Raw genomic sequence first — 41,767 nt, 5'->3', positions numbered from 1 at the left:
GCCCTGGGCGCCGGCGGTGCCGCCCTTCCCGTCGTCGAGCAGCGGCAGGAGGAGCACCACCACGGCGGCCGCCACCAGCGCGGTGGTGCCGGCGTAGCCGGCGATCCGGAACAGGACCGACCGGGTCCGGCGCACCGGTCTCCTGGACTTCATCTCCGCCTTCTCCCCGGTCGCGTGTGAGCGACGAGGCTACCAATTCAGGGGTGCGCCCACTCACCCGTCGGCGCGGCCGGGGGCGGGGGCGGCGAGCAGCCGGGTCAGGGACCCGAGGTCGCGGGCGGCCGCCGCCGGCTCGCCCAGCGGCGCCACGACATGGCTGACCGTCAGCCGCACCAGCGACTCCACCAGCAGGTCCTTCACTCCGGCGGGCACGGCGGGCCAGGTCGAGTCCGCGTAGCCGCGCAGGGCCGCGATCACCTCGGTGAGGACCGGTTCCTGACCCCGGGTGGCCAGCGCGATCAGCTCGTCGTCCGGGTACCGCGAGGCACCGAGGATGCTTCGCAGCAGCGTCCGGCGCCGCCCCTCGTCGATGACGAAACCCACCGCGGCCTCCACCGCCGCGGGGAGGTCGTCGAGGTGCCGGTCCATGCGCTCCTGCACTCCGCCCACCAGAAGGCCGATCTCGCGTTCGACGAGGGCGCGGCCGAGCCCGACCTTGGAGCCGAACTCGTTGTAGGCGGTCTGGCGGCTGGCCCCGGCGAGCCGGGCGACCTGCGCGAGGCGCAGCGACTCCCAGTCGCCGTCCTCCACGAGGGCGTAGGCGGCGTCGAGGAGCCGCTCACGCGGGGCACCCGGTTGACGGTTCCCGCGGTTTCGCCCATCACGCGACACGGCATCGCCCCGGAAGTTGTGCCCGGCGGGACAAGAGAACCCCGGGACACCTGCCGGATAGTGCCCCAGGTGAAGATCATACGTATTTCACCAAGCCTGCGCGGCGCGTCCGCCGCGGTGGCGGTGCCGGCCGCGGTCGCCCTGGCGGTCACCGCGGGACCCGCGCCCGCCGCGTCCGCCGACACCGCATGGACGGTGCAGCCGGCTCCCTTCACCATCGGCACAAGCCGGCTGCTGGGAGTCTCGGCGACCGGCCCCGACTCGGTGTGGGCCGGCGGCTACCAGTGGCACAGCAGCATCACGCTCGTCTGCGCGGGGAGCGGGCCGTGCATCGTCAGGCAGCACCAGAACCCGACCCTGCAGCGCTGGACCGGCGGCGGCTGGTCCTGGACGAGCACGCCAGGCCTGGCCGGGGACGGGCAGATCCGGTTCGTGGACGCGACGTCGGCGACCGGAGCCTGGGCGGCGGGCTCGCGGGACGTGCCCGCCGGCACCGTCGAGGGAATGCCGTACCTGGCCCGCGCCACCGCAGGGACTTGGAGCGAGGTCGCGGCTCCGTCCACCCTCCGGGCCGTCGAGGCTCTCGATGCCGACGAGGCGGGCGCGTGGGTCTCGGGCCTGCCGGCCGCGGCGGGCGACCCGTCGGTCTACCGGCACGAGTCCGGTGCGTGGATCCCCCACACGCTGGGGGCGACCATCCAGGGCATCGAGCAGCGGACTCCGGACGACGTCTGGGCCGTGGGCAGGACGAATGACGGCGGGCACGCCTACGCCGCGCGCTACGACGGCACCACCTGGCACACCATGACCCCACCGCAGGTGGAGGGCAAGAGGGGCCGTCTCGTCTCCGTCCTGCCCCTGGCCGCCGACGATGTGTGGATCACCGGCTACGCCGATGGGGACGGCGGCCGCAAGCACGCCTCCTACCACTGGAACGGGTCCACCTGGCGAGAGGACGTTCTCCCGCAGTGCGCCGCCTTCGGGGACGGCATGCACTACGGGCAGGGCCCCAACTCCGCCAACGCCTCCTACTCCGCCAGCGGCCTCGTCGACGACGGCGCGGGCGGACTCTGGGCCGTGCCCTCGATGCCCGGCCTGCAAGGCACCCCCCGCGTCCTCCGCTACACGAGCGGCTCCTGGCGGGTGGAGGAGCCCGTGCCGGACGTGAAGGGCGCGATCCAGGGGCTCACCCGCATCCCCGGTACGAGCACCGTGCGGGCTGTGGGCTTCCGGGACTACTCGAAGCCGCTCGTCCTGTCCACGGACTGAACGGGACCGGGCCGGGCCCTGCCCCGAGGGGGCGGGCACGGCCCGGCTCGGGTCCCGGTCAGATCTGGATGCGGGCCTCGACCGCCTTGGCGATCTCCTCGACCGCTTCGGCGATCGGGACCCCGTTGCGCTGCTCGCCGCTGCGGTACCGGAACGACACGGCGTCCTTGTCCACGTCGTCGTCGCCCGCCAGCAGCATGTACGGGATCTTCTGCTTCTGCGCGTTGCGGATCTTCTTCTGCATCCGGTCGGCGGAGGTGTCGATCTCCACCCGGACGCCGCGCTCGCGCAGCTTCTCCGCGACCTTGTCCAGGTGCGGGACGTGGGCGTCGGCGATGGGGATGCCGACGGCCTGCACCGGCGCCAGCCACGGCGGCATCGCGCCCGCGTAGTGCTCCAGCAGCACGCCGAAGAACCGCTCGATCGACCCGAACAGCGCCCGGTGGATCATGACGGGCTGCTGCCGGGTGCCGTCCGCCGCCTGGTACTCCAGGCCGAACCGCTTCGGCTGGTTGAAGTCGACCTGGATGGTGGACAGCTGCCAGGTCCGGCCGATGGCGTCCTTGGCCTGCACGGAGATCTTCGGCCCGTAGAACGCCGCGCCGCCCGGGTCGGCGACGAGGTCGAGCCCGGAGTCGTCGGCGGCCTTGCGCAGCGCCTCGGTCGCCTCCTCCCAGTCGGCGGCGTCCCCGATGAACTTGGGCGAGTCGTCGCGGGTGGACAGCTCCAGGTAGAACTCGTCGAGGCCGTAGTCGCGCAGCAGGTCGAGGACGAAGGTGAGCAGGTCCTTCAGCTCGCCGCCCATCTGCTCCTTGGTGCAGTAGATGTGCGCGTCGTCCTGGGTCATGCCGCGGACGCGGGTGAGCCCGTGCACGACGCCCGACTTCTCGAACCGGTACACCGAGCCGAACTCGAACAGCCGCAGCGGCAGCTCGCGGTAGGAACGCCCGCGCGCCTTGAAGATCAGGTTGTGCATGGGGCAGTTCATCGGCTTGAGGTAGTACTCGCCGCCGTCGACCTCCATCGGCGGGAACATGTCGTCCTTGTACCAGCCGAGGTGCCCGGAGACGTCGAACAGGTCGCCCTTGGTGATGTGCGGGGTGTTGACGAACTCGTAGCCGCCCTCCTCGTGCCGCCTGCGCGAGTAGTCCTCCATCACGCGGCGGACGACGCCGCCCTTCGGGTGGAAGACGGCGAGGCCGCTGCCGATCTCGGCGGGGAAGGAGAACAGGTCGAGTTCCGCGCCGAGCCTGCGGTGGTCGCGCTTCTCGGCCTCCTCCAGGAACCTCAGGTACTCGTCCTGCCGGTCCCTGGACTCCCACGCGGTGCCGTAGATCCGCTGGAGCTGCGGGTTCTTCTCGCTGCCCCGCCAGTAGGCGCCGCCGGACCGCATCAGCTTGAACGCGGGGATGACGCGGGTGGACGGCAGGTGCGGGCCGCGGCACAGGTCCTTCCAGCGCAGGTCGCCGGACTTGGCGTCGAGGTTGTCGTAGATGGTCAGCTCGCCGGCGCCCACCTCGACGTCCGCGCCGTCGGCGGCGTCCCCGACGGCCCCCTCGGACGGGCCCGCGCCCTTGAGGCCGATCAGCTCCAGCTTGTAGGGCTCGGCGGCCAGCTCGTCGCGTGCCTCGTCGTCGGAGACGGCGCGCCGGGAGAACCGCTGCCCCTGCTTGACGATCTCGCGCATCCGCTTCTCGATGCGCTTGAGGTCGTCGGGGGTGAACGGCTCGGCGACGTCGAAGTCGTAGTAGAAGCCGTTCTCCACCGGCGGGCCGATGCCCAGCTTCGCTTCCGGGAACAGCTCCTGGACGGCCTGCGCCATCACGTGCGCGGCGGAGTGCCGCATGATCGCCCGGCCGTCGCCGGAGCCGATCTCGACGGGTTCGACGGCGTCCCCGTCGCGCAGCTCGCCGGCGAGGTCGCGCAGCTCGCCGTTCACCCTGGCGGCGATCACGGTGCGGCCGTCGGCGTCCAGTGCCTGGCCCGCGGTGGTGCCGGCCGGCACCGCCCGCTCGCTCCCGTCGAGGGTGATGCGCAGCTCAGACACGGTGGACACGGGTACTCCTCGCGGTATCGGGTCAGGACGTGGTGGCTCGGGGCCAGCGGGTTCCGATGCTATCGACTCGGGGTGTGCCCCGGACGCATCCGGTTCCATCGGCCGCTCCTCTCGTCGTGGAGGGCGCGGGACGACCCCGGAGGCGCGGCCCGGAAACGCGGCAGGGCCCCGGGATCGCTCCCGGGGCCCTGCCGCGTGCAATGTCAGGACATGCCGCAGTCGCGCCGGGATCGACCCGGCGTCGTCGTCTCGGACACATGCGGCATGCCCCCATGGTATCCGGCGGGCACGAGCGCCGCACGGATTATCCGCGGGCCTGTTCGCCGGAGTGTTCGCGGACCTGTTCGCGGGCCTGTTCGGGGTCCTGTTCGCGGGCCTACGCGCGGGCTCTCGGCGACGCGAGCTCGTCCATGTCCTCCAGCTCGCGTCCCTTGGTCTCGGGGACGGCGCGGACGACGAACACGAGCGCCAGGACGGCGAACAGCGCGTAGAGGCCGTAGGCGGCGCCGAGGGAGACGCCCGAGATGGCGGGGAACGTGGTGGTGATCACGAAGTTGGCGATCCACTGCGTGGCGGCGCCGACGGCGAGGGCGGCGGCGCGGATGAAGTTGTTGAACATCTCGCCGAGCAGCACCCAGACGACCGGTCCCCACGTCGCGGCGAACGAGGCGACGAACGTGTTGGCGGCCACAAGCGCGAGCGGCCCGGCCACGTCGCCGAGGGCGGGCTCACCGTCCACCACGGGGGCCGTGCCGAAGCAGACGGCGAGCACGGTGAGGGACACCGCCATGCCCACGGCGCCGCCGAGCAGCAGCCGGCGCCGCCCGATCCGGTCGATGAGCGCGATCGCGACCAGCGTGAACACGACGTTGACCAGCGAGTTGATCACCGAGGTGAGCATCGCGTCGCCCTCGGAGAACCCGACCGACTGCCACAGCGAGGTCGAGTAGTAGAAGATCACGTTGATGCCGACGAACTGCTGGAACACCGACAGCAGGATGCCGACCCACACGATCGGCAGCAGGCCGAGCCTGGGACCGCGCAGGTCGCTGAGCCTGACCGGCCGGTCCTCCGCGAGCGAGCGCGCGATGTCGTCGATCTTCGCGTCCACCTCGGCGGGGTCCATGACGCGCTTGAGCACCCGCCGAGCCTCGGACGTCCGGCGCTTCTTCATCAGGTAGCGGGGCGACTCGGGAATCATCAGGGCGATCACCCCGTACAGGACGGCGGGCACGAGCTCGCTGGCGAACATCCACCGCCAGGCGGTGCCGCCCAGCGGGAACTCCCCGGACGCGCCGCCGTCGGACACGCGGGCGATGAAGTAGTCCGCGACGAGTGCGGTGAAGATGCCGAGGACGATCGCCATCTGCTGGAGCGAGCCGAGCCGGCCCCGCATCCTGGCGGGCGCTATCTCGGCGATGTAGGCGGGCGCGATCACCGAGGCCGCGCCGATGGCCAGGCCACCGGTCAGCCGCCAGACGATCAGGTCGACCGGGCCGAAGGCCAGCGCCGAGCCGAGCCCGCTGAGCACGAACAGCACCGACACGATCAGCATCACCCGCACCCGGCCGATGCGGTCCCCCAGCGGGCCCGCGAACCAGGCGCCGGCGGCGCAGCCGAGCAGCGCCGACGACACGACGAACCCGACGACGAAGGAGCCGAGGTCCCACTCCGACTCGATCGCGTCGACCGCCCCGTTGATCACCGAGGAGTCGAAGCCGAACAGGAATCCGCCGACCGCGGCGGCGGTCGCGAGGAGGAAGGCGATGACCGCCGGGTTGGCGGGCCCGTCCTCCCGCTTGCCGCCTGGGGACCGCGCGTCGCCGCCGGGTGAGCTCATGGAGCCCGATCTTCCCGTGGGGAGGAACCTTATGCGGGCGCGCCGCGTCGCCTTTGCCTCCGGTCAGTCACGTATCGCGATTCCGATGACGTGCGGTGAGGCCGGGTTGCCGCCCGATGCGGGGAACTCGAAACGCCGCTCGTCCCGCACGGTGAAACCCGAGCGGGCGATCCACTCGTCGGTGGGGCGGGACACGTGGCATCCTGCGGCGAAGAACGGCCACACGACGTCGGCGTAGCGCTGGAACCGCACCTTTCCCGGTGTGCGCCCGCGGACGTGCTCGTAGTAGCGGAGCTCGCCGCCGGGTCTGAGGACCCGCCTCAGCTCGGCCAGGACGCGGACGGGGTCGCGCACCGAGCACAGCACGAGGGACGCCACGGCCACGTCGAACGAGGCGTCGTCGAGATCGAGGTCCTCGGCGACGCCGGGCCGTACCGTGACGGGGACGGGCGCGCGGCCGGCCAGCCGGCCGGCCTTGGCCCGCAGCCGCGGCTCGGGTTCGACGGCGACGACCTCGGTGACCTCCGGCGGGTAGTGCGCGAAGTTGGCCCCGTATCCGGCGCCCACCTCCAGGACGCGGCCGGACGCCCCGGTGAGCAACTCGGCGCGGTGCGCGTCGCCGCCGGCCTTGGCGGAGGCGGCGTCCAGCCGCGGGTAGAACCGGGCGAAGATCGGATGGTTCAGGTCGGTCATCCCCGCAGTGTCCGCCGCCCCGGGCGATCACCGCAAGATCGCGATCACCGCGCCGGTGGTACGGGCCGGTGGTGCGGGCCGGTGGTGCGGGCCGGTGATACGGGCCGGTGATACGGGCCGGTGGTGTGTGAGGGCCTTGCGCAGGGGTGATACCAAGGGTGCGGATCACTTCTCCCCCGCCGGGGGCACGCCTGCCGAGCCTGCGGCGTCCTAGGCTTCCGGTGAAATGAACGAAACAGACCGCATCGGGGCCGGCGTCCGGCCCCGGCTCCTCGCCGGCGTCCGCTCCGCCCTCATGCCCGGCGGCGACGACCGGGCCGTCACCCTGCTGCCCGAGCGCAAGTCGCTGCGCCTGCCGATCCTCGCGGTCCTGCTCGCGCTGACGATCGGCTTCACGGGCGGGGCGATCGCGACCCCGATCGTGGTGGACGGCGTCCGTCCCGGGCTCGCCTGGCCGCTCGGCGTGCTGCAGGCGACACCGCTGATCTTCGCGGCGCGCTGGCCGCTGGCCGCGTGGCGGCTCGCCGCGACCGGCATGCTCCTGATGGTCTTCGTCCGGCAGGGCGACGGCTTCATGCCCTGGCCGGTCACCGGCATCCTCGCCCTGGTCGTCATCCTGTTCTTCACCGGGGTCGGCGCCGACCGGCAGACCACCCTCGGCGTCGGCGCGGTCACCATCGCCGGGGTGCTGACGCCCGCCGTGGTGCTCGGCATGCCCGGCTGGTTCGGCATGATCCTCGCCGGGATCGCGGCGCTGGTGCTGACCTTCGGCGACGCGGTCGGCGGGCGGCACTCGGCCGTGGAGGAGCTGCGCTGGCGCGAGGAGCAGCACCGGCAGGACCTCGCCCGGCAGGCGGTGCTGGAGGAGCGCGCCCGCATCGCCCGCGAGCTGCACGACGTGGTGGCGCACCACATGTCGGTGATCGCGATGCAGGCGGAGGCCGCCCCCTTCAAGATCCCGGACCTGCCGGACGCGGCGCGGCAGACGTTCGGGGTGGTGCGGGACTCGGCGCGCGAGGCCCTCACCGAGACGCGGCGCGTGGTGGGGCTGCTGCGCTCCGACGACGACGACGCCGAACGCGCCCCGCAGCCGGGCCTGGACCGGCTGGACGAGCTCGTCGGCGCGGCCCGCGGCGCCGGGCTGTCGGTCGCGGTCGTCGTCGCCGGGATGCCGCGCCCGCTGAACGCGGGGGTCGACCTGTCGGCGTACCGGATCGTCCAGGAGTCGCTCAGCAACGCGTCGCGGTACGCGCCGGGCTCGCAGGTCAACATCGAGGTCAAGTACGGCTCCGAGACTCTGGGGGTGTCGGTCTCCGACGACGGCGCCCGCAGCACGCCGGAGGAGTCGCACGGCGGCGGGCACGGGCTCGTCGGGATGCGGGAGCGCGTGACGATGCTCGGCGGCCGCCTGAACACCGGCCCGCGGGAGGACGCCGGCTGGTCGGTCGCCGCCGAGCTGCCCTACGGCGACCCGGACTGATCCTCCGGCCCCGTAAGGTTGGCCTGTGACGATTCGGGTGCTGATCGCCGACGACCAGGTCATGATCCGCGACGGGCTCGCGGCGCTGCTGTCCTCCGATCCGGGGATCGAGGTGATCGGGCAGGCGGGCAACGGCCGCGAGGCGGTGGAGATGGCCGGCCGGCTCGACCCCGACGTGATCGTGATGGACATCCGGATGCCGGAGATGGACGGCCTCGCCGCCACCGCCGAGCTGATCGGCGACCCGGCCCCGGACGCCGACCCGGCCGGGATACGTCCCAAGGTGCTCGTCCTGACCACGTTCGACCTGGACGAGTACGTCTACGAGGCGCTCGGCGCGGGGGCCAGCGGGTTCCTGCTGAAGGACGCGTCGGCGGCGGACCTGGTGAACGGCGTGCGGGTCGTGGCGGCGGGCGACGCGCTGCTCGCCCCGTCCATCACCCGGCGGCTGATCGGCGACTTCGCGCGGCGGCGGCGCCACCAGCGGCCGAGCCCGAAGGCGACCGCGGGCCTGACGCCGCGCGAGCTGGACGTGCTGCGGCTCATCGCGCGCGGGCTGTCCAACGCCGAGATCGCCGCGGAGCTGGTGCTGGCGGAGCAGACGGTCAAGACGCACGTCGGGCACGTGCTGACCAAGCTCGCCCTGCGCGACCGCACCCAGGCCGTCGTCTTCGCCTACGAGAACGGGCTCGTCGGCTAGCGGGAGGGGGCGTCGGCTAGCGGGAGGGGTCGAGGACGAGCTTGCCGGTGGTGCGGCGGGCGCGCAGGTCCTCGTGGGCGCGCCTGGCGTCGGTGAGCGCGTACTCGCCGCCGCCGACCACACGGAGCCGGCCGTCCGCGACGAGGCCGAACAGCTCGCCGAGGGCCCCGCGCATCACGTCGCCGGGGAGCTGGAAGACGTGCGCCAGCCACATGCCCGCGATCGTGGTGGAGTGCGCCATCAGGGTGGCGGGGCGGACGGGCGAGGGCTCCTGCCGCGACGCCATGCCGTAGAAGGCGAGCCGCCCGAACGGGGCGAGGGCGCGCAGGCTCTGGTCGGTGACCGTGCCTCCCGTCATCTCCAGGACGGTGTCCACTCGCTTGCCGCCGTTGGCGTCGATCAGCGCGCCCTTGAGGTCGGGCTCGCCCGCGTCGATCGCGGCGTCGGCGCCGAGTTCGAGGGCGAGGTCGCGCTTGTCCGGCGACGAGGCGGTCGCGATGACGCGCCCGGCGCCCCAGGCCTTGGCGAGCTGGACGGCGAGGGTCCCGACGCCGCCCGCGGCGGCGTGCACGACGACGGACTCGCCGGGCGCGAGATGGACGCTGCGGCGCAGCAGCAGCCACGCCGACGCGCCCTGGATGACCATGCCGAGGGCGGTGACGTCGTCGATGCCGTCCGGGACGTCCCACGCCAGGGCCTCGGACGCGACGGCTTTCTCCGCGTAGCCGCCGGTGCCGACGAGGGCGACGACGCGGCGGCCGTCCGCGGTGGTACCGACGACCTCGCCGCCCGGCACCACCGGCAGCGTGGTCTCCGACAGGTAGCTGTTCTCGGCCTGGTGGGTGTCGGCGTAGTTGACCCCCGCCCGCGAGACGTCGACGACCAGGTGCCCCGGCCCGGCCACCGGGTCGGGCAGTTCGGTGGCGTTCAGCACCTCGGGCCCGCCGAACTCGGTGATCTGGATCGCTCGCATGACTCTCCTGTCGGGTCTGGGGCCTGCCGTGCCCGTACGGGCGGCCGGTGTGCGGGTGTTCAGCGTGCGGGTGTTCAGCGTGCGGGTGTTCAGCGGGGGCCGGGGACGCCGCGGAACTTGAACGGCTCGGACGGGCGGCCCGGCACCACGTACCAGGCCTCCCCGGCGCCGTCAGCGCCGAGGATGCGCATGAACGCCTCGACGACGTCGTCCACCGGCAGGATCGGGAAGCCGCTTTCCTGGAGTTGCCCCTTCATCGGGGTGAGGATGTCGGTGTCGGCGAACGAGGGGCACAGCGCGTTCACCCGGATCCCCTCCCCCGCCAGCGTCGGGCCCAGCGCGCGGACGAGCCCGACCACGGCCGCCTTGTTCGCGCCGTAGACGGGGTCGAACGGCGTCGCGGTCAGCGCGGCCATGCTGGCGGTGGCGACGATGTCGCCGCCGCCGCGGGCGCGGATCGCGGGCAGCGCGGCGTGCACGCCGAAGAAGACGCCGTCGAGGTTGATGCCGATGGCCCGCCGGTAGGCGGCCAGGTCGAAGTCGTCGCCCACGCCGCCGCCACCGGCGACGCCGGCGTTGAGGAACGCGACGTCGAGCCCGCCGAAACGCTCGACGGCGGCCGCGACGGCGGCCTCGCTCTCGGCCGGCTCCCGCACGTCGCAGCGGACGAAGGCGCCGTCCAGCTCCTTGGCGAGCGCGGTACCGGCTTCCGTGTCGACGTCGGCGAGGACGACCCGGGCGCCCTCACGGGCCAGCCGGCGCGCGACCGCGGCCCCGATGCCGTTCGACCCGCCCGTGATCAGCGCGACCTTGCCGGTGCCGTCGAAGCCGGTGCCGTCGAACGCTGCCATGGGGGCTCCCTCCCGAAGTAACTGACTCGTCAGTTACTCTAGCGGAATGGACTTCGGTTTGAGCGAGCGCGCCCAGGAACACCTCGGCCGCCTCCAGGAATTCATGGACTCCCACGTATACCCGGCGGAGCCGGTGTACGCGGCCCAGCGGGCGGAACTGCGCGCCGCGGGGCGGGAGCACCACCTCCCCCAGATCGTGGAGGACCTCAAGGTCGAGGCCCGCAAGCGCGGCCTCTGGAACCTCTTCCTGCCCGACAGCGAGGACCCGGCGCACGGCCTCTCGGTCACCGACTACGCCTCGCTCGCCGAGATCACGGGCCGTTCGATCGCACTCGCGCCCGAGGCCACCAACTGCGCGGCGCCCGACACCGGCAACATGGAGGTCCTGCACCTGTTCGGCACGCCCGAGCAGAAGGCCCAGTGGCTGACCCCGCTGCTGAACGGGGAGATCCGCAGCGCGTTCGCCATGACCGAGCCGGACGTGGCCAGCTCCGACGCCCGCAACATCTCCACCCGCATCGAGCGGGACGGCGACCACTACGTGATCAACGGCCGCAAGTGGTGGATCACCGGCGCCGCCGACCCGCGCTGCAAGATCATGATCCTGATGGGCAAGACCGACCCGGACGGCCACCCGTACCGGCAGCAGTCGATGGTGCTGGTGCCGTTCGACACGCCCGGCGTGGAGATCGTCCGGCCCCTGCCCGTGTTCGGCTACCAGGACCAGCACGGCCACTGCGAGATCCGTTTCACCGACGTCCGCGTGCCCGTGGAGAACCTCGTCGGCGAGGAGGGCGGCGGCTTCGCCATCGCGCAGGCGCGCCTCGGGCCCGGCCGCATCCACCACTGCATGCGGGCCATCGGCGCGGCCGAGCGGGCACTTGAGATGATGTGCGAGCGCGCCCTGTCCCGTGAGGCGTTCGGCGGGCCGCTGGCCAAGCAGGGCGTGGTCCGCCAGCAGATCGCCGAGGCGCGGATGGCGATCGAGCAGGCCCGGCTGCTCACGCTGAAGACCGCCTGGCTGATCGACAAGCAGGGCGTGCAGGCGGCCCGGTCCGAGGTCGCGGCCATCAAGGTGATCGCGCCGCGGGTCGCGCTGGACGTCGTCGACACGGCGATCCAGATGCACGGCGGCGCCGGCGTCAGCGACGACACCCCGCTCGCCGCGATGTGGGCGGGCCTGCGCACGCTGCGGCTCGCCGACGGCCCCGACGAGGTCCACGTCCGCTCCGTCGCCCGCGCCGAGCTGGGCAAGTACAGCACCGCATGACCGACGGCACGGGGGAGGCCGGGGCGGACGAGGCGGTGTCCGGCCCGGCGGCGCCGGACGGCCCGGTGTCCGGCGGAGCCGTGTCCGGCGGTGCCGCACCGGGCGGGGCCGCACCGGGGGCGCGGCGGCGGATGCCGTACGCCCGGCGGCGCGAGCAGCTGCTCCAGGTGGCGCTGGAGGAGTTCGGCCGCCGCGGCTACCACCTGACGCAGATGGAGCACGTGGCCGCGGCGGCGCAGGTGTCCAAGGCGCTGCTGTACCAGCACTTCACCTCGAAGGAGGAGCTGTTCGCCGAGGTCACGGAGGCGATCGTCGCCGAGCTGACCGCCCGGCTGAACGAGTCGGTGCTCGCCACGCACGGCTCGCCGGACGGCATCCGCGCCATGATCCGGGTGCTGTTCGACTACGCCACGGCCGAGCCGGACGCGTGGGCGCTGGTGATACGGCACCTCGACAAGCCCGATGACATCGGGCTGGGGCTGCGCGAGCTCCGCGACCGGCTCGGCGGCGCGTTCGCCGACCTGCTGCTGCGCCGCCGCCGCGCCGACCCGGCGATCTCCCCGGCCGCGCTGGCGGTCAACGAGCGGCGCGCGCGGCTGCTCGTCCCCCTGATGTACGGGTCGATGCTGTCGATGGTGTCGTGGTGGCTGGAGCATCCCGACACCCCGCGCGACCGCGCCGAGCAGATGGCCATGGAGTTCATCTGGCTCGGCCTCGACCGGCTGCGGACCGGCGAGCGGCTCCCCCGGGAGTAGGAGACTCCCCGTGCGCAGGAGCCGGGGCACAGGAGCCGGGGCACAGGAAAGGCCGGGGACGGTGAACGTCCCCGGCCTGACACGTGGTGCGCTCGTGTCGATCCCGCAGAGCAGGGGTCAGAGCGGGGAGACGCCCTCGGCCTGCGGGCCCTTCTGGCCCTGCGTGATCTCGAACGTGACGCGCTGGTTCTCGTCCAGGCTGCGGTAGCCGCTGCTGGCGATCGCCGAGTAGTGGACGAACACGTCCGGGCCGCCGCCGTCGGGCGCGATGAACCCGAAGCCCTTCTCGGCGTTGAACCACTTCACGGTGCCTTCGGCCATGGTCTTTCTTCTCCTCTGGGTGTAACTCACCGGGCCGCCGGGCGGCGGACCGGGCTGCAAAGCGGACTCATCTCACGTCCGCCGGTCACCCGGAGAAAACGCTTCGAGACTGCCTGGCGTCCGGCCGGCCGGGCCGGGTGCCATCGTGCAACGACCACGAACCTACCCGATTGCGCCCCGCCCCATGCAACGGACACTCCTAAAGTAGATCTTCCAATGCCGCGGCGGCGCGGTGGCAGTCGTGGAACGTGCAGTAGAGCGGGACGGGAGCGAGCCGGACGACGTCGGGCTCGCGGGCGTCCGCGATCACGCCGTGCCGCTCCGCGAGCCGCCGGACCAGCCCGCCCGCGTCGTCCACCCGCAGCGACAGCTGGGTGCCGCGCGCCGCCGGATCGGCCGGGGTGATGATCCAGGCGCCCGCCCCGGCGAGCCGGGAGGCCAGGTAGCCGGTGAGCCGCTCGCTCCTGGCGCGCAGCGCGTCCATGCCGACCCGGTCGAAGATCTCCAGGGAGGCCAGGACCGGGGCGAGCGCCAGGATGGGCGGGTTGGACACCTGCCACGCGTCGGCGGAGGCGGGCGGCGCGATGTCTGGGTCCATCCGGAACCGGACGGACGGGTCGGTGCCCCACCAGCCCGACAGCCTCGGCATCGAGGTGTCCCGGACGTGCCGCTCGTGGACGAAGCAGCCCGCGACCGCGCCCGGACCGGAGTTCAGGTACTTGTAGGTGCACCAGGCGGCGAAGTCGACGTCCCAGTCGTGCAGGCGCAGCGGGACGTTCCCGGCGGCGTGCGCGAGGTCCCAGCCGACGGCGGCCCCGGCCGCGCGTCCCGCCTTGGTGATCGCGGCCATGTCCATGAGCTGGCCGGTCAGGTAGTTGACCCCGCCGAGCATGAGGAGCGCGACCGTGCCGCCCTCGCGTTCGAGGAAGGCGACGACGTCCTCGGTGCGCAGGGTGTCCTCGCCGGGCCGGGGCTTCAGCCGCACGACCGCCGCGGCCGGGTCGAGCCCGTGGTGGACGGCCTGGCCGGCGACCGCGTAGGAGTCGGACGGGAACGCCGAGTCCTCGATGACGATGCGCGTGCGGGCCCCGGCGGGCCGGTAGAAGCTCGCCATCATCAGGTGCAGGTTGACGGTGAGCGAGTTCATCGCGACGACCTCGTGCGGCAGCGCGCCCACGAGGCGGGCCGCGGGCTCGCGGAGCAGCTCGTGGTAGTCCACCCAGGGGCGGCGGGCCTCGGTGTGGGCGTCCACGGCGAGCCTGGCCCAGTCGTCGAGCTCTTCGCGCAGGCGCCCGGCGACGCTCCTCGGCTGGAGCCCGAGGGAGTTGCCGGCGAAGTACGCGGCCTCCTCGAACGTCCCGCCCGGGGCGGGCGGGACCAGGAACTCGCCGCGCAGCGCGGGCAGCGGATCGTTCTCGTCGAGGCGCCGGGCCTCTTCCTCGGCGGTCACGGCGTCCTTCCTCATAGTGCCGTCTCGGCCGGTGCCGTCTCGGACGGTGACGTTCCGATCGGTGCCGTTCCGGACAGTGACGTTCCGGACAGTGACGTTCCGGACAGCGACGTTCCGGCCGGTGACGTTCCGGACGGTGCCGTCCCGGCGGCGGCCGGGCCCGCCGGCACCCGGCCGGGGGCTCGGGCTCGGCCGAAGAACGCTTGCGCGTTGCCGCCGAGGAGCATGGCGCGTTCACCGTCGTCCAGCCCGGGGCAGGCCCGGATGGTCGCGCCGGGCTCCTCCTCCCCCAGCGGGAACGGGTAGTCGCTGCCGAGCATCACCCGCTCCGCGCCCATCACGTCGACGAGCAGCCGGAGCGCGCGCGGGTCGAACACGGCGGAGTCGACGTGGAACCGGTCGACGTACTCCGACGGCGGGCGCGGCGAGTCGGCGCGGACGACGTCGCGCCGGCGCCAGGCGTTGTCGGCCCGCCCGAGCAGGAACGCGAAGCTTCCGCCGCCGTGGCAGAAGCACAGCCGCAGCGACGCCGGGATCCGCTCGAACGCGCCGGACAGCATCAGCCCGAGGATGCTCAGCTGCGTCTCGGCGGGCATCCCGGAGAGCCACGGCAGCATGTGGCCGCGCATCCGGTCCGCGCCGAGCATGTCCCACGGGTGAGCCAGGACCGGCAGCCCGATCCGGGCGCAGTGCGCGAGGAACGCGGTGATCCCCTCGTCGTCGAGATCGCGGTCGCCGACGTGGTTGCCGATGTGCACGCCGCGGTGCCCGGCCGCCGCCGCCCGCGTCGCGACGTCGCAGGCCAGCGCCGGTTCCTGCAGCGGGACCTGGCACAGCGGCAGCAGCCGGTCCGGCGCGTCCGCGCAGAACGCGAGGATGCGCTCGTTCACCAGTTCGCACCAGTCGGCGGCGCGGGACGGCTCGGCCGCGTACCCGAACATCAGCGGAGTGGACGAGACCGCCTGGACGTCCACGCCCGCGGCGTCCATGTCCGCCAGCCGCCTGGCGGGCTCCCAGAGCGCCGCACCGACGGGCCGGTACTCCTCGTCCCCGCACATCATCATGCCGGTACCGCCGCCGTCGACGCGCAGCCACGGCTCCTCCTCGTCGGCGAGGACGCGCCCCTCGTCCCGGCCGATCCGCGGGAAGACGTGGGTATGGACGTCGATGACCGTCCCCGGGCGGTCGGACACGGGCAGGTCAGGCACAGGCAGGTCAGGCACGGGCAGGTCAGACACCGGCAGGTCAGACACCGGCAGGTCGGACACGGGCCGGTCAGACACGGGGGGCGGTGGTCGGGGTCATGGTCTGGGGCCAGGTCCTGCCCGGGTGGACGGCGCCGCAGTTCGGGCACTTGCGGTCGCTGCCGTAGAAGCCCTCGAAGGCGGGCGGCAGGTCGTCGACGATCGAGCGGACCTGCAGCTCGGCGCGGTGGACGAGGTGGTGGCACTCGGGGCAGTACCACTCGAACGCCTCCCGCAGCCCCTCCGGCCTCGGGACCTCGACGACGAGGCCGATCGACCCCGCCTCGGGCCGCTGCGGCGAGTGGCGCACGTGCGGCGGCAGCAGGAAGACGTCGCCCTCGTTGATCTGCAGGTCGGTCGGCGGGCTGCCCTCCTCCTCCATGACGCGCAGCACCATGTTGCCCTTGAGCTGGTAGAAGAACTCCTCGGTCGGGTCGTCGTGGAAGTCGGTCCGCTGGTTGGGGCCGCCGACCACCATGATGATCAGACCGGCGTCCTGGAACACCTGGACGTTGCCGACCGGCGGCTTGAGCAGGTCGCGGTGCTCGTCGATCCAGGCCTCGAAGTTGAACGGCGTTCCGAACGAGAGCTGCGGCAGTGTCATGATCCGGCCTCCTTACCGGGCTTGCGCTCACCGGGCGCGCGGTCCTCGGGAATGTGCGCCACGCACGAGATCTCGATGAGCAGGTGCGGGTGCGGGAGCTGGTGGACGGCGACGGTGGTGCGGGCAGGGCCGGTCTCGTCGAAGTACTCGCCGTAGACCTCGTTGTATCCACCGAAGTCGTTCATGTTCACCAGGTACGTGGTGACGTTGACGACGTCGGGCAGCCCTCCCCCGGCCGCGCCGAGAAGGTCGCCGATGTTGTCGATGACGGCGCGGGTCTGCGCCCGGATGTCGAGGTCGGTGACGCCCATCGCGTCCGCGCTCGCCCCGGCGAATGTCCCGTCGGGGCGGCGCGAGCTCGTCCCGGACACGAACACGAAGTCGCCGGCCCGCTTGACGTGCGGGAACCTCCCGCGCGGCGCGGCCTTGCCCTCGACGAGGATCGCCTCGCCCGCCGCCGCACCACCTGTCGCCGCACTGCCCGCCGCCGCACCACCCGTCATGTGGTGGTCACCTCCACGCTGCCGAGGCCGGCGCCCGTGACGCGGACGTGCGCGTCCTTCGGGAGGGGGACGGCGGCCGTCGCGGCGCCCGCCAGGACGATCCAGCCGGGTTCGAGCTTCATCCCCGCGCCGAGCGCGAGCCGGGCCGCCGCCCGCAGCGACCGCGCCGGATCCCCGAGGATCGCGGCGGACGAGCCCGTCTGGACCGGGCGCCCGTCGATCTCCACCAGCAGGCCCGCGTTCGACACGTCGCGGGGCGCGTGCCAGGCGCCGAACCCGAACCGCGCGGCGGACGCGTTGTCGGCGATCACGTCCGGGAGCGTGAAGCTGAAGTCCGCGTACCGGGAGTCGAGCACTTCGAACCCGACCGCGACACCCGCCACGGCCGTCTCGACCTCCGCCGCCGAACGGACCTCACGGCCGATCAGGAAGGCGATCTCGGGCTCGATCCGCGGGTGGATGAGGCGTGCGACGTCCACGGACGACTCGGCGAGCATCCGGTCGGTGAGCAGGCCCCAGATGACGTCGTCCACGCCCATCTGCACCATCTTGGCCCGGCTGGTGAAGCCCATCTTCACCCCGGCGAGCCGCTCGCCCCTCCTGCGCCGCCGCTCGATCCCGGCGCGCTGGACCGCGTACGCGGTCGCCACGTCGAACGGCGTCCCGTCGGTCAGCTTGGGGATCGCCCGGACGTCCCGTGCGGCCTCGTCCAGCGTCGCCGCGAGCCCGTTCACGTCCACCATCAGGATTCCTCCCTGCCCGAAGCGGCCCTGCCCGAAGCGGCCCTGCCCGAAGCGGCCCTGCCCGAAGCAGCCCTGCCGAACGCGACGCGCACGTCACCGAGCCCGTCGATGCGGGCCTCGAACACGTCACCGGGGGCGGCCTCGGCCACGGGCCCGAGCGCGCCGGTCAGCACCGTGTCGCCGGCGCGCAGCGGGCGCCCGACGCGGGCGAGCGTGTCGGCGAGCCACAGCGCCGCGTTCAGCGGATGCCCGAGGCAGGCCGCGCCGTTGCCGGTGGAGACCTGCTCGCCGCGCCGCTCCATGACCATCCCGCACAGGCGCAGGTCGACGTCCTTGAGGAGGACGGGGCGGTTGCCCAGCGCGTACATGCCGGACGAGGCGTTGTCGGCGACGGTGTCGGCGAGCGTGATGTCCCAGTCGCGGACCCGGCTGCCGACGACCTCGATCGCGGGCAGCGCGAACGCGGTCGCGCGGATGACGTCGGCGACGGTGTGCCGCTCGTGGGTCAGGTCGTGCTCCAGCACGAGCGCGACCTCGGCCTCGGCGCGCGGCTGGATGACGGCGCCCGCGGGGATCTCCTCCCCGTCGGGGACGGCCATGTCGGCGAACAGCATCCCGAAGTCGGGGCTGTCCACGCCGATCTGCGCCTGCACCGCCCGCGACGTCAGGCCGATCTTGCGGCCGGCGAGGCGGCGGCCTTCGCCGATCCAGCGCTCGGTCAGCCGGTCCTGGACCGCGTAGGCGTCGTCGGCGGTGCCGATCAGGTCGCGGACGGGTTCGCACGGCGTGCCTGACTCGTAGGCGCCGAGGATCCGCTCGGCGGCGGCGTCGATGTCGGTGGTCACTGGGTCGGTGGTCACTGGGCTCGCTCTCGGCTTTCGGATCTGCTTCAGATTTGTATGCACACGTTGACGGGCTCGGAGAAGAAGTCCAGGGAGTACTCTCCCCCTTCACGCCCGATCCCGGACGCTTTCACCCCGCCGAACGGGGTGCGGAGGTCGCGCAGGTTCCAGCAGTTCACCCAGACGATTCCCGTTTCGATCCGCGGCGCCACCCGGTGCGCCCTGGACAGGTCCCGCGTCCACATCGTGGAGGCGAGCCCGTAGGGGCTGTCGTTGGCGAGGGCGAGGGCCTCGTCCTCGGTGTCGAACGGAGCGACGTGGCAGACCGGCCCGAAGATCTCCTCCTTGACCGTGCGGGCCGTCTCCGGGAGGCCGGTGAGGACGGTCGGCTGGACGTGGAAGCCGCCGTCGCGGGCGTCACCGAACTCCGGTGCGCCGCCGCCCGCCACGAACTCTGCGCCCTCTTCGCGGGCGAGGCGGTAGTACGAGAGGACCTTGTCGCGGTGCTCGGCGGAGATCATCGGCCCGTAGCCGCCGAGCGCCCTCGCGCGCTCGCCGAGCCGCGCGACGAACTCGTCGAAGACCGGCCGCTCGACGTAGACGCGCTCGGTGCACAGGCAGATCTGCCCGGAATGGGTGAACGACGAGCGGACCGTCCCGTCCACGGCGGCGTCGAGGTCGGCGTCGGCGAAGACGAGCGCGGGGTTCTTGCCGCCGAGCTCGAACGACAGCGGCGTGACGTGGTCGGCGGCGTTGCGCATGATCGCGGCGCCGGTGGCGGACTCCCCGGTGAACGCGATCGCGTCCACGTCCGGATGCCCGGTGAGGAACTCGCCCGCCGCGCCCGCGCCGTGCCCGTGCACCAGGTTGAACGCGCCGCCGTCGAGCCCGGCTTCGTCGATCACCCGGGCGAGCAGCGTCGCGGTGGACGGCGTCTCCTCGGACGGCTTGAGCACGACGGCGTTGCCGCATGCCAGCGCGGGGGCGATCTTCCACGTCGACAGGAGCAGCGGCAAATTCCACGGCGAGATGATCGCCACCACGCCCAGCGGCCGCCGCACCGTGTAGTTGAGCGCCTCCCCCGTCCCGGAGCTCCACCCCGGGATCGGAGTCGTGTAGGCCCGCTCCGGCCGCCCGTAGAGCAGGTCGGCGTAGGCGCGGAAGTTGCCGATGGCCCGCGGGACGTCGACGGTCGAGGCGAACTCCCGGGACCTGCCGGTGTCGGCGACCTCGGCGTCGACGAACTCCTCGAACCGCGCCTCGATCCCGTCGGCGACGGACCTCAGCGCGGCGACCCGCTCCTGTGCGCCCATCGCGCCCCAGGGCCCCTTCAGGGCGGCCCGCGCCGCGCTCACGGCATCGTCCACGACGTCCCGCGTGGCCTCCGGGACGGTGCCCAGCTCGGAGCCGTCCGCGGGTGCGATGAGCGGAAAGGACGTCCCGTCCGAACGGAAGACTCCGCCGACGTAGTGTTCGGCCTTCATTCTTCGATCCTCCGCATTCTTCGATCCTCCGCTCCACGAGCTATGCCTGGCAAATACCAATCGACCACGGAGCTATCACCAGATTGTGATAGCAAGTGCCCATGCGACCGATCGACCTGCTCAACGGACGGCTGAAGCTCCGCCACCTGGTGCTCGTCGTCGCCATCGCCGACCAGGGCAGCGTCCTGCGTGCCGCCGAGCACCTGCGGCTGGCGCAGCCCGCCGTCACGCGCAGCCTGCGCGAGGTGGAGAACATCCTCGGCGTCGAGCTGTTCACCCGCGGCCCGCGCGGCGTGACACCGACCCTGTTCGGGGACGCGTTCATCGAGCACGCCCGCGCCGCCCTGGCCGAACTCCGCCGTGCGGGCGAACGCATCACCGGCCTCGCGGACGGGGAGGTCGGCACGGTCACCATCGGCACACTCCTCGCCGGCTCGAACGTCCTGCTTCCCCGTGCGATCGCCGCCCTGAAGAAGGACCGCCCAGGCGTCACGGTGATCGTCCAGGAGGCGACGTTCGACGCGCTGGTCCCCCGGTTGCTGGACGGAGAGATCGACCTGATCCTCGGCCGCCTCAACCCCATCGGCGACCTGCGCGGACTACGCCAGACCACCCTGTACGGGGAACCTGTCGAGCTCGTCGCCCGCCGCGGCCACCCTGCCCGCTCCCTGCCGGACCTCGGCCTCGCCGACCTGCTCGACTACCCGTGGGTGCTGCCGCTGGAGCAGACCGCGCTGCGCACCGAACTGGAGCAGGTGTTCCGCGCCGCGGGCCTCGTACTGCCGGGGAACCTGGTGGAGTGCACCTCGGTCCTGACCGTCCGCACCCTGGTCCGCGACACCGACATGATCGCCGCACTCCCGGAACTGGTGGCGCGCACAGACGCCGACATCGCGCCGCTGCCCGTTCCGCTGGAGACCGTCCGCCGCCAGGTGGGCGTCACGCTGCCCGCGCACCGGGCCCCGACACCGTCCGCCCGGCTGATGCTCGACCGCCTCCGGCACGAGGCCGCCGAGCTCACCGCGGGATGAGATCGAGAAGCGCCCTGCCGATCAGGGACTCGGGGTCGGCGAGGTCGAGGACGACGTCGAAATGGTCGCGGCCGGGCACGATCATCAGCTCGCCGTGTTCCCATCTCGGCTGGAACAGCCGCGACTGCTCCAGAAACCCGCCCCCGTCGTTCTCCGCGACCGCGAAAACCGCCGGACAGCGGTATTCCGCCGGCAGCAGCGCAGGGCTCAATGCGGCCGCCCGGTCAAGATCCAGTTGGACGTACTCGTTCACATAGACGCGGGTGATCGGACGAATGTCGAACAACCCGCTGACCGTCATCGCGGCCTTGACCACGTCCCCCGGAAGCCGGAGCGGTTCCTGCCACCCCCCGACCATGGTCATCCCGGTGAGATGCCCGCCCGCCGAACTGCCCCCGACCACGATCCGCTCCGGATCGAGCCCGTGCTCCCGCCCGTGCCGGTACACCCACGCGACCGCCGCGCGCACCTGCCGGACGATCTCTTCCAGTGACGCTTTCGGCGCAAGCGTGTAGTCCGGCACCACGGTCGCGACGCCCTGCTCGTGGAGCATCCGCGCCATGAACGACGACACGTCCCGCGACAGCGCCATCCAGTAACCACCGTGCAGGAAGACGAACACGGGCCGCAGCCCCTCACCGGTGCCCCAGACGTCCAGCCGCTCCCCGCTCACCTCGTCATAGACGATCCCGGGACGGCCGGGGAGCCCATCGACGGCCCGCTCGGATTCGTCCCGGTACCGCGCCATGTGCCGCGCGAAGAGGTCTCCTCCCGCCTTCCTCCGCACGTTGTAGGCGACATCCAGTTCCTCGTCGCTCAACCCACTCCCCGGCCAGTCCCCCACCAGCACACCATCCACTCCCGGGACGCGTCCCGCCCGTTTATCACGCTCGAACACCGATGAGTCCCGTCCCTACCACATGCCCGTTATCGGCCGTGACCGCCGGTCTTCTCGAAGTAGGCGGCGCTCTCCGCGTCCGCCGGGTAGTAGGACTCGATCGCGACCTCGTCCAGCGTGATGTCCATCGGGGTACCGAACGTGGTGATGGTCGAGAACAGCCGCAACTCCCGCCCGTCGACGCGGAGGATCATCGGGATCACGACATCGGATTCGACGGACCGGCTCGACGCGTCCCCGGAATCGGGCACCAGGGAATCGGGCGCCAGCAGTTCCTCGTACAGCGCGGTGAGCTCGGCGTCTGGGGCCACGGCGAGCTGACGCCTGATCCGGGAGCGGAACACCCTACGCACGTCCGCCAGGTTGACGACCAGCGGAGCGAACCCGCGCGGGTCCAGTCCCAGCCGCACAAGGTTCACCGGCGGCCGCAGCAGGTCGGGATCGACGCCCGCGAAGAACGGCTCGACCGCGCGGTTGGTCGTCACGATGTTCCACCGGCGGTCAAAGGCCAGCGCCGGGTACGGCTCATGTGCGCGCAGCACTCTCGCGACCGCGTCCCGGGCCGCCGACAACGACTCGTCCCCAAGCGGCCGCTCGGCGTACCGGGGTGCGAAGCCCGCCGCGAGCAGCAGCCGGTTGCGATCGCGCAAGGGCACATCGAGCTGGTCCGCGAGCCGCAGCACCATGTCGGCGCTCGGGTTGGACTTGCCCGTCTCGACCAGGCTGACGTGACGAGCCGATACGTCGGCCGCGATCGCGAGATCGAGCTGGCTGAGCCGCCGGCGCTGCCGCCACTGCCGCAAGAGCTCCCCGACCGTGTGCACGATCATCAAGGGTACTCATCGTGGAGCCGGACGCCATGAAATGGGATTTCATCGACATTCCTCACGACCGTGGAAACACTGCGTCCATGACCACCGACAACAAGAGCGACAACAAGAGCATCGTTCAACGGGCACTGGCGGAACTGATCGAGGCGGGCAGCGTCGACGCGCTCGATCCGTTGCTGAGCGACGACTTCGTCCATCACAGGCCGGACTCGACCTCCTCGACCAAGGCAGAATGGCTCGCCGCCGTGGATGCGGCACTCACCCCGCTGGCCGGTATGCGGGTCGAGGTCCACCACCTGCTGGCCGACGATGATCACGTCGTGATGCACTCGCGGCGGCGACTGCCAGACGGGCCGGAGATCACGGTCGTCGACATCTGGCGGCTCAACGATGGCCTGGTCACCGAGGGCTGGGAGATCATCGAGCCGACGGCCCACGCGGCCGACAACCTGGCGTGGTGGGAGCCCGCCGGGCGCTGACCGTTCGATTCTGGTCTGGCGCGCCGACTGCGATCCGTCCCGGACGGTGCGCACCAATCGCGCCAGATCAGGCCCTTTCCGGGGGCACGTGAGCGGGAAGGGCAACGGCGGAGAGGATGCGGCAACGGGAGAGGATGCGGCGGCGGGACGTGAAAGCCCTCGGCCCGTGCGTTCACGGTTCGAGGGCTCTGCTCGTAATCTCAGGCCAGGTCGAGATCTCAGGCCAGGTCGAGCGTCCCGCCCTTCACCCGACCCGCGAACGCCTGCCACGCGTCGGCCCCGAACACCAACTTCGGCCCATCCGGGTCCTTCGAGTCCCGCACCGCCACCCCGGCCGACGCCGACCTCAATTCGGCCACCTCGACGCACGCTCCACCGGTGTTGTCACTCTTGCTGCTCTTGCGCCACTGCATGGACACAGGGTTCACGGAAGCAACCTCCACGCACTCGGCTCCCGATGAGTCGCTGTAGCTGCTCTTCCGCCACTGCACAGCGGCAACGGGTGCCACCGAATCAACTTCAACACAGGAGCCCTGGAAGAATCACCGTGGCTGCTCTTACGCCAGTGCACGGCCAGTACATCGGCCCTTTCATTGGCTCTCCAAGATCGTTCGGAGCAGCTTCAGGGAATCACCGGCAGACATCGCCGCACCTCTGATCAAATCGAACTGTATCCCAAAGGTCCGGACAGCGTCGATGTGATCGATCAGCTGCGCGCCCAGATACCCACCGACGTGCACGATGTCAGGATCTTGAGCGAAGCTAAGGACCATGAAGGCACCAGGCAGGCCGGCATAGGAGCCCCGGTCCGCTGGAACGATCTGAAGCGTGATGTGGTGCAGGCTCGCTAGGTCGATCAGATGTTGAACCTGTGCCTTCATCATCTCACGCCCACCAATCGGACGACGGATGGCACCCTCATCGAGGATTACTACCAGGTGGGGTGGATTCTTGCGCTTGAGAATCGCCTGCCGCTCCATCCGAGTCGCGACGAGTTGCTCCGCCTCCTCTGCGGTCCTGCCCTCCCTGAGCACCTCGTAGGCGTACTCGGGTGTCTGGAACAGGCCAGTGATCACCATCGTTTCGAAGATGTGCATCCCTGCTGCTTCCGCCTCCCGTTCGATGAAGTCGGGGAAGCCTGGGGGAAGGACGGCGAGGCGTCCGAAGCGCTGGATCCATTCCCATAGGCGGTGGAATGTCCCGTTCGTCTGAAAGCAGGTATCGCAGTCTCGGGCGAAATCCTCTGAGGGCCCATATTTGCCCGATTCGAGCTGTCCGATCCACTGAGGGGTGTATCCGAGCCTCTCTGCGAGTTGCGGGCGGGACATACCGGCAGCTTCCCGGTATGCGCGCAACTCGACGCCGAAGTACTCGACCGGCGAGGAGGGGACATCGGGGTCACGAGGACGGCGGGGCATGGGGAGCCTCCAAGATCCGAAAGCGGTGCGCTTTTCTAATCGCACGCGGGGGGAGTTTCATGGCTTGGGCTTCTTGCTCTTCCAGAAGATAACCTGATTACAGGAAGCTGGGAAGCGGTAACGGAGAGAAATCGACCTCGAACGCTTGGACTCATCATGGACACGTCCGTCAACCCGCCGATCAGGCGTTGACCCAGCTCCGCCAGGACTTCAAAGGACATCGGATCTGGCGCGCGACACGCTATGACGGCGAGCTCGGCGACTGGGCCGCCACTCTGCAGGCACCAGAGGCTGACGTAGAGCCGACCCTTGTACGCAACAGCGCAGAAGAACTCCGCGGGGCACTAACCCTCGAACTCAATCGCGCACCAATCGACCCGCCGGCCAGCACAGTCGTGGGGCCAATGTAATGCGATGGAACGAACCTCAAAGCTGCTCTGCGTCAGAACCCACTTCCCCTGTGGCGACCCATCTCGACAGGCTCTCGACGGAAGTCACCCAGGCGGGTTGGCAGGTCCTCCCCCGCCGCGACGGGCCGTGTTCACTTCTCCGGGTATTCGATCCCGCTGTGCCCCATTTCGGCGAAACATCAGCCTTGCCCAGGAATCGACGTCCCGCACATTGGTGGTACCAGTCGAGCATGGGCAAGAACGCGGCCCCCCATCACCCCGCGGTACGCGACGGAAGACCGTCAACGCACCCGACCCTGACGACCTGGGGCCGATTTCCCACGTCGGCTATCCAGAGGGACTCAATAATCTTACCCAGAAATCTGCCATACGGAGTGCGACTGTTCGATAACATGGAGTCATGTGTTCGACTGAGATCGACTTGGCGTCGATGTCCACCGGTGAGCTGGTGGACGCGGCGGCGTTGATCGCGGCCGAGCTCGCCCAGCGGGAGGCTCCCGCATCGGCGGCTGTTTGCATGCAGGACGCCGAGACTCTGGCCCGCGCCACCGATCTGCACGAAAGCACTCTCGCCCTCTTGATCGGACGGGTGGACGTCTCCGGGGAGATGCGCCGCTGGGGCCTGCCATCCACCCGCGCTTGGCTGCGCACTCATATGGGAATGCGCGAGGCACGCGCCAAGGAGCGCATCAACCTGGCTCGTCAGTGGGACCGCCTCCCCGGCGTCACCCGGAGACTGGCCGCAGGAGAGTTGTCCCACGGGTACGCCGCCACCATCGCCGGTGCGGTCGTCCGCCTGGACGACGAGGACTGCGCGGCGGCCGAGGAGATCCTTCTCGACCTCGCCGGGCAGGGATTCTCCGCCGGGAAGGTCGCCGCGTTCGGCAACAAGATCACCGACCTGATCGCCGAACGCGACGGCACCGAGAACCCCGGCCCCGACACTCGACGCGGGTACGAGCAGTCTTGGATCGACTCCACTCGCTCTCTGGACGGCGGCCGGTTCATCAGGGGCTGGCTCGCCGCCGAGGACGCCGCCGTCTGGGACGGCACCCTCGGTCCTCTGGCCAAGCCGGCGGGGGCCGACGACCGCCGCGACCTGTCGGAACGCACCGCCGCCGCGCTGACCACCGTCCTGTCCGGCGGACACCGGGGCACCAAGGTCACCGTCATCTGCGACCTGGACACCCTCACCGGCGGCGCCACCCCCGCACGGCTGACCGACGGTACCCCCATCCCCGCCGAACAGGCCCGCCGAATCGCCCTGGCCGCCGGAGTGTCCACGCTCATCCTGGGACGCGGCAACGTCCCGCTCTACCTCGGCCGCACCGTCCGTTTCGCCAGCCCGGGGCAGCGCCGAGTTCTCGAGACGCTGTACCCCACCTGCGTGGTAGGCGGTTGCGAAGTTCCGGGGACGCTGTGCGAAGTGGATCACGTGTCCGGATGGGCCCTGGGCGACAGCCCCACCGACATCGACAATCTGGCTCTGACCTGCAAATTTCACAATCGCTTCAAGGCGGCCAACCCTGACCAGGTCCACATCGCCCGAACCGCCGACGGACGCCACACCTACCGGCTCCAACCACCCCGGGACGCCTGCGGCCGGCGCCGTCCACCACCGGAAGCACCCTCCGGCGTCCCGAATCCCTGGGAGCCGGAACACATGACCCCTACACCCAAGTCATCCGCACCCAACGCGTCCACAGCCAACGGGTCGTGCGCACCAGACCCGGCCCCTCGGCCACGGTACCGGCGCCGCACTTCCCGAAAGGGCACCCTCACCCGGGGGCCCCGCCAAACCGCCGGCCCCTGAGATCCCCCAGCCGCATCCCGCCGTCGGGCCGTGATCGTCCGCTCCATCACGACCTGCCCGTCACGACCTGCCCGTCACGACCTACCCGTCACGACCTACCCAGCCGCGACCCGCCGCGATTCAGCGCGGTACCGGCCGCGTGCCGCAGAGGAGACGGGGGTGTCCCCATTGACTCCCGAGGGCTTCGGTCCCGGTAGCTCATTCTCGACCGATGCCTACGTGGACCCCAAGGCTTGACCTCTCCCAGCAGACGGAGCCGGTCGGGGACGAGTGACGGTGGGTGGTGATCGAAGGGTGCCGGGAGACGTCTCGGGTGTCCCTGGACGTGCAGTCCTCCCCGTAGGCAGCACGGCCCGGCGCCTCTCGATCACCACCCACCGCATCGACGGGCTCGGGAAGATCGTGCTTCTGAGCCGACCGTGCTTCTGAGCCGACCGCAGGGACCACCGCTCGTTTGCCAGCAGGACCTCGCCCTGCCAGGCGAGGCCACCACCGCGATGCTCGCCAAGCGCAGGGGCCCGCCGGTTACTCGACCTGGACCGTGAGATCAAGGACATCACCAAGATGATCGTCGCCCGGTTCCGGACCCACCACCAGGGCGCCATCCTGGAGAGCCTTCCCGGCATGGGCCCGATTCTCGGCGCCGACTTCCTCGTGGCGACCGGCGGCGACGCTCAGGGAGCCTTTGGCACCCCTGGCAGGCTGGCCTCCTACGCTGGCCCGGTCCCGGTCCCGGTCCCGGTCCTGGTCCCGGTCCCGGTCCCGCAGGACTCTGGCCGGGTCAGCGGGAACCTCCGGCGGCCGAAACGCTACAACCGGACCTTGCGCCGGGTGGAGCTTGACACTGGTCATTGAGAGTCGAGCCGTCGAGCTCCCTCATTAGGGCGCAGCGTGCCCCCGCACGGCTCTGAGCTGCACCAAACCCCTCGATAGGAGCACGGCCGTTGAAGGTGACATGCGGGATCGACTGGGCGGAGAGGCACCATGATGTCGCTCTGGTGGACTCCCACGGCAAGCTCGTCGCACGCCGCCGCATCAACGATGGCGTCCCCGGCTGCCAGGCTCTGGTCGATCTCCCAACATCTTGCGCGTCGACGCCGCCCATCACCGGCCACTGCCGGAGGACTCCGAACTCGTGCAGTCCATCGCGATGCTGGCCAGCGCTGGCAGGACGCGGTCTGGAACCGCCAGCAGCTGGGCCGACCAGCTCCGTTCACCACTCCGCGACTTCTTCCCGGCCGCGCTCACGGCCTTCCGGGTCAGAAGTTGGCCTGACCTCTGCCGAGGCCCGCGGCGTCCTCACCGCGGCCCCCACCCCCACCACCTAGGCCGCCAAGTTCACCGAGACTCAGCTGCGGGTGGCGCTGGCCCACGCCGGACGCCAACGCAACCTGGACACACGTGCCGAACAAACTCCAAGCCGTCCTCCGCCAGCACCTGCATCGGCTCCCCAAGGTTGAGGCGGCGCTCGCCACCAGGCCCAGGCCCTGCTGCAGCTCGACGCCGCCTACCAGGCCGCTGACGACCTCGCCGAGGCCACCGGCCAGGCCTTTCACCAGCACCCCGACGCCGCGATCATCGTCAGCTTCTCCGGCCTGGCAGACCTGACCGGTGCCCGCGTGCCGACCGACATCGGTGACGACCGGGCCCGCTTCGCCGACGCCCGCGACGCTCAAGGCCTATGCCGGATCAGCGCCCGTCACCCGGGCATCTGGACGCAGCAGGGTTCGCCGGCGGTGGCCAGCAGTTCGCCGGCGGTGGCGGCGCGCAGGCCATCCGGGGCGCCGTGGGTGATCAGCAGCTCCAGGGCGGCGGGGTGATGCAGCCGTGGTCCCAGGGCCTTCTCCAGGCGGGGTGGATGGTGACCAGCAGCCCGCGGATCCGGTTGGCCAGCCAGGTCGAGTCGCCGGCCAGGTCGTCGTCGAACCCGACGAGGACCTCCGGCTCGGCCAAAGTTCCTGCCGGTGTCGACGCGGGGCAGGGGAAAGCGGGCCGATCGAGGCGGGCTGGTCGACCACCACCAGTACCCTGGCCGCGGGGGCTGAGCTGGGGGAACAGGGTCCGCAGGCGCTGTTCGTCGGTGGGCAGGGCTTCTCGTGCCGCTTCTTGTCGGAGGGACGGTCCACCGACGCCACCAGGCCCGGTAACAACACCCCGGACCATGCCTGCGACAGGGGGCTTGAGTCACGCCGGGCCGGGTGACCTGCGTCCCCACCCCGGCGGGGGCGTGAAAGCGGTACGGGGACGCCGGTGCGTTCATTGCCACAGTGGCGTTGGTGACTCGTGGACGTCGCCGGTGGAGGCGAAGATCAGGTAGCGGTCGAAGTCGGTCGCGAACCAGCGGTCGTGGGTCACGGCCAGCACGGTGCCCGAGTAGGACGCCAGTCCCTCTTGGAGCGCTTCGGCGCTGGCGAGGTCCAGGTTGTCGGTCGGCTCGTCCAGTAGGAGAAGCGTCGCGCCGGACAGTTCGAGGAGCAGGATCTGCAGCCGGGCCTGCTGGCCGCCGGAGAGCGTTTCGAACGGACGGGAGCCGGCGGGGGCCAGTTCGTAGCGGGCGAGTGCGGCCATGGCGTCGTTGCGGGTCAGTGCGTTCTCCGACATGACGATTTCCGCCGGGGTACGGCCGTGCAGGTCCGGGCGTGTGTGCGTCTGGACGAAGAGGCCGGGGACCACGCGGGCACCCAAGCGGAAAGCTCCGGTGTACGGGATGTCGTGTCCGGCCAAGAGGCGCATGAACGTCGATTTGCCTGAGCCGTTGGAGCCGAGTACCGCCACACGTTCGCCGTACCAGATCTCGGTGTCGAACGGGTGGGTCATGCCGGCCAGTTCGAGGGACTCGCAGATCAGGGCGCGTTTGCCGGTGCGGCTGCCGCGCAGGCGCATGCGCACGTTCTGCTCCTTCGGGGCGCTCTGCGGTGGTCCTGCCTCCTCAAAGCGTTGCAGGCGGGTGCGGGCGGCCTGGTAGGAGGAGGCGACCGCGTCGTTGTTGGCGGCGCGCTGGCGGAGTGTGTGGACGAGTTGCTTGAGCCGCTTCTGCTCCTCGTCCCAGCGGCGGCGCAGCTCGTGGAGGCGTTCGGTACGGTCGCGGCGGGCTTGCGCGTATCCCGCGAACCCGCCGCCGTGGACCCAGACGTCCCGGGACTCCACCGTGACGATGCGGTCGGCCACGTCGGCGAGCAGGCGCCGGTCATGGGAGACCAGCAGGACGGTCTTGCTCGTGGCGCGCAGCCTTCCTGCCAGCCAATCCTTGCCGGGGACATCTAGGTAGTTGTCGGGTTCGTCCAGCAGGAGGACCTCGTCGGGGCCGCGCAGGAGGGCCTCCAGGACGAGGCGTTTCTGTTCGCCGCCCGACAGTGTGGTCACGCCGCGGTCCTTCACCTCGTCGAAGGGCAGGCCTAGCGCCGCCGTGGTGCAGGTGTCCCAGACGACCTCGATGTCGTAGCCGCCCGCGTCGGTGTAGTCGGTGATGGCCTGCGCGTAGGCGATCTGGCTGTGCTCGCCGTCGTCCAGTTCCCGCTCGGCTCGCGCCAGCCGCTCCGCCACGGCCTGGACGGTCCCCGGGGCCACCGAGAGCAGGAGGTCGTGGACGGTCCGCCCGTCGCGGACGCTGCCGATGAACTGGCGCATGACGCCTATGCCGCCGGAGCCCGTGACGACGCCGGAGGAAGGCTGTATGTCCCCCGCGAACAGGCGCAACAACGTTGTCTTCCCGGCGCCGTTGGGGCCGACGAGTCCCGCGTTCACGCCGTCCCCGACGCGGAACGAGACGTCGTCCAGGAGGAGCCGGCCGTCGGGAAGCGCATATGTCAGCCGGCTCACCTCGATGTGTCCCATGGCACCGCCTCGTACGTCGTTCGAGTGACTGGATCAATGATCTAGTGCCCGTCCAATGTACTAGCATGAGGCGCATGACCGAGAGCGTGTGGCTGCGTCAGAACCGTCCCCGGCGGGAGGCGCCGCCCCTGACGCGGGAGCGGATCGTCGCCGAGGCCGTGGCGCTGCTGGACGAGGAGGGCGCCGGGCGTCTCACGATGCGCCGGCTCGCCGAGCGGCTCGATACGGGTTCCACGACGCTCTACTGGCACGTCAGGACGAAGGACGACGTGCTGGAGCTCGCGCTCGACGCCGTCTTCGGTGACGTCCCGATTCCCGAGGGCGGGACGGAGTGGCGCGCCGACGTGGTCGCGCTCATGTCGGGCTGGCGTGCCGCGATGCTGCGCCATCCCTGGTCGGCGACGATCCTCGGTGGCCGCCCGCTCCTCGGCCCGGAGGTCCTGGCCCGGACCGACTTCCTGTACGCCGCCCTGGCCACGACCGGGCTGACCGGCACGCGGCTCGCGGGCGCCGCGTACGCGGTCGCGAACTATGTCATCGGCTCGGCGCTCATGGAGGTCGGGGCCCAGCGCGGCGATGAGCCCGACGCGGACAAGGCCGACACCCAGAAGGCCGACACGGACAAGGCCGACACAGAGCAGGCCGACACAGAGAAGGCCGCCGAGGAGCATCTCGCCCGCAATCGCGACCGGTATCCGAACCTCGCCGCGCACGGCCATCTCAGCGGCGCCGAGTGGGACTCCGCGTTCGTCCAGGGGCTGGACTACATCCTGGACGGTGTGGCCCGCCGCCCCTGACCCGGCCGGCGGCTACCGGGCGGGTCTGTCCGTGGCCCCCGTGGGGAACTCCTCGGTGCCGAGGACCAGCAGGAGTTCCAGGCGCTCGCGGGCCTCGGCGTCAGCGGGGGTCAGCACCAGCAACTGCTGCCTCTGGTCGGGGGTGACCAGGGTTTCGCAGTCCATCAGCACGTGGCCCACCCGCGGATGCGCGAAAGTCTTGCGGTCGGCGCGGCGGACCGCCACCTCATGCTCGGCCCAGAGCCGGCGGAACTCGGCGCTCTCGGCCCGGAGCCGGTCGACGAGTCCGGCGACCTCGGGGTCGCCGGGGCGGCGGCCGGCGGCCGCGCGCAGGTCGGCCACGAGCTGGCGGGCCTGCTCCTCCTGCTCTCCGGGCGGGGAGAGGCGGGCGGCCGGGTCGGTGAACCACCGGTACACGATGTAGCGGTGGTCGCCGGAGAAGCCGGTGTGGTCGCCCGCCAGCAGGATGGACGCCCGGTTCTGCGCGAGGACCTCGCCCAGGTCGGACACCACCATGGCCGGGGTGTCGCGGAGGAGGTCGAGCATGCGGATCAGGCCGGCGCGGGCGAGTTGTGCCACGCCGTCGGCGGGCGGCGGGCGGTGGCCGGCCAGGTGGAAAAGGTGGTCGCGCTCGTCGTCGGACAGGCGCAGCGCCCGGGCCAGCGCGCCGAGCAGTTGTGTCGAGGGCTGGCTGCTGCGGCCCTGCTCAAGGCGGACGACATAGTCCACCGACATGCCGGCGAGCATCGCCACCTCTTCCCGGCGCAGGCCCGAGGTGCGGCGGCGGGGGCCGTTCGCGAGGCCCACCTCGGCCGGGCGGATCGCCTCGCGGCGGCGGCGCAGGAAGTCGGCGAGCTCGTCACGTTGCATGACCCCATGCTCCCTCGCGGCGGGCCGCCTTATCCAGGGAGCGGCCCTCCCACGATGAACGCTCCGCTTTCGCGTGTCCCGGGCCCGGCGCAGTGTGGATGACGACATCGAGAAGGCGACATCTGGAAAACGGCGTCGAGAAGAAGGCGACATCGAGAAGTGGAGAACGTCATGAAGACACGAAACCTAAGCCGCACCGGGCCGGCCGTCTCCGCGCTGGGCCTGGGCGCGATGGGCATGTCGGACGCCTACGGCCCGGCCGACCGCGCGGAGAGCATCGCGACCGTGCACGCGGCGCTGGACGCCGGCGTCACCCTGATCGACACCGGCGACTTCTACGGCATGGGCCACAACGAGCTCCTGCTCGCCGAAGCGCTGCGCGGCCGGGACAGGGACGGTTACCAGCTGAGCGTCAAGTTCGGGATGATGCGGGGGCCCGGCCCCGGCATGGGCGGGCATGACGGGCGTCCCGAGGCGGTGAAGAACTTCCTCGCGTATTCGCTGACCCGGCTGGGCGTGGATCACATCGACGTCTACCGTCCCGCCCGGCTGGACCCGGAGGTGCCGATCGAGGAGACGGTGGGCGCGGTCAAGGAGATGATCGACGCCGGGTACGTGCGGCACCTCGGCCTCTCGGAGGTCGACGCGGCGACGGTCCGGCGGGCGCACGCCGTGCACCCGGTCGCCGACCTGCAGATCGAGTACTCGCTGATCTCCCGGGCGGTGGAGTCCGACGTCCTGCCCACGCTGCGGGAGCTCGGCATCGGGATGACGGCGTACGGCGTCCTCAGCCGCGGCCTCATCTCCGGGCACTGGTCCGCCGGCGGCAGCGGCGCCCCCGGCGACGGCCGCGGCGCGATGATGCCGCGGTTCTCCAGCGGGAACGTGGAGCACAACCTCGCGCTCGTGGACGCGCTCCGCCGGGTCGCCGAGGCGAAGGGGTGCACCGTGGCGCAGCTGGCCATCGCCTGGGTGGCCGCGCAGGGCGAGGAGATCGTGCCCCTGGTCGGGGCCCGCACCCGCGAGCGGCTGGCCGAGGCGCTGCCCGCGATCGAGCTGGAACTCACCGCCGGTGACCTCGCCGAGATCGAGAAGGCGGTGCCGCTCGGCGCGGCGCGCGGCGACCGGTACCCGTCCCTGTTCATGGACAACCTCGGCGCGGGCAACTGAGCAGCCCGGCTCCCCGGCGGGGCCCGCTCCACCGCGGGCCCGGCCGGGGGCGGCCGTCAGCCCCCGGCGAGTTCGACGACCTTCAGGGCGGGCGCCTTGGTGATCTCGTCAGAGCAGAAGCGTTCGGTGACCCAGCGTTTCCCGGAGAAGAGGCGGGTCTGGTCGGCGTAGTGCGGGGAGGTCGGGTCGGCGGACTGCGAGTACGTCATCAGGGTCCGGGTGTCGGGGCAGCGGTCGCCGTCGAAGGAGACGACCTGGAGGTAGCTGGAGCCCGTCCTGACCTCGGTGTAGCCCTTGCCGGGCGTCCACGTGGCCTCGATCTTGTTGAGGATGCCCTGCGCCTCCGTGCCGCCGCCGATCGGGATCCGCCGGCCGTTGCGGGTGACGTACTGGTGGTCGCCGAGGGGCGCGTCGAGGGGGATGTTCGACTTGCGCAGTTCGTCGACCGCGTCGATCAGCGCCTTGCGGGCCGCCCAGGAGCCGGTGTTGAAGTCGCGGGGCGTGTTGACCGGGTCGGACGCGTCGAACGGTGTCCTCCACAGATCCCAGGCGGCGGTGGCCTTGCGCCAGTAGCGGTCGAACAGGAGGGCGCCGCGGCTGCCGGTGTCGGCCTTTGCGTCCCACTCGGCGAGGACGTCGCAGGGCTCTCCGAGGCGCATGTCGCGGCACATGGCGACGGTGCCGTCGGCGGCGAGTTCGCCCGCGAGGCTGCGGTTGGCGAACACGAGGTCCTGCATGTCGGTCCGGGTGAACCCGCTCTCGTCGAGTTGGTCCTGGACGGCGACGAGGCCGCTGCGGGTGCGCAGGCTGCGGACCGCGTTCTCGTTGCCGATGATGCGGTCGTAGCCGGTCAGCGGCTTCTCCGGATTCGCCAGCCAGTGGCTGTCGTTGGAGTTGGTGACGTAGTCGGCGCGGTTCAGCACCGGATAGCGGTCCGGGTCGAGGATGCCCGGCTGGACGGTTCCGGGGGCCTTGCCCGGCGCGCAGGACGATCGGGTGCCGTCCAGGATCGCCAGACCGGCCTGGCGGTACGTCAGGTGGCCGAGGAGGGAGTTGCAGCGGTTCGCGAACTCGTCGGTCACGTTGGGCAGCACCTGGATCTGGGCGAACAGCGCGTTGCCCCGCGAGTCGGCGGCGATGGTGTTGACCCAAGGCAGGCCTTGCGTCTGCTTGAGCGCGCGGACGGCGTCGCCGGTCGTGCTGGCCCGACCCAAGGCGAGCGAGGTGTTGGCGAGGCGCACGTTGGTGGCGTTCGGGTCGGTGATCGCGTACGCGTTCCACGTCGTCCACGGAAGGTCGACGGCCGAGACGGACGTGACGATCGGGCCGTAGCGGCTGCGCCACTGCGTCTTCGTGACCGGTTCGAGCGAGCCGTCCTTTTGTCTGACCTGGACGGTGACCCGCCGCTTGGTCATCTTCTCCTTCTTGCCGTCCACGAAGTAGGACGTCGGGTCGCCGGGCACCAGGCGCAGCTCGCTCAGGGAGAGGGGCACGCCTTTGGCGACGGTGTGGCTCCACAAGAAGGTGGAGTTGTGGCCGATGTTGACCACGGGCGAGCCGAGAAGGCCTGCTCCGCTGACGTCGAACTTGCCGGGGATCGTCTGATGCATCTGCCAGAAGCGCCGCCCGTTGTGCCACGGGTAGTGCGGGTTGCCGAGGAGGATCCCGCGCCCGTTCGCGGTGGCCTGGCGTCCCACGGCGATCGCGTTGCTGCCCATGCCGGCGTCCGGCAGCAGGTTCCGGGCGGCCCTGGCGGTCTCCTGCGGCGACTGCGTCTTGCGCCGCGGCGCGTTCTCCGTGGGCGGCGCTGCCTCGACGATCTGGTCGGTGACCATTCCGGACCCACCGAGCATGGCGAGGGCGTAGCCGCTGCGCTGGGCGTCCAGTTCGGTGATGGGCCGCAGCCATGGTGCGCCCTTGCACGCCGGGTCGGTGATCGTGCCTTCGCGCAGGAACCGGTTGTATCCGGCCGCCCAGCCCCGGCTCAGCTCGCGTACCTCGGCGGCCGGGCCGTAGGGGGCGGGCGCGGCGATCAGCTTCTCGATGACGCCGCTGTCGTTGACGGCCGTGAAGAACACGTCGCTGGCCAGATTGGTGGACGCCGACGAAAGCGACCCGTCCGGTGCGGCGTCCGGACCGAAGTACTTGGACCGTTCGCCGCTCAATGTGACGACGCCCTGCGCCATCAGGCAGATGTTGTCCTTCGCCGCCGCGTAGCCCGTGCCGTATCCGAGGCCGGCGTAGTCCTTGGCCGTGATGTGGGGGATGCCGTACTCGGTGTACCGGATCGTCGCCGACATGCCGCGCTCGGCACTCAGCTCCGTGGCGCCGGCGGAGGCGGTCACCGGTGCCAGGACAGCGGCGGCGAGCACGGCGGTTCCGGCCACGCGCAGGGGGGTCTCGGCCACGCGCAGGGGGGGTCGCGGCATTGCGGCTCCTCGATCACAGAGCCCCGGCAAAGATCACAGAGGCTTCGCAAAATTCGCACACGCGGATGACTCTGACAACCCCTGAAACTCAAGGAGCCAGGCCGGGCAGGTCGGCGGCGTGGTCGTGGAGGTAGGCGGCCAGCGTCTCGGGGATCAGGGAGATCGTCGCCAGGCCGGCGGGCGTGCAGGGCACGAGGTCGACGTCGTAGCGGCCCTTGGCCGGGTCGTCGAACTCGGGGCCGTGCCGGCGGGACAGGTCCATCGAGGTCAGGCGGCACACGTAGAAGGTGTTGAGGCGGTACAGGCCGGAGCCCTGCTCCCCGCAGGCGAAGACCTGGCGGACGGCACCGGCGGTGGCGCCGAGTTCCTCGTCCAGCTCGCGCCGCAGCGCGGCCTCGGGAGAGGCGTCGGCGGGCTCGACCTTGCCTCCCGGAGTCGTCCAGTAGACGGGACGGCCTTCGCGGGTGCGCCGGATCAGGACGAGCGCGTCACCGTCCAGCAGGAGGGCGCGGACGGCGCGCCGCACCCGCACGGGCCCGCTCACGAGTTCAGGCCCCTCACGAGTTCAGGCCCGCTCACGAGTTCAGGCCCGCTCATGAGTTCAGGCCCGCTCATGAGTTCAGGTAGGCCAGGACCGCGAGGACGCGGCGGTGCCCGCTGTCGGTGTGCGGCAGGTCGAGCTTGGCGAGCACGGCGCCGATGTGCTTGCTGACCGAGCGCTCGGTGATGACCAGGGTGGCCGCGATCGTGGCGTTGTCGAGGCCCTGCGCCATCAGGCCGAGCACCTCCCGTTCGCGGGGGGTGAGCGCCTGCAGCGGGTCCTGGCGGGACGTCATCAGCTGGGACACGACCTCCGGGTCGAGGGCGGTGCCTCCGGCGGCGACGCGGTTCAAGGCGTCCAGGAACTCGTCGACGCGGCCGACGCGGTCCTTGAGCAGGTAGCCGACGCCTTCCGCGCCGCCCGCGAGCAGCTCGGCGGCGTAGGTCTCCTCGACGTACTGCGACAGGACCAGCAGCGGCAGGCCGGGGAGCCGCTTGCGGGCCTCGACGGCGGCGCGCAGCCCCTCGTCGCGGAAACCCGGCGGCAGCCGGACGTCGAGGACGGCGGCGTCCGGGCGGTGCTCCAGCAGCGCGGGCAGCACGTCGGGCCCGCTGCCGGCGACGGCGACGACCTCGTGCCCCTCGGAGTTCAGCAGCATGACGAGCCCCTCGCGGAGCAGGACGTTGTCCTCGGCGATCACGATCCGCACGGCAGGTCCACTTCGAGCGTCGTTCCTTCCCCGTCGGGGCTGTCGATGCGCGTCGTCCCGTCGAGCGCCGCCACCCGGCGGCGGATGCCGGCGAGGCCGCTGCCGCGCCCCGGGTCGGCGCCGCCCCGGCCATCATCGCGCACCGTGATCGTGAGGCGGGCTCCTTCGCGCCGGACCGTGACCCATCCGTGCCGGGCGCCGCTGTGCTTGGCGATGTTGGTGAGGGCTTCGGCGACGACGAAGTACGCGGCGGCCTCGACGGCGGCGGGCGCCCGCCCGGCCCCGTTCATGCCGACGTCTGCTTCAACGGGGATCGGCAGCCCGGCGGCGAGCGCGCGCAGCGCCCCTGCCAGGCCCCGGTCCGACAGGATCGGCGGGTAGATCCCGCGGATCACCGTCCGCAGTTGCGTGAGCGCCTCCTCGATCCCCTCTCGGGCCTCCAGGAACAGCGCCCGGGACGCGTCGGGGTCGCCCTCGAAGCGGCGGTCGGCGAGCCCGAGACGCAGCATGGCGGCGACGAGCTGGGCCTGCGTCCCGTCGTGCAGGTCCCGTTCGATGCGGCGAAGCTCGGCGCCGTGCGCCTCCAGCGCCCCGGCCCGGGTCTCGGTGAGTTCCTCGACCCGCTCGGTGAGGCTCGTGCGGGTCGTGGGGCTGAGCAGTGCCTCCGCCAGCCGGGCCTGCCAGCGGACGAACCGCGGCACCAGCCAGAGCAGGACGAACAGGTAGAGGGCGCCCTGGACGAACGGCAGCGTCAGCGCCTTCGGCCAGCTGTCAAGCGTGATGAACGCCGCCTGGGAGCCCTCGGGCGCGGCCCACCACCACAGCGGGAGCGAGAACGAGAGCGGCGTCGCCGGCCACAGCGCCACCGCGATCACCGCGGCCTGGAACGCGGTGAGCCCGTGCACGACCATCCAGGCCGCGTCCCGCCAGGTGGACGGCGACCGCAGCACCCGGCGCGCCTCGCCCATGCCGTCCCCCTGGGGCGGCGCGTACGGCGCCGGGATCTCGCGGCCCAGGATGCGGCCGGCCCTTCGGCGCTCGGCGTTCGCGAGGGCGTGCAGCGGCTTCACGGCCGACGGCAGCCACGGGAGGGCGATGAAGATCAGCACCAGGCAGGCCGTCAGCGGCACCAGCCCGAGCATCGCCGGCAGGCCCGTCCGCAGGGCGCCGGCCAGCAGGCCGGTCGCTTCCGCGGCACGCCTCAGGGCGCCCCTCACGTCGGTCATCTCGATGGTCGCGGTCATCTCGGAACTCACCGTATGGGACGGTGCGGCGCCGCGCGCCAGGGCGTGCACCCCAACGGTGGTGTAGCCGGCTACACCACCGATCGGGGAGAGCGCGGCAATGTGCCGGGCCCCCTTCGGAACTTAGGTTTGTCCAGGTGAGAGACGGAATCCGACGGAGGGGACCCATGACGACGATGACGGCCGACGCCACCGCGGCCACCGCGCGCACTGCGGGCCGGGAAGGGCTCGGCCTGGAATCGGTGAGCCTGGAGTCGGTGAGCCTGGAGTCGGTGAGCAAGACCTACGGCGCGGTGCGGGCGCTGGACGGCGTCACCTGGGCGTTCCCGCGCGGCACGTTCACCGCGGTGATGGGGCCGTCCGGGTCGGGCAAGAGCACATTCCTGCACTGCGCGTCCGGTCTCGACCGCCCGAGCGAGGGCATCGTCCGGATCGGCGGCGTGGACATCGGCGGGCTCGGCGAGGCGAAGCGGACGGTGCTGCGCCGCGAGCGCATCGGGTTCGTGTTCCAGGCGTTCAACCTGATCCCGTCGATGGACGTCGAGAAGAACATCACGCTGCCGCTTCGGCTCGGCGGTACCGAACCCGATCCGGCGTGGCTGGACGACGTCGTCCGGCGCGTCGGGCTCGGCGACCGGCTCCGGCACCGCCCGTCCGAGCTGTCGGGGGGCCAGCAGCAGCGCGCGGCCATCGCCCGCGCCATGATCACCCGCCCGGAGGTGGTCTTCGCGGACGAGCCGACCGGGGCGCTCGACCCGCGCACGGCCCGCGACGTCCTGCGGATGCTGCGCGAGGCGGTCGACGTGGCCGGCCAGACGCTCGTGCTGGTCACCCACGACCCGATGGCGGCCGCGTGGGCCGATTCCGTCGTGTTCCTCAGCCGCGGCCGGATCGTCGACGAGCTGGCCGCCCCCACGGCATCGGCCGTCATGGACCGCTGGGAGACGCTGTGAGGGCCGGTGGCGCGCGGGACCGGGGAGCGTTCGCCGGGATCTTCGTGGCGCTGGCGTTCGCGGCCGCGCTTGTCGGGGCGTGCGGGGTGCTGCTGGAGTCGGCGCTTCGCGCCCATGCGCCGGTGGAGCGCTACGGCGCGGCCGCGGCGGTCGTCACCGGGCCGCAGAGCGTCGAGCACAAGGTCAAGCGGCTCGGTGAGGCCCCCGCGGAGCAGAGCCGGCCGCTGCCCGAACGGTCCCGCGTGCCGGTCGGCGCGGCCGCGAAGCTGCGGGCCGTCCCCGGTGTCCGGGGTGTGGTCGCGGACGTGTCGTTCCCCGTGCTCCTTTCTTCGGGCCGGGCGGTGACGGGCCACGGTTGGCAGTCGGCCGCCCTGCGCCCGGACGGCCTGAGCTCGGGGCGCGCTCCGCGGGCGGCGGACGAGGTCGTGCTGAGCCGGTCGGCCGGCGTCCCGGCCGGCGGGACGGTCCGGCTGCATGCCGGCGGGACGACCCGCCCCTACAAGGTCACCGGGCTCGTGGCGGGCGGCGGGCCCGCGGCGTTCTTCACCACGGCGACGGCCGCGGGCCTGTACGGGCACCCCGCGCGGGCCGACGCCCTGGTGGTGCTCGGCGGGAAGGTCGACGAGGACGCGCTGCGCGCGGCCGCGCCGGGCCTCACCGTGGCGACCGGGGCCGCGCGCGGCGACGCCGAGGACCCGGCCGTCGCCGCCGCGCGCCCGGACATCGTGGACATCGCCGCCTCGTTCGGCGGCGTCGCGGTGATGACCTCGCTCGTGGTCGTCGGCGGACTGATCGTCCTGTCGGTGCGCGAGCGGGCGCGCGAGTTCGCCCTGCTCCGGGCGGTCGGCGCGACGCCCCGGCAGGTCCGGGGACGGCTGCTGCGCGAGACGGCGGGGGTCGGGGCGCCCGCCGCCCTCACCGGCGGCGTCCTGTCCCTGGCGCTCGGCGCGGGGATGCACGCCGCGATGGTCCGCAAGGGCGTGCTACCGGACGGCTTCGACCTGTCGCTCAGCCCGCTGCCGGTGCTGGCCGCGTTCGCGATCACGCTGCCCGCGGCCCTCGCGACCGCGTTCCTCGCCGCCCGCCGGGTGTCGCGGATCCGTCCGGTGGAGGCGCTCGGCGAGTCCGCCGTGGAGCCCGCCGGTCTGCCCCGCCTGCGGGTCGTCACCGGCGTGGTGTTCCTCGTCATCGGCCTGAACGCGCTCGGGTTCGCGGCCACCGCCACCGGCCCCACCGCCGCCGCCTCCCTCGGCGGCCTGGTCATGGCGCTGATCATCGCGACGGCGCTGCTGGGGCCGCTGATCGCCCGGTTCGGCAACCGGGTGCTGGGCTGCGCGGCCAGGGGCGTCTCGCCGGTGGCCGGGCGGATGGCCCAGGACTCCGCCGGCGCCGCCTCGCTGCGCGCCGGGTCGCTCATCACGCCGGTTGCCCTGGCCGTCGCGTTCGCGGGCGTCCAGCTGTTCGCGCAGACCACGATCGCCCACGCGACCGAGGCGCAGGCGGAGGACGGCGACCGCGCCGACCAGATCGTCGTGGCGTCCGGGCCGGGACTCCCGCAGGGCGTCGCCGAGGCGGTGCGGCGCACTCCGGGGGTGACCGCCGCGACGCCGGTCAAGCACACCACCGTCGTCATGCCGGTCGAGGAGCTGGGCGAGGAGACCCTGCGGTCGCTGAACGCCCGTGGCGTCGGCGCGGACGCCGCCGCCACCATGGACCCGGCGGTGTCGTCCGGCCGGCTGGGCGACCTCCGGGCCGGCACGGTCGCGCTCAGCCGGGACGTCGCCGCCGGGCACGGCGTCGGCTCCACGGCGACGCTGTGGCTCGGCGACGGCACGAAGGTCGAGGCCCGCGTCGCTGCCGTGTACGACCGGGGGCTCGGCTTCGGCGACGTGCTGCTCCCCCACGCCACGGTCACCGCGCACTCCTCGTCCCCGCTCGACGACGAGGTCCTCGTCCGCGGGGACGGCGATCTGGGGGCGGTCACCGCCGCGTACACCGGGACCCGCGTGGCCGGGCCGGACGCCATCGGGCAGAGCCTCTCGCGGGAGCTCCGGCTCCAGGGATTCGTCGGCCAGGTCGTCGTCGCCGCGATCACCGGGTTCATCGTCATCGGGCTCGTCACGACGCTGGCGCTGGCGACCGCGGCGCGGCGGCGCGAGTTCGCGCTGCTGCGGCTGGTCGGCGCGACCCGCGGGCAGGTGCTGCGGATGCTCCGGCTGGAGGCCGCGATCGTGCTCGGCACCGGCGTCGCGGCCGGGGCCCTCATCGCGGCGGTGACGCTGCCGGTGTTCGCGACGGCGGTCGCCGGCGTCCCGCTGCCCTCGGTCTCGCCGGTGGCCTGCGCGGCCGTCCTCGCCGGCGTGGCCGGATCCGGCGCCGCCGCGATCATGCTGCCGGCGCGGGCCGTGCTGCGGCGGCGCGCCTCCCCGGCC

The 41,767-nt window shown here is 71.9% G+C and carries 36 protein-coding genes and 2 pseudogenes; 13 read left to right on the top strand and 25 right to left on the bottom strand.

From position 1 onward, the window contains the following. Window positions 1-213: 213 nt before the first annotated feature. The gene (locus tag E1285_RS16710; RefSeq protein WP_165966643.1) at window positions 214-831 is read right to left on the bottom strand and encodes a TetR family transcriptional regulator; all 618 of its coding nucleotides are present in this window, start codon (window positions 829-831) and stop codon (window positions 214-216) included. A 69-nt stretch (window positions 832-900) separates the two neighbouring features. Here E1285_RS16710 and E1285_RS16705 point away from each other — a divergent pair, with 69 nt between their 5' ends. Continuing rightward, window positions 901-2,100 carry a hypothetical protein gene (locus E1285_RS16705; protein WP_132152977.1) on the top strand — a complete coding sequence of 400 codons (1,200 nt, stop codon included), beginning with the start codon at window positions 901-903 and terminating at the stop codon, window positions 2,098-2,100. Between the two features lie 58 nt (window positions 2,101-2,158). On the opposite strand, the gene thrS is transcribed toward E1285_RS16705, so the two are convergent. The 3 genes from thrS to E1285_RS16685 form a co-directional block, all read right to left on the bottom strand. After that, window positions 2,159-4,156, bottom strand: coding sequence for a threonine--tRNA ligase (gene thrS / locus E1285_RS16700; RefSeq protein WP_132152975.1), 1,998 nt, complete (start codon window positions 4,154-4,156; stop codon window positions 2,159-2,161). Window positions 4,157-4,532: 376 nt separating this feature from the next. Further along, the gene (locus E1285_RS16690; protein WP_132152973.1) at window positions 4,533-5,996 is read right to left on the bottom strand and encodes a sugar porter family MFS transporter; all 1,464 of its coding nucleotides are present in this window, start codon (window positions 5,994-5,996) and stop codon (window positions 4,533-4,535) included. Between the two features lie 63 nt (window positions 5,997-6,059). Then, entirely contained in the window at window positions 6,060-6,689 is a 630-nt protein-coding gene (locus E1285_RS16685) for a class I SAM-dependent methyltransferase (protein ID WP_132152971.1), read from the bottom strand. Window positions 6,690-6,915: 226 nt separating this feature from the next. On the opposite strand from E1285_RS16685, the gene E1285_RS16680 reads away from it, so the two are divergent. Together E1285_RS16680 and E1285_RS16675 are read left to right on the top strand one after the other, a co-directional pair. Further along, window positions 6,916-8,169 (top strand): sensor histidine kinase, encoded by a 1,254-nt coding sequence (locus E1285_RS16680; RefSeq protein WP_243722833.1) that lies wholly within the window; start codon window positions 6,916-6,918, stop codon window positions 8,167-8,169. 25 nt (window positions 8,170-8,194) lie between these two features. Continuing rightward, window positions 8,195-8,869 carry a response regulator transcription factor gene (locus E1285_RS16675; RefSeq protein ID WP_132152969.1) on the top strand — a complete coding sequence of 225 codons (675 nt, stop codon included), beginning with the start codon at window positions 8,195-8,197 and terminating at the stop codon, window positions 8,867-8,869. Window positions 8,870-8,885: 16 nt separating this feature from the next. Here the strand turns inward: E1285_RS16675 and E1285_RS16670 are convergent, their stop codons facing one another. Together E1285_RS16670 and E1285_RS16665 are read right to left on the bottom strand one after the other, a co-directional pair. Next, window positions 8,886-9,842: an NADPH:quinone oxidoreductase family protein gene (locus tag E1285_RS16670; RefSeq protein ID WP_132152967.1), complete on the bottom strand. Its 957-nt coding sequence runs from the start codon at window positions 9,840-9,842 to the stop codon at window positions 8,886-8,888. Window positions 9,843-9,931: 89 nt separating this feature from the next. After that, window positions 9,932-10,693, bottom strand: a complete 762-nt coding sequence (locus E1285_RS16665) for an SDR family NAD(P)-dependent oxidoreductase (RefSeq protein ID WP_132152965.1) — start codon at window positions 10,691-10,693, stop codon at window positions 9,932-9,934. A 46-nt stretch (window positions 10,694-10,739) separates the two neighbouring features. Here E1285_RS16665 and E1285_RS16660 point away from each other — a divergent pair, with 46 nt between their 5' ends. Further along, window positions 10,740-11,963, top strand: a complete 1,224-nt coding sequence (locus tag E1285_RS16660; protein ID WP_132152963.1) for an acyl-CoA dehydrogenase family protein — start codon at window positions 10,740-10,742, stop codon at window positions 11,961-11,963. Beyond that, window positions 11,960-12,718 (top strand): TetR/AcrR family transcriptional regulator, encoded by a 759-nt coding sequence (locus tag E1285_RS16655; RefSeq protein ID WP_243722832.1) that lies wholly within the window; start codon window positions 11,960-11,962, stop codon window positions 12,716-12,718. Before E1285_RS16660 ends, E1285_RS16655 begins: the two co-directional genes overlap by 4 nt. Before the next feature lie 117 nt (window positions 12,719-12,835). Here the strand turns inward: E1285_RS16655 and E1285_RS16650 are convergent, their stop codons facing one another. From E1285_RS16650 to E1285_RS16615, 8 genes are all read right to left on the bottom strand, one after another. Further along, on the bottom strand, window positions 12,836-13,039 hold the full coding sequence (locus E1285_RS16650) for a cold-shock protein (RefSeq protein WP_131880737.1): 204 nt from the start codon (window positions 13,037-13,039) through the stop codon (window positions 12,836-12,838). A gap of 199 nt (window positions 13,040-13,238) precedes the next feature. Then, a complete protein-coding gene (gene kynU, locus E1285_RS16645) occupies window positions 13,239-14,489 on the bottom strand; it encodes a kynureninase (protein WP_243722831.1) in 1,251 nt (416 codons plus the stop codon). An 11-nt stretch (window positions 14,490-14,500) separates the two neighbouring features. Continuing rightward, complete coding sequence (locus E1285_RS16640; protein WP_243722830.1) at window positions 14,501-15,712, bottom strand: amidohydrolase family protein; 1,212 nt, start codon at window positions 15,710-15,712, stop codon at window positions 14,501-14,503. 52 nt (window positions 15,713-15,764) lie between these two features. Further along, window positions 15,765-16,337, bottom strand: coding sequence for a 3-hydroxyanthranilate 3,4-dioxygenase (locus E1285_RS16635; protein ID WP_132152959.1), 573 nt, complete (start codon window positions 16,335-16,337; stop codon window positions 15,765-15,767). Continuing rightward, complete coding sequence (locus E1285_RS16630; protein WP_132152957.1) at window positions 16,334-16,840, bottom strand: RidA family protein; 507 nt, start codon at window positions 16,838-16,840, stop codon at window positions 16,334-16,336. Before E1285_RS16630 ends, E1285_RS16635 begins: the two co-directional genes overlap by 4 nt. Further along, complete coding sequence (locus E1285_RS16625) at window positions 16,837-17,583, bottom strand: fumarylacetoacetate hydrolase family protein (RefSeq protein ID WP_243722829.1); 747 nt, start codon at window positions 17,581-17,583, stop codon at window positions 16,837-16,839. The genes E1285_RS16630 and E1285_RS16625 overlap by 4 nt, the downstream gene beginning before the upstream one ends. After that, window positions 17,583-18,443 carry a fumarylacetoacetate hydrolase family protein gene (locus E1285_RS16620; protein ID WP_132152955.1) on the bottom strand — a complete coding sequence of 287 codons (861 nt, stop codon included), beginning with the start codon at window positions 18,441-18,443 and terminating at the stop codon, window positions 17,583-17,585. Before E1285_RS16620 ends, E1285_RS16625 begins: the two co-directional genes overlap by 1 nt. A 29-nt stretch (window positions 18,444-18,472) precedes the next feature. Continuing rightward, window positions 18,473-19,909, bottom strand: a complete 1,437-nt coding sequence (locus E1285_RS16615; RefSeq protein WP_132152953.1) for a 2-hydroxymuconic semialdehyde dehydrogenase — start codon at window positions 19,907-19,909, stop codon at window positions 18,473-18,475. A 101-nt stretch (window positions 19,910-20,010) separates the two neighbouring features. Here E1285_RS16615 and E1285_RS16610 point away from each other — a divergent pair, with 101 nt between their 5' ends. Then, window positions 20,011-20,940 carry a LysR substrate-binding domain-containing protein gene (locus E1285_RS16610; protein WP_132152951.1) on the top strand — a complete coding sequence of 310 codons (930 nt, stop codon included), beginning with the start codon at window positions 20,011-20,013 and terminating at the stop codon, window positions 20,938-20,940. On the opposite strand, the gene E1285_RS16605 is transcribed toward E1285_RS16610, so the two are convergent. Both E1285_RS16605 and E1285_RS16600 read right to left on the bottom strand, forming a co-directional pair. Next, entirely contained in the window at window positions 20,927-21,760 is an 834-nt protein-coding gene (locus E1285_RS16605; RefSeq protein ID WP_132152949.1) for an alpha/beta hydrolase, read from the bottom strand. The genes E1285_RS16610 and E1285_RS16605 overlap by 14 nt on opposite strands. A gap of 107 nt (window positions 21,761-21,867) precedes the next feature. Then, window positions 21,868-22,668, bottom strand: a complete 801-nt coding sequence (locus E1285_RS16600; protein ID WP_243722828.1) for a helix-turn-helix transcriptional regulator — start codon at window positions 22,666-22,668, stop codon at window positions 21,868-21,870. Window positions 22,669-22,682: 14 nt separating this feature from the next. Between E1285_RS16600 and E1285_RS16595 the strand changes: the two genes are divergently transcribed. Next, window positions 22,683-23,147, top strand: a complete 465-nt coding sequence (locus tag E1285_RS16595; RefSeq protein ID WP_243722827.1) for a nuclear transport factor 2 family protein — start codon at window positions 22,683-22,685, stop codon at window positions 23,145-23,147. A gap of 218 nt (window positions 23,148-23,365) precedes the next feature. Here the strand turns inward: E1285_RS16595 and E1285_RS16590 are convergent, their stop codons facing one another. Both E1285_RS16590 and E1285_RS16585 read right to left on the bottom strand, forming a co-directional pair. Beyond that, window positions 23,366-23,575 (bottom strand): DUF397 domain-containing protein, encoded by a 210-nt coding sequence (locus tag E1285_RS16590; protein WP_243722834.1) that lies wholly within the window; start codon window positions 23,573-23,575, stop codon window positions 23,366-23,368. Window positions 23,576-23,737: 162 nt separating this feature from the next. Continuing rightward, window positions 23,738-24,565: a helix-turn-helix transcriptional regulator gene (locus tag E1285_RS16585; RefSeq protein ID WP_132152945.1), complete on the bottom strand. Its 828-nt coding sequence runs from the start codon at window positions 24,563-24,565 to the stop codon at window positions 23,738-23,740. 810 nt (window positions 24,566-25,375) lie between these two features. On the opposite strand from E1285_RS16585, the gene E1285_RS16580 reads away from it, so the two are divergent. Then, window positions 25,376-26,788 (top strand): DUF222 domain-containing protein, encoded by a 1,413-nt coding sequence (locus E1285_RS16580; RefSeq protein ID WP_132152943.1) that lies wholly within the window; start codon window positions 25,376-25,378, stop codon window positions 26,786-26,788. 461 nt (window positions 26,789-27,249) lie between these two features. Beyond that, window positions 27,250-27,622: pseudogene (locus E1285_RS16575) on the top strand (transposase); the annotation flags it as partial. 925 nt (window positions 27,623-28,547) lie between these two features. Here E1285_RS16575 and E1285_RS16565 read toward each other — a convergent pair. Further along, window positions 28,548-28,741: pseudogene (locus E1285_RS16565) on the bottom strand (IS110 family transposase); the annotation flags it as partial. A 303-nt stretch (window positions 28,742-29,044) separates the two neighbouring features. Continuing rightward, window positions 29,045-30,622 carry an ATP-binding cassette domain-containing protein gene (locus E1285_RS16560; RefSeq protein ID WP_132152941.1) on the bottom strand — a complete coding sequence of 526 codons (1,578 nt, stop codon included), beginning with the start codon at window positions 30,620-30,622 and terminating at the stop codon, window positions 29,045-29,047. A 74-nt stretch (window positions 30,623-30,696) separates the two neighbouring features. On the opposite strand from E1285_RS16560, the gene E1285_RS16555 reads away from it, so the two are divergent. Beyond that, the gene (locus tag E1285_RS16555; RefSeq protein WP_243722826.1) at window positions 30,697-31,419 is read left to right on the top strand and encodes a TetR/AcrR family transcriptional regulator; all 723 of its coding nucleotides are present in this window, start codon (window positions 30,697-30,699) and stop codon (window positions 31,417-31,419) included. A 12-nt stretch (window positions 31,420-31,431) separates the two neighbouring features. On the opposite strand, the gene E1285_RS16550 is transcribed toward E1285_RS16555, so the two are convergent. Next, entirely contained in the window at window positions 31,432-32,289 is an 858-nt protein-coding gene (locus E1285_RS16550; RefSeq protein ID WP_132152937.1) for a helix-turn-helix transcriptional regulator, read from the bottom strand. Between the two features lie 171 nt (window positions 32,290-32,460). Between E1285_RS16550 and E1285_RS16545 the strand changes: the two genes are divergently transcribed. Then, on the top strand, window positions 32,461-33,459 hold the full coding sequence (locus E1285_RS16545) for an aldo/keto reductase (protein ID WP_132152935.1): 999 nt from the start codon (window positions 32,461-32,463) through the stop codon (window positions 33,457-33,459). Window positions 33,460-33,515: 56 nt separating this feature from the next. Here E1285_RS16545 and E1285_RS16540 read toward each other — a convergent pair whose 3' ends face one another. From E1285_RS16540 to E1285_RS16525, 4 genes are all read right to left on the bottom strand, one after another. After that, complete coding sequence (locus E1285_RS16540; RefSeq protein WP_132152933.1) at window positions 33,516-35,888, bottom strand: penicillin acylase family protein; 2,373 nt, start codon at window positions 35,886-35,888, stop codon at window positions 33,516-33,518. Window positions 35,889-35,976: 88 nt separating this feature from the next. Beyond that, window positions 35,977-36,432: an NUDIX hydrolase gene (locus tag E1285_RS16535; protein WP_132152931.1), complete on the bottom strand. Its 456-nt coding sequence runs from the start codon at window positions 36,430-36,432 to the stop codon at window positions 35,977-35,979. A 67-nt stretch (window positions 36,433-36,499) separates the two neighbouring features. After that, complete coding sequence (locus E1285_RS16530) at window positions 36,500-37,138, bottom strand: response regulator transcription factor (protein ID WP_132152929.1); 639 nt, start codon at window positions 37,136-37,138, stop codon at window positions 36,500-36,502. Next, window positions 37,126-38,394 (bottom strand): sensor histidine kinase, encoded by a 1,269-nt coding sequence (locus E1285_RS16525; RefSeq protein WP_243722825.1) that lies wholly within the window; start codon window positions 38,392-38,394, stop codon window positions 37,126-37,128. Before E1285_RS16525 ends, E1285_RS16530 begins: the two co-directional genes overlap by 13 nt. 155 nt (window positions 38,395-38,549) lie before the next feature. Between E1285_RS16525 and E1285_RS16520 the strand changes: the two genes are divergently transcribed. Then, window positions 38,550-39,335, top strand: coding sequence for an ABC transporter ATP-binding protein (locus E1285_RS16520; RefSeq protein ID WP_243722824.1), 786 nt, complete (start codon window positions 38,550-38,552; stop codon window positions 39,333-39,335). Continuing rightward, a partial coding sequence (locus E1285_RS16515; protein WP_132152927.1) for an FtsX-like permease family protein occupies window positions 39,332-41,767 on the top strand: 2,436 nt, incomplete at its 3' end. The genes E1285_RS16520 and E1285_RS16515, both read left to right, overlap by 4 nt.

Origin of the sequence: Actinomadura sp. 7K507 (assembly GCF_004348425.1) — a bacterium.
GTDB lineage: Bacteria > Actinomycetota > Actinomycetes > Streptosporangiales > Streptosporangiaceae > Spirillospora.
Note: the sequence above shows the minus strand (reverse complement) of the source record. Positions and strands in the feature narration are given on the sequence as shown.

Excerpts from the sequence above, each read along its gene's own strand:
- E1285_RS16520 (WP_243722824.1), top strand. The coding sequence starts at position 38,550 with ATGACGACGATGACGGCCGACGCCACCGCGGCCACCGCGCGCACTGCG.
- E1285_RS16560 (WP_132152941.1), bottom strand. The coding sequence starts at position 30,622 with ATGGGACACATCGAGGTGAGCCGGCTGACATATGCGCTTCCCGACGGC.
- E1285_RS16625 (WP_243722829.1), bottom strand. The coding sequence starts at position 17,583 with ATGGTGGACGTGAACGGGCTCGCGGCGACGCTGGACGAGGCCGCACGG.
- E1285_RS16660 (WP_132152963.1), top strand. The coding sequence starts at position 10,740 with ATGGACTTCGGTTTGAGCGAGCGCGCCCAGGAACACCTCGGCCGCCTC.
- E1285_RS16685 (WP_132152971.1), bottom strand. The coding sequence starts at position 6,689 with ATGACCGACCTGAACCATCCGATCTTCGCCCGGTTCTACCCGCGGCTG.
- E1285_RS16650 (WP_131880737.1), bottom strand. The coding sequence starts at position 13,039 with ATGGCCGAAGGCACCGTGAAGTGGTTCAACGCCGAGAAGGGCTTCGGG.
- E1285_RS16585 (WP_132152945.1), bottom strand. The coding sequence starts at position 24,565 with ATGCCCCGCCGTCCTCGTGACCCCGATGTCCCCTCCTCGCCGGTCGAG.
- E1285_RS16580 (WP_132152943.1), top strand. The coding sequence starts at position 25,376 with ATGTGTTCGACTGAGATCGACTTGGCGTCGATGTCCACCGGTGAGCTG.
- E1285_RS16670 (WP_132152967.1), bottom strand. The coding sequence starts at position 9,842 with ATGCGAGCGATCCAGATCACCGAGTTCGGCGGGCCCGAGGTGCTGAAC.
- E1285_RS16680 (WP_243722833.1), top strand. The coding sequence starts at position 6,916 with ATGAACGAAACAGACCGCATCGGGGCCGGCGTCCGGCCCCGGCTCCTC.
- E1285_RS16630 (WP_132152957.1), bottom strand. The coding sequence starts at position 16,840 with ATGACGGGTGGTGCGGCGGCGGGCAGTGCGGCGACAGGTGGTGCGGCG.
- E1285_RS16610 (WP_132152951.1), top strand. The coding sequence starts at position 20,011 with ATGCGACCGATCGACCTGCTCAACGGACGGCTGAAGCTCCGCCACCTG.
- E1285_RS16555 (WP_243722826.1), top strand. The coding sequence starts at position 30,697 with ATGACCGAGAGCGTGTGGCTGCGTCAGAACCGTCCCCGGCGGGAGGCG.
- E1285_RS16665 (WP_132152965.1), bottom strand. The coding sequence starts at position 10,693 with ATGGCAGCGTTCGACGGCACCGGCTTCGACGGCACCGGCAAGGTCGCG.
- E1285_RS16540 (WP_132152933.1), bottom strand. The coding sequence starts at position 35,888 with ATGCCGCGACCCCCCCTGCGCGTGGCCGAGACCCCCCTGCGCGTGGCC.
- E1285_RS16600 (WP_243722828.1), bottom strand. The coding sequence starts at position 22,668 with ATGATCGTGCACACGGTCGGGGAGCTCTTGCGGCAGTGGCGGCAGCGC.
- E1285_RS16690 (WP_132152973.1), bottom strand. The coding sequence starts at position 5,996 with ATGAGCTCACCCGGCGGCGACGCGCGGTCCCCAGGCGGCAAGCGGGAG.
- E1285_RS16550 (WP_132152937.1), bottom strand. The coding sequence starts at position 32,289 with ATGCAACGTGACGAGCTCGCCGACTTCCTGCGCCGCCGCCGCGAGGCG.
- E1285_RS16545 (WP_132152935.1), top strand. The coding sequence starts at position 32,461 with ATGAAGACACGAAACCTAAGCCGCACCGGGCCGGCCGTCTCCGCGCTG.
- E1285_RS16615 (WP_132152953.1), bottom strand. The coding sequence starts at position 19,909 with ATGAAGGCCGAACACTACGTCGGCGGAGTCTTCCGTTCGGACGGGACG.
- E1285_RS16655 (WP_243722832.1), top strand. The coding sequence starts at position 11,960 with ATGACCGACGGCACGGGGGAGGCCGGGGCGGACGAGGCGGTGTCCGGC.
- E1285_RS16635 (WP_132152959.1), bottom strand. The coding sequence starts at position 16,337 with ATGACACTGCCGCAGCTCTCGTTCGGAACGCCGTTCAACTTCGAGGCC.